This is a genomic window from Natrinema versiforme JCM 10478 (assembly GCF_000337195.1).
GTDB classification, from domain to species: Archaea; Halobacteriota; Halobacteria; order Halobacteriales; family Natrialbaceae; genus Natrinema; species Natrinema versiforme.
On record NZ_AOID01000015.1, the window covers coordinates 1 to 56,438 of the forward strand.

The 56,438-nt window shown below is 65.8% G+C and carries 54 protein-coding genes and 1 pseudogene (1 of these 55 running past the window's edge); 25 read left to right on the forward strand and 30 right to left on the reverse strand.

What is annotated here, in order from left to right:
• Positions 1-74: pseudogene (locus tag C489_RS23210) on the forward strand (IS6 family transposase); the annotation flags it as partial.
• A 149-nt stretch (positions 75-223) separates the two neighbouring features.
• A complete protein-coding gene (locus tag C489_RS04305; RefSeq protein ID WP_006429930.1) occupies positions 224-1,657 on the forward strand; it encodes an MEDS domain-containing protein in 1,434 nt (477 codons plus the stop codon).
• 278 nt (positions 1,658-1,935) lie between these two features.
• Here the strand turns inward: C489_RS04305 and hflX are convergent, their stop codons facing one another.
• Positions 1,936-3,237 carry a GTPase HflX gene (gene hflX / locus C489_RS04310; protein WP_006429931.1) on the reverse strand — a complete coding sequence of 434 codons (1,302 nt, stop codon included), beginning with the start codon at positions 3,235-3,237 and terminating at the stop codon, positions 1,936-1,938.
• Between hflX and C489_RS22845 the strand changes: the two genes are divergently transcribed.
• Positions 3,236-3,370, forward strand: coding sequence for a hypothetical protein (locus C489_RS22845; protein WP_275039566.1), 135 nt, complete (start codon positions 3,236-3,238; stop codon positions 3,368-3,370). The two genes, hflX and C489_RS22845, sit on opposite strands and share 2 nt — an antisense overlap.
• A gap of 317 nt (positions 3,371-3,687) precedes the next feature.
• Complete coding sequence (locus C489_RS04315; RefSeq protein WP_006429932.1) at positions 3,688-4,005, forward strand: FUN14 domain-containing protein; 318 nt, start codon at positions 3,688-3,690, stop codon at positions 4,003-4,005.
• 38 nt (positions 4,006-4,043) lie between these two features.
• Here C489_RS04315 and C489_RS04320 read toward each other — a convergent pair whose 3' ends face one another.
• The 7 genes from C489_RS04320 to C489_RS04350 all read right to left on the reverse strand — a co-directional run bounded on the left by C489_RS04320 (position 4,044) and on the right by C489_RS04350 (position 11,222).
• Positions 4,044-4,769 carry a ribosome assembly factor SBDS gene (locus C489_RS04320; RefSeq protein WP_006429933.1) on the reverse strand — a complete coding sequence of 242 codons (726 nt, stop codon included), beginning with the start codon at positions 4,767-4,769 and terminating at the stop codon, positions 4,044-4,046.
• Positions 4,770-4,919: 150 nt separating this feature from the next.
• Positions 4,920-5,690 (reverse strand): archaeal proteasome endopeptidase complex subunit alpha, encoded by a 771-nt coding sequence (psmA, locus tag C489_RS04325; RefSeq protein WP_006429934.1) that lies wholly within the window; start codon positions 5,688-5,690, stop codon positions 4,920-4,922.
• Between the two features lie 4 nt (positions 5,691-5,694).
• Positions 5,695-6,180: an Rpp14/Pop5 family protein gene (locus tag C489_RS04330; protein ID WP_006429935.1), complete on the reverse strand. Its 486-nt coding sequence runs from the start codon at positions 6,178-6,180 to the stop codon at positions 5,695-5,697.
• Between the two features lie 3 nt (positions 6,181-6,183).
• Complete coding sequence (locus C489_RS04335) at positions 6,184-6,813, reverse strand: class I SAM-dependent methyltransferase (protein WP_006429936.1); 630 nt, start codon at positions 6,811-6,813, stop codon at positions 6,184-6,186.
• A complete protein-coding gene (locus C489_RS04340; RefSeq protein WP_006429937.1) occupies positions 6,797-7,501 on the reverse strand; it encodes an RNase P subunit p30 family protein in 705 nt (234 codons plus the stop codon). Before C489_RS04340 ends, C489_RS04335 begins: the two co-directional genes overlap by 17 nt.
• Before the next feature lie 358 nt (positions 7,502-7,859).
• Entirely contained in the window at positions 7,860-8,678 is an 819-nt protein-coding gene (gene tbsP / locus C489_RS04345) for a transcriptional regulator TbsP (RefSeq protein ID WP_006429938.1), read from the reverse strand.
• A gap of 402 nt (positions 8,679-9,080) precedes the next feature.
• Positions 9,081-11,222: a hypothetical protein gene (locus C489_RS04350; RefSeq protein WP_006429939.1), complete on the reverse strand. Its 2,142-nt coding sequence runs from the start codon at positions 11,220-11,222 to the stop codon at positions 9,081-9,083.
• A 163-nt stretch (positions 11,223-11,385) separates the two neighbouring features.
• Here C489_RS04350 and glyA point away from each other — a divergent pair, with 163 nt between their 5' ends.
• The 4 genes from glyA to folD all read left to right on the forward strand — a co-directional run bounded on the left by glyA (position 11,386) and on the right by folD (position 15,904).
• A complete protein-coding gene (gene glyA / locus C489_RS04355; protein ID WP_006429940.1) occupies positions 11,386-12,633 on the forward strand; it encodes a serine hydroxymethyltransferase in 1,248 nt (415 codons plus the stop codon).
• A 319-nt stretch (positions 12,634-12,952) separates the two neighbouring features.
• Entirely contained in the window at positions 12,953-13,894 is a 942-nt protein-coding gene (locus tag C489_RS04360; RefSeq protein ID WP_049890598.1) for a hypothetical protein, read from the forward strand.
• A gap of 124 nt (positions 13,895-14,018) precedes the next feature.
• Positions 14,019-14,831: an alpha/beta fold hydrolase gene (locus C489_RS04365; protein WP_006429942.1), complete on the forward strand. Its 813-nt coding sequence runs from the start codon at positions 14,019-14,021 to the stop codon at positions 14,829-14,831.
• A gap of 179 nt (positions 14,832-15,010) precedes the next feature.
• The gene (gene folD / locus C489_RS04370) at positions 15,011-15,904 is read left to right on the forward strand and encodes a bifunctional methylenetetrahydrofolate dehydrogenase/methenyltetrahydrofolate cyclohydrolase FolD (RefSeq protein ID WP_006429943.1); all 894 of its coding nucleotides are present in this window, start codon (positions 15,011-15,013) and stop codon (positions 15,902-15,904) included.
• A gap of 102 nt (positions 15,905-16,006) precedes the next feature.
• Here the strand turns inward: folD and C489_RS04375 are convergent, their stop codons facing one another.
• A complete protein-coding gene (locus tag C489_RS04375) occupies positions 16,007-16,732 on the reverse strand; it encodes a DUF7117 family protein (protein WP_006429944.1) in 726 nt (241 codons plus the stop codon).
• Positions 16,733-17,053: 321 nt separating this feature from the next.
• On the opposite strand from C489_RS04375, the gene C489_RS04380 reads away from it, so the two are divergent.
• The 5 genes from C489_RS04380 (at position 17,054) to C489_RS04400 (ending at position 21,696) form a co-directional block, all read left to right on the forward strand.
• Positions 17,054-17,791, forward strand: a complete 738-nt coding sequence (locus C489_RS04380) for a hypothetical protein (protein WP_006429945.1) — start codon at positions 17,054-17,056, stop codon at positions 17,789-17,791.
• A 209-nt stretch (positions 17,792-18,000) separates the two neighbouring features.
• A complete protein-coding gene (locus C489_RS22090) occupies positions 18,001-18,147 on the forward strand; it encodes a hypothetical protein (protein WP_006429946.1) in 147 nt (48 codons plus the stop codon).
• 459 nt (positions 18,148-18,606) lie between these two features.
• Positions 18,607-18,882, forward strand: a complete 276-nt coding sequence (locus tag C489_RS04390; RefSeq protein WP_006429947.1) for a PadR family transcriptional regulator — start codon at positions 18,607-18,609, stop codon at positions 18,880-18,882.
• Between the two features lie 115 nt (positions 18,883-18,997).
• A complete protein-coding gene (locus C489_RS04395) occupies positions 18,998-20,296 on the forward strand; it encodes an MgtC/SapB family protein (protein WP_006429948.1) in 1,299 nt (432 codons plus the stop codon).
• Positions 20,297-20,337: 41 nt separating this feature from the next.
• Positions 20,338-21,696, forward strand: coding sequence for an aminotransferase class III-fold pyridoxal phosphate-dependent enzyme (locus C489_RS04400; protein WP_006429949.1), 1,359 nt, complete (start codon positions 20,338-20,340; stop codon positions 21,694-21,696).
• A 65-nt stretch (positions 21,697-21,761) separates the two neighbouring features.
• Here C489_RS04400 and purD read toward each other — a convergent pair whose 3' ends face one another.
• Entirely contained in the window at positions 21,762-23,054 is a 1,293-nt protein-coding gene (gene purD / locus C489_RS04405) for a phosphoribosylamine--glycine ligase (RefSeq protein WP_006429950.1), read from the reverse strand.
• Positions 23,055-23,192: 138 nt separating this feature from the next.
• Here purD and C489_RS04410 point away from each other — a divergent pair, with 138 nt between their 5' ends.
• From C489_RS04410 to C489_RS04425, 4 genes are all read left to right on the forward strand, one after another.
• Complete coding sequence (locus tag C489_RS04410) at positions 23,193-24,020, forward strand: hypothetical protein (RefSeq protein WP_006429951.1); 828 nt, start codon at positions 23,193-23,195, stop codon at positions 24,018-24,020.
• A 106-nt stretch (positions 24,021-24,126) separates the two neighbouring features.
• The gene (gene thyA / locus C489_RS04415) at positions 24,127-25,143 is read left to right on the forward strand and encodes a thymidylate synthase (RefSeq protein WP_006429952.1); all 1,017 of its coding nucleotides are present in this window, start codon (positions 24,127-24,129) and stop codon (positions 25,141-25,143) included.
• Positions 25,140-25,679 carry a dihydrofolate reductase gene (locus C489_RS04420; RefSeq protein WP_006429953.1) on the forward strand — a complete coding sequence of 180 codons (540 nt, stop codon included), beginning with the start codon at positions 25,140-25,142 and terminating at the stop codon, positions 25,677-25,679. Before thyA ends, C489_RS04420 begins: the two co-directional genes overlap by 4 nt.
• 109 nt (positions 25,680-25,788) lie before the next feature.
• Positions 25,789-27,978, forward strand: coding sequence for a thioredoxin domain-containing protein (locus C489_RS04425; protein ID WP_006429954.1), 2,190 nt, complete (start codon positions 25,789-25,791; stop codon positions 27,976-27,978).
• A gap of 84 nt (positions 27,979-28,062) precedes the next feature.
• On the opposite strand, the gene C489_RS04430 is transcribed toward C489_RS04425, so the two are convergent.
• Complete coding sequence (locus C489_RS04430) at positions 28,063-28,437, reverse strand: TlpA family protein disulfide reductase (RefSeq protein WP_006429955.1); 375 nt, start codon at positions 28,435-28,437, stop codon at positions 28,063-28,065.
• 408 nt (positions 28,438-28,845) lie between these two features.
• Between C489_RS04430 and C489_RS04435 the strand changes: the two genes are divergently transcribed.
• Both C489_RS04435 and C489_RS04440 read left to right on the forward strand, forming a co-directional pair.
• Positions 28,846-29,829: a PLP-dependent cysteine synthase family protein gene (locus tag C489_RS04435; RefSeq protein WP_006429956.1), complete on the forward strand. Its 984-nt coding sequence runs from the start codon at positions 28,846-28,848 to the stop codon at positions 29,827-29,829.
• A gap of 69 nt (positions 29,830-29,898) precedes the next feature.
• Positions 29,899-30,567, forward strand: a complete 669-nt coding sequence (locus C489_RS04440) for a hypothetical protein (RefSeq protein WP_049890603.1) — start codon at positions 29,899-29,901, stop codon at positions 30,565-30,567.
• A gap of 21 nt (positions 30,568-30,588) precedes the next feature.
• Here C489_RS04440 and C489_RS04445 read toward each other — a convergent pair whose 3' ends face one another.
• From C489_RS04445 to cyaB, 5 genes are all read right to left on the reverse strand, one after another.
• Positions 30,589-31,218 (reverse strand): DUF5804 family protein, encoded by a 630-nt coding sequence (locus C489_RS04445; RefSeq protein WP_006429958.1) that lies wholly within the window; start codon positions 31,216-31,218, stop codon positions 30,589-30,591.
• 274 nt (positions 31,219-31,492) lie between these two features.
• Entirely contained in the window at positions 31,493-32,671 is a 1,179-nt protein-coding gene (locus tag C489_RS04450) for a tRNA sulfurtransferase (protein WP_006429959.1), read from the reverse strand.
• A 75-nt stretch (positions 32,672-32,746) separates the two neighbouring features.
• Positions 32,747-34,006: an MFS transporter gene (locus C489_RS04455; RefSeq protein WP_006429960.1), complete on the reverse strand. Its 1,260-nt coding sequence runs from the start codon at positions 34,004-34,006 to the stop codon at positions 32,747-32,749.
• 171 nt (positions 34,007-34,177) lie between these two features.
• Positions 34,178-35,383 (reverse strand): methionine adenosyltransferase, encoded by a 1,206-nt coding sequence (locus C489_RS04460; protein ID WP_006429961.1) that lies wholly within the window; start codon positions 35,381-35,383, stop codon positions 34,178-34,180.
• 85 nt (positions 35,384-35,468) lie between these two features.
• Positions 35,469-36,011, reverse strand: a complete 543-nt coding sequence (gene cyaB, locus C489_RS04465) for a class IV adenylate cyclase (RefSeq protein ID WP_006429962.1) — start codon at positions 36,009-36,011, stop codon at positions 35,469-35,471.
• A gap of 88 nt (positions 36,012-36,099) precedes the next feature.
• Between cyaB and C489_RS04470 the strand changes: the two genes are divergently transcribed.
• Positions 36,100-37,065 (forward strand): FKBP-type peptidyl-prolyl cis-trans isomerase, encoded by a 966-nt coding sequence (locus tag C489_RS04470; RefSeq protein WP_006429963.1) that lies wholly within the window; start codon positions 36,100-36,102, stop codon positions 37,063-37,065.
• A gap of 88 nt (positions 37,066-37,153) precedes the next feature.
• Complete coding sequence (locus C489_RS04475) at positions 37,154-38,149, forward strand: hypothetical protein (protein WP_006429964.1); 996 nt, start codon at positions 37,154-37,156, stop codon at positions 38,147-38,149.
• A 30-nt stretch (positions 38,150-38,179) separates the two neighbouring features.
• Here the strand turns inward: C489_RS04475 and C489_RS04480 are convergent, their stop codons facing one another.
• On the reverse strand, positions 38,180-38,806 hold the full coding sequence (locus C489_RS04480) for an RAD55 family ATPase (RefSeq protein ID WP_006429965.1): 627 nt from the start codon (positions 38,804-38,806) through the stop codon (positions 38,180-38,182).
• A gap of 169 nt (positions 38,807-38,975) precedes the next feature.
• Here C489_RS04480 and pyrB point away from each other — a divergent pair, with 169 nt between their 5' ends.
• From pyrB to C489_RS04500, 4 genes are all read left to right on the forward strand, one after another.
• Positions 38,976-39,920, forward strand: coding sequence for an aspartate carbamoyltransferase (gene pyrB, locus C489_RS04485; RefSeq protein ID WP_006429966.1), 945 nt, complete (start codon positions 38,976-38,978; stop codon positions 39,918-39,920).
• A complete protein-coding gene (pyrI, locus tag C489_RS04490) occupies positions 39,913-40,401 on the forward strand; it encodes an aspartate carbamoyltransferase regulatory subunit (protein WP_006429967.1) in 489 nt (162 codons plus the stop codon). Before pyrB ends, pyrI begins: the two co-directional genes overlap by 8 nt.
• A gap of 252 nt (positions 40,402-40,653) precedes the next feature.
• On the forward strand, positions 40,654-41,499 hold the full coding sequence (locus C489_RS04495; protein WP_006429969.1) for a hypothetical protein: 846 nt from the start codon (positions 40,654-40,656) through the stop codon (positions 41,497-41,499).
• A 271-nt stretch (positions 41,500-41,770) separates the two neighbouring features.
• A complete protein-coding gene (locus C489_RS04500) occupies positions 41,771-43,114 on the forward strand; it encodes a hypothetical protein (RefSeq protein WP_006429970.1) in 1,344 nt (447 codons plus the stop codon).
• 169 nt (positions 43,115-43,283) lie between these two features.
• Here the strand turns inward: C489_RS04500 and C489_RS04505 are convergent, their stop codons facing one another.
• From C489_RS04505 to C489_RS04565, 13 genes are all read right to left on the reverse strand, one after another.
• Positions 43,284-44,018 (reverse strand): hypothetical protein, encoded by a 735-nt coding sequence (locus tag C489_RS04505; protein ID WP_006429971.1) that lies wholly within the window; start codon positions 44,016-44,018, stop codon positions 43,284-43,286.
• A 93-nt stretch (positions 44,019-44,111) separates the two neighbouring features.
• Positions 44,112-44,876 (reverse strand): enoyl-CoA hydratase/isomerase family protein, encoded by a 765-nt coding sequence (locus C489_RS04510; protein ID WP_006429972.1) that lies wholly within the window; start codon positions 44,874-44,876, stop codon positions 44,112-44,114.
• 183 nt (positions 44,877-45,059) lie between these two features.
• Positions 45,060-45,728, reverse strand: a complete 669-nt coding sequence (locus C489_RS04515; RefSeq protein WP_006429973.1) for a helix-turn-helix domain-containing protein — start codon at positions 45,726-45,728, stop codon at positions 45,060-45,062.
• Positions 45,729-45,862: 134 nt separating this feature from the next.
• Positions 45,863-46,774: an ABC transporter permease gene (locus C489_RS04520; protein ID WP_006429974.1), complete on the reverse strand. Its 912-nt coding sequence runs from the start codon at positions 46,772-46,774 to the stop codon at positions 45,863-45,865.
• Positions 46,771-47,724, reverse strand: coding sequence for an extracellular solute-binding protein (locus C489_RS04525; protein ID WP_006429975.1), 954 nt, complete (start codon positions 47,722-47,724; stop codon positions 46,771-46,773). The genes C489_RS04520 and C489_RS04525 overlap by 4 nt, the downstream gene beginning before the upstream one ends.
• Positions 47,725-47,857: 133 nt before the next feature.
• Positions 47,858-48,409 carry a molybdopterin-guanine dinucleotide biosynthesis protein B gene (gene mobB / locus C489_RS04530; RefSeq protein WP_006429976.1) on the reverse strand — a complete coding sequence of 184 codons (552 nt, stop codon included), beginning with the start codon at positions 48,407-48,409 and terminating at the stop codon, positions 47,858-47,860.
• A gap of 98 nt (positions 48,410-48,507) precedes the next feature.
• On the reverse strand, positions 48,508-49,785 hold the full coding sequence (locus C489_RS04535) for a P-loop NTPase (RefSeq protein ID WP_006429977.1): 1,278 nt from the start codon (positions 49,783-49,785) through the stop codon (positions 48,508-48,510).
• 1 nt (position 49,786) lies between these two features.
• Positions 49,787-50,479 carry a hypothetical protein gene (locus tag C489_RS04540; protein WP_006429978.1) on the reverse strand — a complete coding sequence of 231 codons (693 nt, stop codon included), beginning with the start codon at positions 50,477-50,479 and terminating at the stop codon, positions 49,787-49,789.
• Complete coding sequence (locus C489_RS04545) at positions 50,476-51,375, reverse strand: HEAT repeat domain-containing protein (protein ID WP_006429979.1); 900 nt, start codon at positions 51,373-51,375, stop codon at positions 50,476-50,478. The genes C489_RS04540 and C489_RS04545 overlap by 4 nt, the downstream gene beginning before the upstream one ends.
• Positions 51,372-52,406 (reverse strand): ethylbenzene dehydrogenase-related protein, encoded by a 1,035-nt coding sequence (locus tag C489_RS04550; RefSeq protein ID WP_006429980.1) that lies wholly within the window; start codon positions 52,404-52,406, stop codon positions 51,372-51,374. Before C489_RS04550 ends, C489_RS04545 begins: the two co-directional genes overlap by 4 nt.
• Positions 52,403-53,107 (reverse strand): TorD/DmsD family molecular chaperone, encoded by a 705-nt coding sequence (locus C489_RS04555; RefSeq protein ID WP_006429981.1) that lies wholly within the window; start codon positions 53,105-53,107, stop codon positions 52,403-52,405. Before C489_RS04555 ends, C489_RS04550 begins: the two co-directional genes overlap by 4 nt.
• 7 nt (positions 53,108-53,114) lie before the next feature.
• Complete coding sequence (locus C489_RS04560) at positions 53,115-54,296, reverse strand: 4Fe-4S dicluster domain-containing protein (protein ID WP_006429982.1); 1,182 nt, start codon at positions 54,294-54,296, stop codon at positions 53,115-53,117.
• Positions 54,296-56,438, reverse strand: partial view of a molybdopterin-containing oxidoreductase family protein gene (locus tag C489_RS04565; protein ID WP_006429983.1) — the 3' portion only. The gene runs 1,019 nt beyond the window's last position; only the last 2,143 of its 3,162 coding nucleotides appear in the window; the start codon falls outside the window, past its right edge; the stop codon is at positions 54,296-54,298. Before C489_RS04565 ends, C489_RS04560 begins: the two co-directional genes overlap by 1 nt.

Consider the following 56,438-nt stretch of genomic DNA (forward strand, 5'->3'; position numbering starts at 1 on the left):
GCTTCAGTCACGTCGATCCAGTCACCGCAGAAACCTGGCTTCAAGCCCACGCCGTCTGGTGGAATCATGCTTAAGTTAACACGACCGTCGCCGCGGACAGGGCCGTCCGATGCCCGCTTGCGCGGGCGCGAGCCGAAAACGGAAACGCGCCGCGTCGGCAGTCTGCCGTTGCGATCGCTAGCCGAAAATTCTTTGCCTCAATACTAATAATAATGGTTATAGAATGCGGGACGAGGTGTACTCGGTCGATCCCGGGTCCGACCGCCGAGATGACGCCACCGGCAGCGACGCGGGTATCCGAACCGACCTCGCACGGACGGATCTCGACCGGCATCTCGCCCTGTTCTATGACTCGCCGACGGCCCAACTCGAGATCGCGGCGGCGTTCATCGCCGACGCGCTCCGCAACGGCCGGCGCTGTCTCTACCTGGCGGACGCGAACAATCCGACTCAGATCAGGGCCGCCCTCGAAACGACGGATATCGACGTCGAAAGTCGACTCGAGGCGGGCGATCTGGAGATCCGGGACGCCACGGAAGCCTACCTCGCGGACGGCTTCGATCCCGACGGGATGATCGACACGCTCGAGGCGGCGTGTGCCGCGAGCATCGACGCCGGCTACGAGGGCTTCAGCGTCGCCGGCGAGAACACGTGGTGTTTTCACACGGACGAGTCGTTCGACCACGTCCTCGAGTTCGAGGCGGAGTTCGACGCCACCTGTCCGGAGCTGCCGGTCACCGCGCTCTGCCAGTACGACCTCGACCGCTTTGGCGAGCGGTCGATCGCCAAGGCGCTCTGGACGCACAAACAGATCATCTACCGGTATACGATCTGTGATAACCCCTACTACGTGCCGCCCTCGGAGTACCAGTCCTCGGCCGACGTCCGCCTCGACTCCCGTCTCATGCTGGAGCAACTGTACGATCTCACGCGGAGCCGCCGCCAGATCGACCGCCGCGAGCAACGCCTCACCGTCATCAACCGCGTGCTCCGACACAACGTTCGCAACGACCTCAATACGATTTTGGGCAGCCTCTCGCTCGTTCGGGAGCGCGACGAGATCGATGACCGGTCCCGCGAGCGACTCGAGATCGCCGAACAGTGTGCCCGGGAACTCGTCCAGACCGCCGAAAAAGCGCGAGCCATTCAGCAGGTCGTCGGCGAGAGCGAGGTCGAAACCCCGACGCTCGGTTCGGTCATCGATAGCGCAGTCCGCCAGCTTAGAGAGCGTGCGCCCGGAGCGCGGATCGAAGTAACGGGCGACGAACCGTCCCAGACGGTGCTCGCGGACGCGGCCCTCGACGAGGCACTCCTCGAACTGCTGACCAACGGTGTCATCCACCAGTCCGCCGACGAGCCGACCGTGCGAATTACGGTTACGAACCGAACGGATGAGTTCGTCGGGCTCGAGATCGAGAACCCGGGAGACCCCATCCCCGAAAGCGACCAGCGGGCGCTGCAACACGGGACGGAAACGCCGCTGGAACACGGGAGCGGGCTCGGCCTCTGGCTCGTCAAGTGGATCGTCGAACAGTCGGCCGGCCGACTCTGGTTCCCCGAAAGCGACGTCGAAACGTGTCGGATCGGTATCGAACTGCGCACCGTCGGCCGAACCGAGGTGCAAGCGACGGAGCGCGGCGACAGACCGGTCCGTTAGCAGTAGATAGTACCACTGGTTCTTTACCCAAGAATCTTCTCGAACCAAATCGAGTGGTTCGGTAACTACAGATGCGAACCGAACTTTTGCGCTGCGGGCGCGACGGAGTCGCGCCCTCGGCAAAACTTCGATGAAAAGCACTCCTCCCTCCCCTGCGGGTCGGTCGTCGGCCCGCTCACTCACTGCGTTCGCTCGCGGTGAGTGCACACTTCTCCGCCTGTACTTACCGTGATTTTCACGTCCAATTCGGAATAAAGAAGCCGTGTTACCAACAACTGTTAGGCCGATTCGGCGGCGGCCGTCCGGAGGTCGCTCGCGCGAGAGCGCGCCTGCGAGACCACCGCGGGCCGGGCCTCGAAAGAGACGATGACGTCCTCGTCGCCGTAGGTGACGTCGTCGACGTGTGCGTTGTCGTGAATCCACGACACCACGCTCATCGTGTCATCGGTCATCGGAAGCATTAGCCGCTCTTCCTCCCAGTCGGGCAGTTCGTGGTCGATCCGCTCGAGGAGGGTATCGACGTTGAGTCCCTCCGCGGCGCTGACCGGGACTGGATTCGGCGCGAGCGACGAGAGCGCCTCGCGTTTCTCCGCGAGTTCCTCGTCGCTCACCCGATCGATCTTGTTCAGCACGGTCACGATCGGGGCCTCGTTGCGCTCGTAGAGGGTGTCGTGGGAGGTGACCAGTTTCTCGTGGATCTCGTCGATAGGCTCGCTGACGTCGACGACTAGCAAGACCAGATCCGCCCGGTAGACCGAGTCGAGCGTCGACTTGAACGACTCGACCAGCCAGTGTGGCAGATCGCTGATAAAGCCGACGGTGTCGGTCACCAGGACGTCCCGGCGATCGATCGCCGCCCGCCGGGTCGTCGTCCCGAGCGTCGTGAACAGCTTGTCCTGTGACTCGGCGGTCGGATCCAGATCCTGATGGAGATCCTCGTTTTCTTCCACCTCGAGATCGGTCGCGAGCTGGCGTAGCAGCGTCGACTTGCCGGCGTTCGTGTAGCCGGCGAGCGCGACCAGATCGAACCCGGAGTCCCGGCGGCGTTCCCGACGGTGTTGCTCGGTCTGCTCGATCCGCTCGAGCTCGTCGTTGATCCGGCTGATCTGGTCTTTGATGTCCCGCTCGCGGCTCTCGTCGTACTCGCCCAGGCCCATGAAGCCGGGGTGTTCCTCGCGTTTGGCGAGGCTCGTCTTCGCCTCGGCTCGCGGGAGTTCGTAGCGGAGTTCGGCCAGCTCGACCTGGAGCTGGGCCTTGCGCGTCTGGGCGCGTTGCCCGAAGATTTCGAGGATCAGCGTGAACCGGTCGATGACCTCGACGCCGTCCGGCAGGAGCTGTCCGAGATTGTAGGTTTGGTAGGGACCGAGCCGGTTATCGAAAATGACGGTCGTCGCATCGGTTTCCGCGGCTAACTCGGCCAGCTCTTCGGCTTTCCCCTCGCCGATCTGGAGGGCCGGATCGGCCCGTCTGGACTGTGTGACCTCGCCGACGACGGTGTATCCCGCCGCGCGGGCCAGATCGCGAATCTCGCTCGTATCGGCCGTACCGGAATCGACGCGCTTGACGATGATCGTGTTCATGCAGGTAGCTGTCTCGCTGCCGGGCGTGGTCGGTCGTGCTCGCGGGAGCGCCGCCGCTCATCGAGCCTGCGATTCGTCGGTCGCACGCGCCGGCCGCGTGGGCCGCGTCGACGGTGCTGACACCGCCGCGTGACCCCGAAGACGCTAACGATGCCGGCCACACACCTCCGTTAGACGCACGTGACTCATGCTCACCCGTACGTGACGGACCGCCTTGAATCCCGCGCCCGACGCCCTCTCGCGATTCCGGGAGCTGCTGTTCGCACACTCGAGTGGCGACGATCGAACGGCGAGTTATCGACGGCCGAGGGCCGACAGCTGACGGCCAATGACCGCCGAGTGGCCGCGCTGACTAACGATCAACGATGACCGCCCACCGCTCAGTCGACGCTCCCGCGACTGTGTAGTCGACCACAACAGTCATACGAACCGACTCGAATGGGACCGGGTATGATAGATCTCGATCCGACGACCCTCGGCCTCGAGTTCGGGGGCGGCGCGGTCGTCGGCGGTCTCATCGGGTTCGCCGCGAAGAAGATCGCGAAACTGCTGGCGATCATCGTCGGCGTCCAACTGATGGCCTTTCGCTACCTCGAGTCACAGGGGATCGTTATCGTCGACTGGAACCGGCTCTCGGCCGGGATTGTGAAGACCCAAGCGCGAGCGGAGGGAGCGGCGGAGATCCACTGGCTCCAGTCGATGATCTCGACGCTGTCGATCGGCGTGGGCTTTACCAGCGGCTTCCTGATCGGATTTCACCGTGGATAGCCAACACGGCGTCTCGAGTGTGCCGAGCGACGCGGGGCTTACCGCGTTCGCAGGTCGTCTTTGTCTTTGACGATTTCCGTCTCCGCCTCGCCGCTGGTGTGTTCGTTGACCGTGTCGTAGAAGTCGTTTTGGAGTCCGGCCGGGAACGTGAGGACGCCGATCCACGAGCCGTCGCCTTGCCACTCCTCGCGCTCTAAGTCGCCGAACTGGCGGATCTTCGCCTGCGCGCTGCCCGCGTGGTCGGCCGGGACGTTGACGGCGACGGTGACCTCCTCGAACCGGATCGGGATGATCGGCCGCAGGGCGTCGAGCGCGTCGTCGACCTGCTCTTGGACCGGTTCCATCGGATCGACGGTGAAGCCGGCCTCCTCCAAGGCGTTCTCGATCCGTTCGGGCGGATGGGGCGCGTTGTCCATCTGCGGGTTGACCGCGTTGCGCGTGATCGTGTCGATCAACTGCTTGCGCTTCTGTTCTTGCATCTCGCGGCGCTGATCGGCCGTGATCTGGATCTCGCCCTGCTTGATCACTTCGGGAATGATCTCGAGTGGCTCCGTGGTATCGAAGACCTTCTCGAGGTCGGCCTCCGCGGGCCGGTCGCCCCGCGAGGCGTCCTCGAAGACGTCCTCGGCGGCGATGACGTCCTCGAGGTCGCCCTCGAACTCGTCGCGTTTGATGTCGAGTGCCGCATCGGGATCGACTAACACTTCGAAGCGCGCCCCGTGTGACTCGAGTCGCGCCGTCACTGCCTCGTCAAGCGAAATCATACCTGACGGTTCCGCCGCCAATGAAAAGAGTGTTTCCCGATTTGATCCGGCGATCCGGTCGCTGGTTGGGTTCGTAGACGGCTGACTCACATGCCCACACACACAGCGAAGAAGTCGGAAAACGGCGGTCGGAAACCGACGGCGTCTCGATTACTCGGCGGGGTCGTCGTCTTCGGACTCGTCCTCGCCGTCGTCGAGGACGTCGTTCTCCTCGAGGTGGTCGGCGATCCGGTCCTGATCGAACTGCTCGAAGGTCTCGGTTTCGACGTCGATGGTCGCCAGCCCCACTTCGTTCGGGAGCAGGGAGCCGTCGTTGACCGACGCGAGCGCGTCGAGTGCGAGTCGGATGCCGCCGTCGAGGTCGGCCTCGTCGTCGTAGTTCTCCTCTAAGTAGGTCTGGAGTTCGCCGCGGTCGGAGCCGACGGCGAGTGCCTTCCACTCGTAGGGGGTCCCGGAGGGGTCGGTTTCGAACAGGCGCGGCTCACCGTTCTGGATCCCGCCGACGATCAGCGCGACGCCGAACGGTCGGGCACCGCCGACCTGCGTGTACTGCTGGATGTGGTCGGTGACTTCCTTCGTCAGCGTCTCGACGCCGATGGGCTCGCCGTAGCGCAGCTGGTTGACCTGCGTCTGGCGGCGGGCGAAGTCGATCAGCTGGCGGGCGTCGGCGACGTGGCCCGCGCTGGCGATCCCGACGTGGTCGTCAGCCTTGTGGATCTTCTCGACGCTCGAGTCCTCGAGCAGCGGGGAGGGGACTCGTTTGTCGACGGCCAGCACGACGCCGTCGTTCGTTCGGACACCGATACTCGCCGTGCCTCGCTTGACCGCCTCGCGAGCGTACTCGACCTGGTAGAGTCGGCCGTCGGGCGAGAAGATCGTGATGCCGCGGTCGTACGCCTGCTGTTGTTGTTGTCCCTGCATAGTATCACACTAAATGGTAATCGAGGTCTGTCGCGCCCACGAACGCCTCATCGAGTCGCACGTCCCCAACGTCGTCCCGCAGGACGGCGACTCGCTCCTCGTTCCCGAACACGACGTTTCTCTCTTCGGAATCTTGCCCGTCCCGTCCTAAATAGTTTTCTTCAGCCGCCCGGATCGTGCCACTGATACCGCTGACCCGAATTCCCACGGGAGCGCCGTCGATTTCGTCGATACAGGCCACTGCCGCGCGGGCGGATTCGGTCTCTCCGCGGCGGACTTTGACGACCGCTTCTCCCGTTCCGTCGGTGAACCGGAACCTGACGACGCTGAGATCGGCGTCGGCGCTGCCGGGATCGCCCAGCAGGTTCTGGCCCGCGTACCACAGCTCCCGCTGGAACGACCGCCTGCCGAGCCGCTCGTCGGGCCACGTCTCGAGTTCCACGGCGAGGTACCGCCAGCGCGGTCGGAGGTGTTTGGGGAGGTGTTTCATGCGTTACTCGGCCGCCGGGTCGTCTGCGGTCGGACTCCGCTCGGCGACCAGCACGCCTACCTGATCGTGGACGCGCTCGACCGCCGTCAGCGAAAAGCCCGCGTCGGTAAAGGCGTCAGCGAGCACGCCGACCGTCGCCGGATCGTCGACCTCGGGGGAGTAGAACGGGGCCTCCGGGTCCGGCTCGCCGAAGAACATCACGTCCCCCAGCACGAATTTCCGGGGCTCGAGGTCGGCGATGACCGCGATCGCCTCGCGCTTTTCCTCGTCCGAGAGGTGGTGCAACGCGAAGTTCGAGGTGACCAGGTCGACCTGCCCGTCGTAGTTCGGCTCGCGGAAGGTTCCGCGGTCGAACGCGAGGTTCTCGAGCCCTTCGTCGGCGGCCTTCCCCTCGGCTTCGGCCATCATCTCCTCGCTGATGTCGCGGCCGACGACCCGCTTCGCGTCGGGGGCCAGCGCGAGCGCGATCGCGCCGGTTCCGGTCGCGAGATCGAGGACGACGTCGTCGTTTTCGGGGGCAGCGTGTTCGACCACGAGGTTCGCGCAGGCGTGGTACTCCTCGGACTTCGACTCGTCGTACTCGCCCGCCTTCTCGTCGAACCGGGCGGCGTGTTCCTCAAGGCTCTTCTTCATACCTGCCACGTTCGACCCCCGGCTCAATGAACGACTCGGACTGAACGTGCCGGTTTCGCTCGGCCATCCGGCCCCACTCCGCGAGGCCATCTTCGACGAACTCGCCGGAGAACCCGATTTCCTCGCCGAGCGCTTTGAGTTCCCGGGGTGTGCGCAACTCGAGGTGGGAAGTCGGGTCGGCGCTGACGACGTAGGGCGCGTCGTAGTGATCGACGATCTCCCCCAGTTTCCGCAGCGACTGCAGAATGCGGACGCGGCGGCCGCCGCTCTCTCGGAGCACCCCGCCGAGATTGAACTCGATGCGAACGCCGTTTTCGACGGCGGCTTTCGCCAAGACGTGATTGAAATCCCCGTTGCCGGTCATCGGATGGGCGAGCACGTCCACTTTCGCCTGTTCGACTGCGAAGCGGTTCAGCGCCGTCGTCCCACCGTGTATCCCGACGACCGTGTGAGAGGTCCGGAAGTTTCCCACCGACCCGCTGGCCTGCTGTGGATCGTCGGCCCGGATCTCGACCCCCTCCACGATGTCGATCCCGTACTCGTCGCGAATTTCGTCGGGATCGTACGCCGCTCGAGCGCCGGCGTGATTGCGGACGACCACGCCCTCGAACCCGTAGTCGGCCGCCGTCTTCGCGACTCTGGCGACCGTGCTCTCTCCGTCGGGACGGGCGTGGACGGCCTCGTACATACTCAAGTCGTCTCGCGGCGGCGACTTGGGGTTTGCGTCATGGGGTGGCTCGAGAACCACGGACAGAATCAACGGCCGGGAGCGTGGCTCGAACAACAGTGAGAGCCACGCGACTCTACGGAAGAGCAAGCCCTTCCGAGCATCGCGGAAGCGAGCTTCCGCTCAGCGGGGGAGGGCAGGCGGTCACCCGGTCACGACCGCGAGCGAGGCCGGTGGCCGAGCGAGCGGGCCGACGACCGATGTGGAGAACGCGACGCGTTCGGAACGGAGGGAGGAGTGCTTTTGATCGAAATTTTGCCGAGGGACATCGCGCTGGCGGCGAAGCCGTCAGCGCGATAGACCGCAGAGCAAAATTTCGTTAGTTAAGGATCGACTGCGCGACCGTTGCGAGCTGGCCGTTGTCGGCCTCGTTGAGCCGGTCGTCGCCGATCTTGAGGCGCAGGCGCGGGCGGCCGACGTCGATCGGGACCTTCTCGGTGTCGATCAGACCCATGTCCTCGAGTTTGGTCTTCGTTCGGGAGAAGGTGGCCTTCGAGGCGATCCCTACGTCCTCGCCCCACTTGCTGATGTCGTAGAGCAGGGCCTCGTTCTTGGCGGCGACCAGCAGCGAGATGGTGACCTCGTCGAGGCCGTCGCCGTCGCCACGAGCGGTCTCGAGGGAGTCGAGGATGGCGGTGAAGTCCTCCTCAGCCGCGGGGCTGATCTCGTCGGCGAGCGTTTCGCGAACGTCCGTGATCGGGGGCGTTCGCAGGTTGAAATCGGCGGCGTCCGCCCAGCGGTCGGCGTAGGTGTCGTAGGTGTCTTCGACGAAGCTCTCGTCGTCGGTGATGAGCCCGCCGACGCGGTCGCCGGCGTGGACGATGGCGACGACGCGGTCCTCGCTGACGACCAGCGAGTTTTCGGGGGCCGCCTCGAGCGTTCGCAGGGCGAGTGCGCCCTCGCTGATGAGGTCCGCGGCGTTCGAGGCGATAATGAAGTCGTCCATGACGTCTTTCAGCGTCCGTTCGTCGGCCAGCATGTGGACCGACGGCAGGTCGCCGTCGAATCCGGTCGCGACCGACACGAACTCCTCGATGGCATCGCGGGACGGGTTGACCATGTAGATATCACCGCTCGCATCCTCGAGAACGGACTCGAGAATATCGTCAATCTGGTGGTTGAGTAAATTCGAGGTCATGTGTATACAGAAGTAATCGAGAGCGCTTCACTTAATTTTGGTGGCCATCTGCACAGCAGAACTTCTCCTCTGGGGCCTGAAGCGGTAATTTTTGTCCACTAAATCGTTAGTTCGCCGATGAAATATAGATAACACTTACATGCGGCAGGTGGTACCGATCGTCGTCGCGGCGGCTGAGGTCCGAATTGTCGGTCCGAGGGCGGTAGCTATCAGCAATAACTATATACAAGCAGCTCGGTAGTGCCAGCCTGTATGGATGTTCGAGACGGCCGGCTGTGCCAGCCCAGTCGGGAATCGGTCGATAGTGCAGGAATCCGAGCGAAAACCGAAACCAGTCGATCGTCGCGACGGTTCGTGATGCGGGCGAAGCGGGTCAGTACGTACGGTGGGCCGTAACGACGGTTAGCGATCGAACCGACGGCTTAGATCCGCCGACCAGTAGATGTCGCCGTCGTAAATCACCGATGCTTCCGTTTCTCCGAGCATGGTCGCGAGTTCCGACTCCGTCAGCGTAAAGGTCGATTCGTTGCCACAGAGATAGGCGTACTCGTTGGTCTCGATGTGGGGAAAGTAGTACGAGCCAGTCGCCCGCGTCGAGTAACAGTCGAGGGTCAGCGAGTACCGCCGGTCGCTGTCGGTCTCGAGTTCCTCGAGCGTCGCGGTCGTCGGAAGCCGGTGTTTGCCCTGGGCGAGCGAGTGCGTGCCGTCCCCGACGACGGCGTAGTCTTTGCCCATCATGATCCGCCTGCGGGCGAGGCCCATCGCGCGTTCGATGCTGAAGCCGTGGACGAGCAGTTTGGCGAACGTCGAGCCGACCTTGATCGCGTGATCGTTCAACACCTTGGTGACTGTGACAGCGCCGGCGACGCTGCCTTTCTCGATCAGTTCTAGTCCTTCGTAGAAGGAGCCACAGGCGTTGAGAAAGAAGGTCTCGACGTTACAGCGCCCGAGACTCGAGGTCGCGAGCGTGCCGTCGGGACAGCACAGTCCGTCGGTCTCGCAGTGGCCGATGTAGTGGACGAAGTCGTGGTCGTCCTCGAAGATGCGGGCGAGTTCGGCCGTCGTGAGCGACTCCGCGACGGAGACATCGATGGATAGCTCCTCGGAGCGCTGGCGGTAGATCTCGGCGACGTCGTCGTGTTCGCCGGCCATCTCCGGATCGTTCAGGACGACACAGATCGAGGTCGAATCGCTCGTCCGCTCGAGGAACTCGAGGCGGTTGTGGTAGGCCTCGGCGGTGGATTTGAAGACGTCGATCGGGACGCCGTCGGCGAGCCAGCCGTGGGTTCGACCGCTCCGGAGGTCGGGCTTGACGATGTCGACCGAAGCGACCTGGCCGGCGCTGGCTCTGCTTGCTGGGCCGGCTTCGTTCCGGTCGCCTGCGCTGGGCTCTGGGCCCCGATAGAAGTCCTCGAGCGAGCGTTCGACCAGTTCCTGGCCCTCGAGTTCGGAGGTCCGGGGCGTGTAGATCATGCTCAGGCGGTCGAGCAGGAACGGCAGCGTTTCGACGCTGTCGTAGGTCGGCGCGACGTACGTCGAGAGATGCCAGTCGGGGAGGCGGTGTTCGATCGCCGCGTAGGGGACTTCGAGATAGGTCGCGAGTCGATCCTGTAGGGAGGCGTGATACAAGGCCTCGGCGTCGAGATCGAGCGCCTCGAGCAGGCTGCCCTCCGAGAGGGTCGTTCCGTAGGGGCCGACGTTTCGGACGAGGCAGTCGAGAAAGAACGTCTTCCGGAGCAGTCGCTCGACGTCGCGTTCCAGGTCGGGCATCGGCGAGAGTTCCGTCTCGATCCCGCGATCTTGGAGTCGGAGTCGCAGCCCGTCGCGCGTCGAACCGGCACGGTTGCCGCGGCCCTCGTCGGTCGTCCGCACGGTCGCCTGCAGGTAGTACGCCAGCGGCGCGGTCACGAACAGCGACTCGTAGTCCGGCGGCACGACCAGTTCGATTCCGTGGTCGGCGGTATCCGATCGGATGCAGTCGGGAATCTCGAGTTCGTCGCCGTGTTCGATCAGCGAGGGATGGCCCCGCAGCGTGGGGTAGGACCGATCCGGGCCGTCGGTTTTGTGCGAGGCGGCCATGTGTGTAACCGCCTCGGCGATCGCTGACGGGGAGTCGGGGACGGTGATCGTCCCGGCGGGGAACTCGTGGCGACAGCGGACCCCGAGAGTGACTCGAGTTCGGTCCGGAAAGGAGACGACGATCGATTCGTAGTCGTCGGTCTTTTCGATCGTGGCCCGCCCGGAGAACTCGAGATAGGACTTGATCTCCGTGTCGATATCGATCACGTACTCGTCGGGCGACAGCACCAGCGGCTCCCCGCTGGGGTCGAGTTCGTACTGGTCCTCGAGACCGCGGGAGAACGCGTAGACGACCGCATGCGGGAATCGGAGTTCGCTCGCCGTCAGGGCGATCGTGTCGTCGACCGGGCGCGAGATGTCGTCGCCGGAGCCGTCGACGACGAGGTCGTCACCGGTGACGGTTAGCTCGGCGGTATCCGCATCGGTGACGTGGAGAGTGTCGCCGTCTACCGCCCACTCGATCATTCGGTTGGATGAATGTCACTCGGACAAGTTAGTTGTATCGGGGTGTGATAGAGTAGCAAACGCGGGCGCAATCGACCGACGCCGTCGCCGCGGCGGTCAACGATAGTGGCCCGACTTGCCGGGGAAGGGTACACTTATGCAGCCGCCTGACCCCACTTCGAACATGAACCACGATCAGGTTCGGGACGTCGATCCAGCCGTCGCCGACGCCCTCGAGGGCGAGGTAGACCGCCAGCGAGAGACGTTACAGATGATCGCCAGCGAGAACCACGTCAGCGAGGCCGTCATCGACGCGCAGGGCAGCGCCCTGACGAACAAGTACGCCGAGGGCTATCCCGGCGAGCGCTACTACGGCGGCTGCCAGTACGCCGACGAGGTCGAGGAACTCGCGATCGAGCGGGCGAAAGAGCTGTTCGGTGCCGAGCACGTCAACGTACAGCCACACTCGGGCACGCAGGCCAACCAGTCGGTCTACTTCGCGATGCTTGAGCCCGGCGACAAGATCCTGTCGCTGGATCTCAACCACGGCGGCCATCTGAGCCACGGCCACCCGGCGAACTTCACGGGCCAGCTCTACGAGGTCGAGCAGTACGAGGTCGACCCCGAGACGGGCTACATCGACTACGACGACCTCGCCGACCACGCCGCCGAGTTCGACCCGGACATCATCGTCTCGGGCTACTCCGCGTACCCGCGCGAGATCGAGTGGGAGCGCATTCAGGACGCCGCCGACGACGTCGACGCGCTCCACCTCGCCGACATCGCTCACATCACCGGTCTCGTCGCCGCGGGCGTCCACCCCTCGCCGGTCGGTATCGCCGACTTCGTCACCGGCTCGACCCACAAGACCATCCGCTCGGGTCGGGGCGGCATCGTCATGACCAGCGAGGAGTACGCCGACGACATCGACGCCGCCGTCTTCCCCGGCGGACAGGGCGGCCCGCTTATGCACAACGTCGCCGGCAAGGCCGTCGGCTTCAAGGAAGCTCTCGAGTCCGCGTTCGAGGACTACGCCGAACAGACCGTCGCGAACGCGAAGGCACTCGGCGAGCGCCTCTCCGAGCACGGGTTCTCGCTGGTTTCGGACGGCACCGACAACCACCTCGTGCTCGTGGACCTACGCGAGAGCCACCCCGATACCACCGGCGGCGACGCCGAGGACGCACTCGAGGAGGCCGGCATTGTTCTCAACGGGAACACAGTGCCCGGCGAGACGCGCTCGCCCTTTAACCCGAGCGGGATCCGCGCCGGTACCCCGGCGCTGACCACGCGCGGCTTCGACGAGGACGACTGCCGGAAAGTCGGCGACCTGATCGCCCGCGTCGTCGACGCCCCCGAGGACGAGGCCGTCATCGAGGAGGTCCGCGAGGAAGTCGCGACGCTGTGCGACGAGAACCCGCTGTACGAGTAGGAAAACGGCGATCGGCTCGCCGGAGTCTATCGGGGCCGATCACGGCCCGACTTTCTTAGCTGACTATAATTATCGCCAGTAAACAGAGAGCAATCGCCGCGGCCATCGTAATCGCCACTGTGAGACCGAGCCCGACGACCGGTGAGAGCGAGCGCACCGATTCGCGCGTCGTCGATCTCGAGGCCATAGGTAGCCCTCGAACCCCGAGGGGAAGAACGTACGCTTCGACTCACTGTTCGAGTCGCTCGCTGACCGCTCGGACCGTCGCCTGTCACTCGCCGGCACGCGGCTTTTCCGCCGCCTAATCGTACCGCAGCCAATGGCTACACGTCCGACTGGAACGGTGCTGGACGACGATCGGTTGCTCGCGCTTCGGGAGACCGACGAGACGGCGGCCTCGGAGTTGGCGGTCGTGGTGACGCCGGTCGCCGACTATATGGATGCCGCGAGCGGCGACCACATCGATTGGGACATCGACGACGCCGAGGACGTTCCCATGCTCGTCTGCAGCGGGGTCGAGGCGGCGGCCACCGCCGACGCGCCGTATCCGCGGCAACTCCGCGAGGAAGGCGGTGAAATCGTGGCTCCCGTTCCCGACCCGCTGGTCCGGGCCGAGCCGCCCGAGGGGCTCGGGCTCGACCTCGAGACCTACGATACCGACGATCCGCTGCTGTTCGACGCCATCACGACCGGCGAGACGATCGGATTCGTCCCGGTTCGGTTCGACAACGGGGAGACCTACCGCGCCGACCCGCTGCCGGGCGTCGCGGACGACAGCGACCCCATCGCGGAGGCGGTCATCGAACACGAGGACCGCGGCGATCCGACGCCACGGCCCGAGACGATGAGCGCGCCGATCGACGCCGACGCGTTCGAGTCGGCCCTCGCCGCGGCCGACCGCGACGCCTCGGCGACCGACGTGATCGGGATTCTCGAGGCGATCGAGCGCTTCGACCTCGTCGGCACGGGCGACCACGTCGCCGGCGTCCCGCCGCTGTCGGCCGACGAACGGGCCGTCTGCCTGCTCGAGGACGATGTCTGGACGGCGCGGCTCGGCCCCGAGCTCGAGGCGGAGGGTGTCGACGTGAGTCCGGACGCCCTGGCGGTCGCTCGAGCGGTCCACGAGCGACAGGCCCGACTCCTGATCGACGCGGCCGAGACGGGCGAATACGAGGGCCTCGCCGACGAGTACGCGCCGGTGGTGACCGACGCGCAGGACACGACCGAGTGGGACGTGGCTGAACCGGGCATGAACCGGTAGCGCTTCGCGTTCGACTCGAGCGTCGAGAGATCGCCTGTCTCGAACGGCGGCCAGCGTCGCGTGCGAGTGCCGTGTGCTTCCGCATAACGTATCCTTTTCAGAGAGATTGTCGTTACCAACTCACATGGGTGATGCAACAGCCACCGAAATGTACCGGACCAGAACCGATGCGCTGACGACCGACCTCGGCGAGGGACGGCCGATCGTCTTCGCACACGGGACGCTGATGGACCGGACGATGTTCGCGCCGCAACTCGAGGCCTTGCGCGAGGAGTACCGGGCCGTCGCCTACGACCTGCGGGCGCGGACGGACCGGTACGCGCCGGGTTACGACCTGTGGGATCTCACCGCCGACTGCGCGGCGTTGCTGGACGGCCTCGGCGAGGACAGCGCCGTCATCGCCGGCATGTCGATGGGCGGCTTCACGGCGCTCCGGTTCGCCCTCGCGTATCCGGACCGCGTCGACGGACTCGTGTTGATCGACTCGATCGCGACCCCGCATCCCGACGAGGAGCGCGCGGAGTACAGCGCGCTGGTAGAGCCCTACGAGGATGCACTCGAGCCGCTGCCCCGCGAAATCGCGGAAGGATCGACGGCCGAACTGTTCGGCGAGACGACCCTCGAGGAGGACCGCGACCTCGTGGAGGCGTGGGTCGACCGCTGGGCGACCTATCCGGGGAAAGCCGTCTACCACGAACTCAACTCGTGGCTCGGCCGGGAGGACGTGACCGATCGACTGTCCGAAATCGACGTGCCGGTGCTCATCGTCCACGGCGAAGAGGACTCGACGCTCCCGCCGTCGCGGGCCGAACCAATGCTCGAGGAACTGCCCGACGCCGAGATGGAACTGATCCCCGAGGCCGGTCACACCTCGACGCTGGAGAACCCGGAGCCGGTGACCGACGCGATCAGGTCGTTCCTCGACGAGCGGTTCTGATACCCTCGGACGAACCGATGTACGGTCCGATCGCACTCGAGACCCAATTGGGTGGGTGCTCGCATTCGTCCGATAGTCCGTGACCGGTTGTACACGGACGTGTGTATTCGACTCGAATTTGGGACCGTTCTGGGCACGAATCCGGGGATTAATGAGCCTCGCGGCCGCCCATTCAGGTAATGACCGAGATCATCGACGGCAACGCCGTCGCGAGCGAGATCCGGGACGATCTGACCGACGCGATCGAGACGCTCGCCGACGCGGGTTCGCGGCCGGGACTGGCGACCGTGCTCATGGGCGACGACCCCGCGAGCCAGACCTACGTGAACATGAAACAGCGCGACTGCGAGGAGGTCGGCATCGAGAGCCACCACGTCGACGTCGACGGCGACGCCCCGCCCGAGGAACTGTTCGACACCATCGCCGACCTCAATGAGAACGACGACGTCCACGGCTACATCGTGCAGGCTCCGGTCCCGGACCACGTCGACTACCGCAACGTGATCCGCCGGGTCGACCCGGCCAAAGACGTTGACGGCTTCCACCCCGAGAACGTCGGCCGACTCGTCGCCGGCGACGCCCGCTTCCGTCCCTGTACCCCCCACGGCGTCCAGAAACTCCTCGAGTCCGCCGATATCGACACCGAGGGCAAGGACGTGACCATCGTCGGCCGCTCGGACATCGTCGGCAAGCCGCTGGCGAACCTGCTGATCCAGAAGGCCGACGACGGCAACGCGACGGTGACGGTCTGTCACTCCCGAACCGACGACCTCGCCGAAAAGACCCGCAGCGCCGACATCGTCGTCGCCGCCGCCGGTGTGCCGGAACTCGTCGACGGCTCGATGCTCGAGGACGGCACGGTCGTCATCGACGTGGGCGTCAACCGCGTCGACGCAGACAATGAGAAGGGGTACGAACTCGTCGGCGATGTCGAATTCGAGAGCGCGAAGGAGAAAGCCAGCGCGATCACGCCCGTCCCCGGCGGCGTCGGCCCGATGACCCGCGCGATGTTGCTCTACAACACGGTCAAAGCCGCGAGCTTGCAGGAAGATATCGACGTCGAACTGCCCTGAGCGATCGACGCACGTCGTCTCGAGCCTGTTTTTCGAGCTCTGCCGTCCGGCATCGTGTCGAGGTTCCGCTCTAACTACCCGATCACCCCACCGAGCGCCGCGCTAGTCGATCGAATCGAACTCGAGGCTGTCCAGTCGCTCTTGGGCCTGCGAGAACGCGAACTCGTCGCCGCGCAGGCCGTTGGCCAGATCACGGGTCGCTTCGACGAGCCGTTCGGCGGTCCGCGGGTCGACGTCGCCGTCGAGCATCCGAATCCGCTTGACGTGCTCGCCGAGGGTCTCGAGTGCGGTCCGCTCGCTGGCGGTCAGGTCGCGGTCCTCAGCCCACGTCCGGATATCGCGGCGGTACTCCCGGACGGCGTTTGCGTACGCGAGCCCGCGGGCCGCTCGCAAGGTCCGGGGGACTTCCTCGACCGGCGGGCGCTCACCCTGATCGGCGTCCCGAAGCAAGGAGAGGAAGTACAGTTCCTCGCGGTCCTCGAGTCGGATCTCGCGGGCGACGATGTCGGCGACGTGGAGCAGTTCGGTCGCCGCGAGGTAGGTGTCGTCGAGTTCGCGGAGGCTGCCGGCGTTGACGAATCCGCGTCGGCGAACGTACTCCCGACAGCGGTCGCGGGCCCGTTCGGCCAGATCGTCGGTCGCGGTCTCGTCGATCGCGTTCCGAACGGGGGTGAGATCGAACGCGACCTGCTGGTCCGTGTGCTCGGTGCGTTCGTCGACGCCGACGCTCTGCAGACTGCCACAAGCCGGACAGCCGACGCTGCCGGTCTCGTAGTACGACCAGCGGGTCCCACACGCCTTGCACTCGCGCTCACCCCGGATCTTCATGGGCGGCGGTACGGTCGGGACACCGAAAGTCTCACCGGACCGTCGCGACGCGGCCCCGATCTGCGCGGCATCGGTAAACGGCGACTCGAGGTGGGAACCGTGGAGAGCCCCTCGAGTCGCGAGCGACACTGAATAGCGGCCGGATAGGCCGGCTACCGACACCGTCGCCTCTCGGCGAGTGTCGCTTCCCGTGTTATTTCCGGCTCGTTGATGGTGCGCGAGCGGTGACGATCACCAGTTTCTGGGGGTCGTTCAATAGGTGATTAACGGACGGCAGGTGCAGGCCACATAGAAACCAGACGGACCGTCCTATCGGGATATATGTCCCGTAAGCGACTGAACCGGCGGACGTTCGTAACCGCGGCAGGAACAGCAAGTGCGCTCGCGCTGGCTGGCTGTGCCGACAGCGGCCCCGGCGGCGATAACGAATCGGAAGGCAACGGAAACGGTACGAACGATACCGAAAACGAGAGCGGTGGCGATGAGTCCGGAAGCGACGAAACGTACACCCTGACCGTCACGGTCGAAGACGCCGAGGGAGCGATCGAAGGTGCGACGGTTACCCTCGAGCAAGCGGGCATGGGAATGTCCGACGGCGGAATGGGCAACGAGTCCGAGAACGAATCGGATAACGAGACGGGGATGAACGAGACGGGGATGAACGAGTCAGGGATGAACGAGTCAGGGATGAACGAGTCGGACAACGAGTCGATGGCCGGCAACGAATCGGGAATGAACGAGTCCGGGAACGAATCGGACAACGAGACCACGACCGGAACCGGGACCGGTCAGGAGTTCCCGATGGAAGACGAGACGGACGAGAACGGCGAAGTCGAGTTCGAGGAACTCGAGGACGGCGAGTACACCGTCACCGCCGAAAACGAGGGCGAGGAAACCGAAGACGACGTCGAGATCGATGGCGACGACGAGGAAGTCACGCTGATGTTCGGCGACGGTGGTGCCGGGAACGAGACCGACTCCGAGGGTGGCAACGAGACCGAAAGCGGTAACGAGACCGAGAGCGGCAACGAAAGCGAAGACAGCAACACAAGCGAGTAATCGATCCGTCGGTCCGGCGTCGTGTCGTGGCGACTCGAGCGGGCTATTCACTCGAGAGCGACCGTTTGCGATCGTTTCACGGCGGAAACAGGGACCTTCTCGAGCGAAACGGCGAGAGCGACGGCGTCTGTGGAGCCGCCGGCGGCTTCGCTCACGGATCGAACCGCCGCGTGGCGACTTTTTTCCCCTCTCGGTCGGTAGTGACGGGTATGCGTGACGAAGACGAAATCCGCGAGCAGTACGAGTTCCTCAAAGAACACCTCGAGAGCGACGAGATGCGCCACGACGGCGTCGAGGAGATGTTTACCTACTACAAGCGCGCGATCGGCTGGGTGCTCGAGGAAGAACACATCTAATCGCGCCCGTGCAACGGGACCCGACACGGCTCGTGGCTGATCTGTGTCGTTACATTTAAGTACACTCAGCGGAACCATCCACGTGACGCTTCGCTTGGAGGGCCGAAGCGTCAGCGGGGACCAATTCAGGGCGGCAAGCGATCGCGTGACATTTTTCCGTCACGCGATCTGCTTTCCTGTTTCGAACGCAAACAGCAGAGTGGCGACGCTTCCGGGTTCTATCGCTCGATCTCGACCCGTTGAATATCGTACTCGTTCAATATAATTGTACCGAAACGTAACTAGTGAACTGTAAACATGAACTGCACGTTATGTGTGGTTCGGCAGGGGATTCGTCACGGGTGTTATGGATCGTCGGCGCTGAAAACAAGACTCCTCACTGGTAATAGCCTTCTTTCGATCGTAACAACCCGATAGCCTTATTAAAATTCGACAGTAAGTGAGAGTGGTACTTTCCCAATGTACGACCTGACAGGATTCCAGCGTGACTTGCTCTACGTCATCGCTGGCGAGGACGAGCCCCACGGACTGGCGATCAAGGAGGAACTCGAGCAGTACTACGAGAAGGAGATCCACCACGGGCGGCTCTATCCCAACCTCGACACCCTCGTCGACAAGGGACTCGTCGAAAAGGGCCGGCGCGACCGGCGGACGAACTTCTATACGCTCACCCGCCGCGGCCGTCGCGAACTCGAGGCCCGGCGCGAGTGGGAGACCCAGTACGTCGATCTGTAGTCCGACTCGTCGGCACCGCTCGATTCCGTCACAGTCACCGCCTACCTGCGGGGATCGCTATCGCTCGATGCCTCCCGGCACGTCGTTTATATGCGATCACGGCAAATGATCTGCAGTGAACGAGGTCGCGCTGCAACTCGCCGATCCGCCGCTCGAGGAGACGGTCGTCCGGCTCGCCCTCGCGAGCGCGCTGGGGATGTTCCTCGGGCTCGAGCGCGAGTGGTCCCAGAAGTCCGCCGGGATTCGGACGTTCTCGCTGATCAGCCTGCTTGGCGCGGTCTTTACGGTCCTCGTCAACGAGGCCGGCGTCGGCGAGAGCCTCCTCTTACTGGGCGGACTGCTCGTCATCGTTCAGGGGGTCCTGCTGGCCGTCCAGGGGCTCATGGAAGACGATCCGGCGGAAACCGGTCTCTCGCTAACGACTTCCGTGTCGATGCTCGTCGCCTACGGCGTCGGCTCGCTGGTCGCCGTCGGATTCATCATCGAGGGAGTCACCGTCGCCGTCCTCTCCTCGCTCCTGTTGATCTTGAAGCGGGAACTCCACGAGTTCGCGTGGGGGCTCTCCCGTGAGGAGATGCGCTCGACCACGGAGTTCGCCATCCTCGCCTTCGTCATCTACCCGATCCTCCCCGCGACCTACGAGCCTGACGTCGCGGGCGTGACCATCCCGCTCGAGCCCCAAGTCATCTGGCTGATGGTCGTCGCGGTGGCGGGGATCGGCATCGCGAACTACGCCATCGTCTCGACCTACGGCGGCCGGGGCATCGCGATCACCGGCTTCTTCGGCGGACTGGCCTCCTCGACGGCCGTCGTCGGGACGATGCTCGATCACGTCAACCAGCGGCCGGAAGCATCTTCGTACGCCGTCGCCGCGATCTTGCTCGCAAACGCCGCCATGGCCGCCCGCAACCTCGCGATCGCCGTCGGCTTTACGGCCGGTAGCGGGAGCGACATCCTGATCGAGGCCGTCGTCCCGCTCGGTGCCGTCATCCTGCTCGCGTTCGCCGTCGCCGCGCTCACCGCCGATTGGAGCGAGTCCGGCCCGATGGAACTCGAGAGCCCCTTCTCGCTGAAGAACGCCCTCGCGTTCGGGGCCGTCTTCCTCGTCGTCCTCGTCTTCGGGTCGCTGGCCGAGACGTGGTTCGGGACCCTCGGCTTCTACGCGACGGCCGTCGCCAGCGGCTTCGTCTCGAGTGCCGGCGCGACGACCTCGGCGGTCGTCCTCTACCGTGGCGGCCAGTTGAGCCCGGCCGAGGCAACGATCGCCATCCTGCTCGCGACGGTCTCGAGCATCGTGGTCAAGGCGCTGCTGGCGGCGACCTCGACGAACGACGGCTTTCGGAACCGGGTCGCGGCCTACAGCACGATTCTGCTGTTGGGCGGGGCCATCGCGTCGATTCTCATCGTCATCTAGGCCGTCGAGTAGTTTTAGCCGGCGGCGACCGAAGGTATCGTATGGACCGAGCAACGGTCGAACCGCAGGTAGACGCGATGCCCGGCGAGCGGGCGAGCGAGTGGGTCGACTACCACCACCGGTTCGCCGCCCCGAGCACATACGTCTACGAGTTCGTCTGGGACGCGAGCCGCGAAGCTGTCGGCCCGTTCTGTACCGACGTCGACGGCAACGTCTTGCTGGATTTCACGAGCCACGTCGCGGCCGCGCCGCTCGGTTACAACAATCCGACGATCCGCGAGAAGTTCCGGGAGTTCGACCTCGTCGACCCGCTGAAGATCGCCGGCCAGGACTTCTACGTCAGCGGTGGCGGGCCTCCGGAGGATCCCGATTTCCCCGGGCCGACCCAGCTGATGGACCGGCTGGTCGCGATGACGGACCACTACGACATGGACCGGGTCTTCCTCTCGAACTCCGGCGCGGAGGCCGTCGAGAACGCCATCAAGATCTGCTACGCCGCGGGCGGCCACCGCGGCTTTACCTTCGACGGTGCCTTCCACGGCCGGACGTTGGGCGCGCTCTCGCTCAACCGCTCGAAGGCGGTCCACCGAAGCGGCTACCCGGAGATTCCCGGCGTCGTCAGCGTCCCCTATCCCGCGACCGACGAGGCCTACGAAACCCGCTGGCGAACCGACGGCCCCGGCAGCAACGTCGTCGCCGACGCGCTCCACCCCGAACGCGGCGTCGTCGACCCCGACGAGGTCGCCTACCTCATCATCGAGCCGATTCAAGGCGAGGGCGGCTACCGGGTCGCCCACCCCGACTTCGCGCGCGACCTCGAGGAGCTCCGTGACCGGTACGGCCTCCGGATCATCGCCGACGAGATCCAGTCGGGAGTCGGACGGACGGGCGAGCTGTGGGCCGTCGACCATCTCGATCTCACGCCCGATGTCATCACGAGCGGGAAGGGGCTGCGCGTGGGCGCGACGATTTCGCGCTCTGATGTCTTCCCCACCGAAAAAAGTCGCCTCTCCTCGACGTGGGGCGCGGGCGATCTCATCGCGGCCATGCAGGGCGTGCTCACCATCGATACCATCCACGAGGACGACCTGCTGGCGAACGTCCGCGAACGCGGCGAGCAGTTCCGCACACGACTCACAGACGCCATGGCGGACGGCGACGCGCCCGGCATGATCGACGTTCGCGGTCGCGGGCTCATGCTCGCCGTCGAGTTCGATACCAAAGAGCGTCGCGACGCAGTCCTCGAGGCGGCGTTCCGGCGCGGCCTGTTGACCCTCGGCTGTGGCTACAAGACGCTGCGATTGCTGCCGCCGCTCGACGTCACTGAGCGCGAAATCGATCTCGGGTCGCGACTGTTGCTCGAGACGATCGCGGCTGTCGCGGCAGAAGGGTCAGCGTAGAAGTCGAACGCGTCGATCGCGGTCTCGAGCGCGGACCTACCGGCGCGGCTCGGTCGATCGGGCCGTTACTCGCCGCGGAGGTCCGCCATGTGGTCGATCCGGCGCTGGATGAGGTCGGCTTTGCCGATGTCGTGACGTACGCGCAGTCCCTCCTCGCCGGCGACCGCGAGCGCGTCCTCGGAGATCTCCTCGGCCTCGTCGATCGAGTCGGCGACGCCGACCAGCGCGAACGACCGCGAGGTGGTCGTGTAGATCCCGTCGTCGCGTTCGTCGACGCTGGCGTAGTAGAGCAACGCGTCGCCCGCGCTTTCCTCATCGACCTGTACCTTCGCACCCGACTCCGGCTCGGTCGGATAGCCGTCCGGCACGGCGTACTTACAGACCGTCGCCTGCTCGGCGAACTCGAGTGCCGGCGGCGCGTTACCGTTCCGGGCCGCCGTGAGAACCTCGAGGAAGTCCGTTTCGAGAACGGGCAGCGTGTTCATCGCCTCGGGGTCGCCGAAACGGGCGTTGAACTCGACGACGCGGGGGCCGGTCTCGGTCAGCATGAACTGGCCGTAGAGGATGCCGCGGTAGTCCTCGAGAGCGTCGACGGTCGCCTCGATGATCTCGACGGCCTCGTCGTACTCCGCTTCGGTCATGAACGGCAGTTCGTTCGTCGCGTCGGAGTAACTGCCCATGCCGCCCGTGTTCGGTCCCTCGTCGCCCTCGTAGGCGCGCTTGTGGTCTTGGACCGCCGGCGCGGTCTCGAACGCGCCGTTGGCGACGAACGCCTGGATCGTGAACTCCTCGCCGATCAGCCGCTCCTCGAGGACGATCCGGTCGTAGTCGGACTCCCGGATGTACTCTTTGCCCTCCTCGGCGGTGACCTGATCGCCGATGACCTTGACGCCCTTGCCGCCGGTCAGGCCCGCGGGCTTGATCGCGAGGTCGCCGTCGTACTCGTCGATGAAGTCACAGGCGGCCTCCATGTCGTCGAAGGTCTCGAAGTCGGGACAGCCCGGGATGTCGTTCTCCGCCATGAACCGCCGCTGGAAGGCCTTGTCCGTCTCGATTCGGGCGTCGGCCTCCTTCGGGCCGAACGGGTAGACCCCCGCGGCCTCGAGTTCGTCCGCGACGCCGGCCTCCAGCGGTGCCTCCGGGCCGATGACGGCGATCGTCGCGTCGATCTCCTCGGCGTAGTCGGCGACCGCTTTCGGATCGGTCGTCTCGAGCGTCTCGAACCCGGACGCGATGCGGGCGATGCCGGGGTTCTTGTTGCCGGCACAGGCGTAGAGGTCTGCCTCGCTGTCCGCGAGCGCGCGGGCGATGGCGTGCTCGCGGCCGCCACCCCCGATCAATAGGACGTTCTCTCGCATGGTCGATAGCGGAACGCACGAACCTGTAAGCGTTGCTCTTTCCTCGAGCGGAAATATGCACGATCGTGGTATCTGGCGTGGAAAGGGCCCGGATAAATAGATAGAAATTATATATGTATTGAGAGAAATTAGACGCGTATGAATCGTCGCCCGTTCCTTCAGACCCTCGCGACTGGCGGGACCCTCCTCTCGGCCGGCTGCACGGACTCACTCCCGTTCACGACGACACGGCTGGATTCGAACGACGTGTTCGAAGGATATCGGTTCGACGAGACGGACCTCGTCGTCGAGTTTCGCGACGGTGTCGATATTCAGCGGGCTACCCTCTACGAGTCTGGCGGCGGCGAGTACGAAACGATCGAGCGGCCCGGCACACCCGTCCGTTTTCCGGTCGTCTTCCCGGAGCGCCTCGAGACGCGTCTCTCGCTGTCGCTTCGCATCGAAGTCGAGACATCTGCTGGCGTCGCCACCATGCGCGTCGGCGCTCTGGTTCACGCGTACGTGACCGGGGTCGAGCCCCTTCCGGACGGCCGCGCGCGACTCGAGATCGAGAACCAGGCCGACGGTCCGCTACTCGTTCGGTTCGTGGGAATTTACGGCGACGTTCCGAATCCGACGATCGATCCCCTGCGTGATTCGTTCGACCGCTCGTCGTTCGACCGCGGTCCAGGCGTCGTCGGCGTCGCGGCAAATCAGCGACTGTCGCCCTCGAGAACGGATCTCGTCGTTCCATCGAACACGTCGAAATCGTTCGAGACGACGTATACGCCGTTCGCGTTCCCCGAAGGAACGAACGCAACCAACTGTGACGGGACCGAGCGGACCGGCAGAGTCGCTGTCGTTCACGGCTCCGGTGGCAGCGCGGCCTACGACTTCCGGTACCGTCTCGAGGGCGAAGCGAGTGATCTTGGGGACGACGGTCTCGAGGCCGGAGTCTGTACCGATTCGATGTCGGGATCGGAATAGAGCGGCGGTTCGCGGAGAGACACGTGAACGCACGTCTCCGACGGGGATTTTGCTCTCTTTCGACGAGAAGTCAAGTCTTTAGTTGGGGACTTCGAATGGCGCGGTAATGCAACAGTACCTCGAGCTCGTCGACACGGTTCTCTCAGAGGGGACCCACAAGCCCAATCGGACTGGCGTCGACACGATTTCGTCGTTCAGCGAACACTACGAGGTCGACCTCCAGGAGGGGTATCCGCTGCTCACCACCAAGGAGATGGACGGCTACCGCTGGAACTCGATGCTCCACGAGGTCTGCTGGTATCTCTCCGGCGAGGAACATATCCGAAACCTCCGCGAGGAGACCAAGATCTGGGACGCGTGGGCCGACGAGGACGGACTTCTCGACACCGCGTACGGCCGCTTCTGGCGTCGGTTCCCAGTCCCGGAGGGAGACGACCGACTCGAGGGCGAGTCCTGGCCGGACGAGATCCAACAGTGGGTCACCGAGGAGGAAGACGGCCGGACGACCTTCGACCAATTACAGTACGTCATCGACACACTTTCCGATTCACCGAACTCGCGACGGCTCGTGGTCAACGCGTGGCACCCCGCCAACGCCGCCGTCTCGACGCTGCCGCCATGTCACTATTCGTTCGTCTTCAACGTCCAGGGCGACCGGCTGAACTGCCATCTGACACAGCGCTCGGGGGATACTGCACTCGGCATTCCGTTCAACATCGCGGCCTACGCGCTGCTGACCAAAGTGATCGCTCAGCAGACCGGCTTCGAACCGGGCACCTTCGCCCACACCGTCGTCGACACGCACGTCTACTGCGGCCGCGGCGACCGCGGCGACTGGTATGCCGACAATCTCGAGGCGCTCCAGTCCAAGCTCGCCGACGTGGACGACCGCGAGGAGTATCTGGAGGTTCGCGAGTGGCTCGAGTCCGAAGCGCCCGATGAAGCCGAGGGCGACGAACGCCTCGATCACGTCCCCGGGTTGCTCGAACAGCTCTCCCGGGAGCCCCTCGAGCGCCCGACCCTCGAGGTCGCGGACGTCTCGATCGACGACCTGTCCTACGAGGACGTCGAGCTTCGTGACTACGAGTCACACGACGGCCTCGAGTTTTCGGTGGCCGAATGAGCGAGGCTCGAGACGCGCTGTCGGCGACCGACCGCGACCTCGTCGCCATCGCAGCCGTCGCCGACAACGGCGTCATCGGGGCCGACGGCGACATGCCGTGGCACGTCCCCGCCGATCTGCAGCACTTCAAAGAGACGACGACGGATCACCCCGTCATCATGGGCCGGGTGACTTACGAGGGCATCCTCGAGACGCTGGGCGAACCGCTGCCCGGCCGGACGACAGTCGTCCTGACGAATCAGGACCTCGAGACGCCTGAAGGAGCCGTGGTGGCACACGATCTCGAGGATGCCGTCGACGCGGCCGAGACGGCCGCTCGAGAGCGCCACGAGGATGCCGACCGAATCTTCGTCGCCGGTGGCGCGACCGTCTACGAGCAGTTCCTCCCCGCGGTCGATCGGCTGGTCCTGACAGAGATTCACGACGCGCACGAGGGCGATACCTACTTCCCCGACTGGGATCGGGACGCGTTCGACGAGGCGTCTCGAGACGAGCGTGACGGGTTCGCGTTCGTCGAGTACGTCCGCGAGCGGTAACCGACCGATCCGTGCCGACAACTGCAGTCACTGATTCGGGAACGGGGACGGTGACCGCTCGAGTTCGGATCACCTGTGTCTTTTAGCCGCGCCGGCCGTAGGACCGGCCATGACCGACCCGACCCGGCGCAACCGGCTCGACGAGGAGGAGAGCCCGTATCTGCGCCAGCACGCGGACAACCCCGTTAACTGGCAGCCGTGGGACGAGGCGGCCTTGGCGGCCGCCAAGGAACGCAACGTCCCCATCTTCCTCTCGATCGGCTACTCGGCGTGTCACTGGTGTCACGTCATGGAGGACGAGAGCTTCGAGGACGAGGCGGTCGCCGAGGTGCTCAACGAGAACTTCGTCCCGATCAAGGTCGACCGCGAGGAGCGCCCGGACGTCGACAGCATCTACATGACCGTCTGCCAGCTCGTGACCGGCCGGGGCGGCTGGCCGCTCTCGGCGTGGCTCACCCCCGAGGGGAAGCCGTTTTTCGTCGGGACCTACTTCCCGCGGGAGGGCAAGCAGGGCCAGCCCGGATTCCTCGATCTCTGTGAGCGGATCAGCGACTCGTGGGAGAGCGAAGAGGACCGCGCGGAGATGGAAAACCGCGCCGAGCAGTGGACCGACGCCGCGAAAGACCAACTCGAGGAGACCCCGGACGCCGCGGGGGCGGGAACCGGAGCAGCGCCGCCCTCGAGCGACGTGCTCGAGACGGCCGCGGACATGGTGCTCCGCAGCGCCGACCGTCAACACGGTGGGTTCGGCTCCGGCCAGAAGTTCCCCCAGCCGTCGCGACTGCGCGTCCTCGCACGGGCCTACGACCGCACCGGTCGCGAGGAGTATCTCGAGGTCTTCGAGGAGACACTGGACGCGATGGCCGCGGGCGGGCTCTACGACCACGTCGGCGGCGGGTTCCACCGGTACTGCGTCGATCGGGACTGGACGGTCCCTCACTTCGAGAAGATGCTATACGACAACGCCGAGATCCCACGGGCGTTCCTCTCGGGCTACCAGTTGACGGGCGAAGACCGCTATGCCACCGTCGTCTCGGAAACGCTCGAGTTCGTCGATCGGGAACTGACCCACGACGAGGGCGGCTTCTTCAGCACGCTCGACGCCCAGAGCGAGTCGCCCGAGACCGGCGAGCACGAAGAGGGCGCGTTCTACGTCTGGACGCCCGAGGACGTACACGAGGCACTCGAGAGCGAGACCGACGCCGCGCTCTTCTGTGCCCGATTCGATATTTCGGAGTCGGGCAACTTCGAGGGACGGAACCAGCCGAACCGCGTGGCGACCGTGTCGGAACTCGCCGACCAGTTCGATCTCGAGGAAAGCGAGATCCTGAAGCGCCTCGATTCGGCCCGCCAGACGCTGTTCGAGGCTCGCGAGGAGCGACCGCGGCCCGCCCGTGACGAGAAGGTCCTCGCCGGCTGGAACGGACTGCTGATTTCGACCTACGCCGAGGCGGCGCTCGTACTGGGCGCGGACGACTACGCCGCGACCGCCGTCGACGCCCTCGAGTTCGTCCGCGATCGCCTCTGGAACGAGGCCGACCAGCGGCTTTCGCGACGCTACAAAGACGGGGATGTCAAGGTCGACGGCTATCTCGAGGACTACGCCTTCCTCGCGCGGGGCGCACTGGACTGCTATCAGGCGACCGGCGAGGTCGCCCACCTCGCGTTCGCGCTCGAGTTGGCCCGCGTCATCGAGGCCGAGTTCTGGGACGAAGACCGCGGCACGCTCTACTTCACGCCCGAGAGCGGCGAGTCGCTGGTCACCCGGCCCCAAGAACTCGGCGACCAGTCGACGCCGTCCGCGACCGGCGTGGCGGTCGAAGTCCTGCTCGCTCTCGACGAGTTCGCAGACGAGGACTTCGAGGACATCGCGGCGACCGTCCTCGAGACCCACGCGAACAAACTCGAGTCGAGCGCGCTCGAGCACGCGACGCTCTGTCTCGCCGCCGACCGGCTCGCGGCCGGCGCGCTTGAGGTGACGGTCGCGGCGGACGAGTTGCCGACCGAGTGGCGCGAAGGGTTCGCGTCGCGGTACTTGCCCGACCGGCTGTTCGCGCGACGGCCGCCGACCGAGGCGGGGCTCGACGACTGGCTCGAGACGCTGGGGCTCGACGACGCCCCGCCGATCTGGGCCGGCCGCGAGGCCCGCGACGGCGAGCCGACGCTGTACGTCTGTCGCGATCGGACGTGTTCGCCGCCGACTCACGAGGTGACCGAGGCGCTCGAGTGGCTGGGCGAGAACGCGGCAGTCGAGGGCTCGAGCGCGTCGTCAGTCGAGGAGTCGGGGAGTCCGTTCTAAGCCGTCGCTGAATCGATCCGCTTCACGGCGGAACAGTCCTGATTTGGAAACGATAGATACCGCGACTCGAGCCCGAAACGGAGTTTACGCCAGTTCGGCCTCGAGTTGGTCGGCGAGCCAGACCGCCGGCGGCACGTCCTCCTCCTCGACGAAGCGGACGATCTCCTCGCCCGCGTCGTTCTCGACCACGATCGTCGGGATGTACTCGATGTCGTACTCCTCGACGCCCGGCCCCTGCTTGTCCTGATCGACGTTGACTTCCTCGATGCGATCGTCGGGCACCTCGGCGGCCTCGAGCGCCGCGCCGAAATCGGGGAGCAGGGCGCGACAGTCCTTACACCAGTCGCCGCCCCAGACCTTGTACACCAGTTCGTCGTTGTGCGCTGCGAGCGTGTCGACTGCGTCCTCGTAGGACGCCGCGTCCCACGTGGGGTTCGGCCGCATGGTCTCGAGACTCATACGCACGGGTTACGTCTCGGCGGGCTTAACCGCGGTGTTTCCGACGGCCGCTTTCGCTCGAGTGGCTACCCAATTGCTCGTAGCTGGTCGACCATCCACTGCCGGGTGGGACTGAAAGGGGCTGCCGCGCTCGGGGACGGACGGCGACGCAAGGACCGCAGGGAGCGAGGGACGAGCGACCGAGGACCACAGCGAGCCGCCCGACTCGAGCGTGGCAGGGGCTTTCGAGGTGGTTGCGGCCCTCGACATCGCGTTTCGAACACGAAACGAAATAGTCGGCAGTCCTGCCGAGGTCCGGTACGGGCGAGACTGTTGCCTGTAAGTCAGTAACCGAAGTCGCCGACACTGGCGACTTCGTGTAACTCGCTACAGCAAACAGTATACGTCTCGACTTCCAATGGCTGGCCAATGAAAGGGAGCATCCTGGACACCATCGGGTCGCCGCTCGTCCAGGTCGACTCGCCGGAGGGTGCAACGATCGCTGCCAAGATCGAATCGTTCAACCCCGGCGGCTCGGCCAAGGACCGGCCGGCCCGCGAGATGGTTCGGGCCGCCGAACGCGACGGCCTGATCGAACCCGGCGACTGGCTCGTCGAACCCACGAGCGGGAACACCGGCATCGGCCTCGCGCTCGTCGCGGCCGCCCGCGGCTACGACCTGACGATCGTCATGCCCTCGGACAAATCGAAGGAGCGCCGACAGGTCATGGCCGCCTACGGCGCTGACCTCGAGTTAGTCGACGGCGACATGGAAGACGCCCGCGCTCGGGCCGAAGCACTCGAGGCCGAAGGCGCGGTCCAACTCGGCCAGTTCGAAAACCCCGCGAACCCCGAGGCCCACTACAAGACGACCGGGCCGGAGATCCTCGAGCAGGTCGGCGACCGGGAGATCGACGCCTTCGTCGCCGGCGTCGGCACCGGGGGAACGATTTCGGGCATCGGACGCCGGCTCCGCGAGGAGTTCCCCGAGATGGAGATCATCGCGGTCGAACCCGCGCGAAACGCCGTTCTCTCGACCGGCGAGTCCGGGCACGATAACTTCCAGGGGATGGGCCCCGGCTTCGTCAGCGACAACCTCGATCTCGATCTTATCGACCGCGTCGAGACCGTGAAACTCGAGGACGCCGAAGAAGAGTGCCGTCGGCTCGCCCGCGACGAGGGCGTCCTCGTGGGCCAGTCGAGCGGCGCGACGAGTCTCGTCTCCCAGCGCATCGCTCGGGAGATAGCCGAACCGGACCTCGAGTGTCCGGAGGTCCCGACCGCGTTCGACGAGGGGACGGAGCCGGCCTCCCCCGAAACGGACGGCGGCCGGGCGGCCGACGACTGCCCGCTGGTCGTCACCGTCTTCTGGGACAGCGGCGAGCGCTACCTCTCGACCGGCCTCTTCGACTGAGCCGCGACGAAAAGCGCTCTTTTACCTACCCGAACCCCTTTTACGTACTGCCCCGTACACTCAGATCCGATGACATGCCCCTCCAGACGAGCGGTATTGGGCGGTACGGCGTCGCTGATCGCGCTGTCGGCCGGCTGTCTCAGCGGCGATGAGGACGAAGGGTCGCCCAGCGACGACGGAACCAGCGATCCCGAGGATACCGAAAACGACGACCTCCCCGACGCGCTGGCCGGCTACGAAACCCACGCCTTCCAGTCCCCGGACCGAACGACATCGCCGAGTGCCGAGTTGCTCCAAGACCGGAGTGCAGCCGACGACTGGCTTTCCCTGCGCGAGTCCCCGCCCGAGTCGCTGACCGGCTTCGTCGAGGACACCGACTTCGAGACATCGGTGCTGGTCAAACTCGAGGCCGGCGCGCCCGACCCGTGTCACGAGATGCATCTCGAGTCGATCGGGATCGACGAGAGCGAGGAAAACGACGATTCCCTCGCGCTCAGGGCGGCGGTAGAGGAGACGGCCGACGAGAAGGAGGCCTGTGCCACCCAGGAGACGACCGTCGGCCGACTCGTTCGGGCGACCTTCGAGTCCGAGCCGCTGTCGAAGCTCTCGGTTAGTATCAGGGACCGACACGGACAATCCCACGGGATCGCGACGGCCAGCCAGAGCGTCTCCGAAAGCACGAGCGGGAACGACGGCGGAACCGACAACGCCACCGATAGCGACTCGGACAGCGAGTAACGCGGCGGCTCGAGCGGCGAGTTACGGCGCGTATTCCGCCTCGGTCAGCCGGACGACGAGTGTGTCCTCGACGTCCCGGAGATCGTATTCGGGGATCTCGCCGTCGGTCCGGCGGACGTACAGCGGCTCGACGAGCCGATACGTCGGTGCTGTGACGTCCGTCCGGTCGGGCTCCTTGGAGCCGTCACTGGCTGCGGTCGTCCCACCGTCGACCCCGCTCACGGAGTCGGCAGCCGCGTTCGGGCTGGATTCAGTAGCCGGACGCGAGTCGGCGGCCCCGTCCCCGGCGTCGTCGGCTGACTCGGATTCCGGCGCGACTCGCTCGAGGCCGTATATTTTGCAGAATTCGGCCGTCGCCGCGGGTTCGATATCGCCGTTGCGGAGCGCTTCGGCCAGCGGCCGCGAGAGCCACTCGCCGTCGCTGATGCTCGGTTCTTGGACGAGAACCTCGTCGACGAATCGAGTCAGATACCAGTTGAGATCGTTCAGCAGCGAGACGGCAGCGCCGACGCTGACCGTGCGGACGGCGATCGAGTTCTCGAACGGCCGCGCCAAGTCGTACGTCGCCAGCGCTTCGCGAGCCGTCTCGCGGGAGAGCAGTTCGTACTGGAGGTTGGTCCCGGCCTCGCCGATGAGACAGACGCGGGTCACTATATTGTGGTGGGAGCGACGGTGTAATGTCGGTTTCGGCTTCTAGATGGGATTCTCGAGAGATCGAACGCGACCCACAATGCGGCTCTCTCCGGAACCGCGACCGCATTGAAAGCCCTTGTCTCTCTCGAGTCGAGGGGCTCGCTGCGCGCTGTCCTCACTGCGTTCGGACAGTGCTTACGTCGCCCGTCTTCCTCGAGAGAGCCAGCCTCTTTCAGTCCCACCCGGCGGTGGCTAGCTGAGTCAGCGACGAGCAGAGAGAGACCGTCCGAGTTTATGGTTCGACGAGTTCCGCCTGTGTTGCCGCTTCTTCGGCCCGCTCGAGCAGGTCGTCCGGCTCGGCCTCGAGCAGCGGTTTCAGCCGGGCGTTGGTTTCGACCTGATCGGGGGTCACGCGGTTACAGCCGGCGTTCATCGTCGAGTCGGTGTAGGTACCGATCTCGCGGGCTTGTGCGACGATGTACTGTTTGTCTCGAGACAACAGCGGGCGGTGGATCGGGAGTCGGGTCGCGCGGCTGGTGACGCCGAGGTTCCGAATCGTCTGGCTCGACTTCTGCCCGGCGGCCTCGCCGGTGACGATGCCGTTGGCGTCGACGCGTTCGGCAAGCGATTCGGCGGCGCGGTAGAAGAATCGCCGGAGCGAGAGCATGCGGCCCTGTTCCATCTCGTCGACCAGCAGGTCGACGGTCTCGCCGCCCGGAATCCGGTAGACCTGCATATCGAATGTCGGCGCGTATTCCGAGAGGAGTCGGACCGTTTCCATGGCGCGAGCTTCGTGGTCGATCCCGCCGTAGTCGCCGAGGTCGACGTAGGCCGGGACGACCGGACTACCGCGTTTCATCATCTCGTAGGCCGCGACCGGCGAGTCGATGCCGCCGCTGACCAGCGCGACGACCGGCTCCTGCGAGCCGAGCGGCAGCCCGCCCGGGCCATCTACCTGCTCGAGGTAGACGAAGGCGATGTCCTCGCGGACTTCGACGCCGAAGGTCAGGTCTGGATCGTCGAGATCGACTTCGGGCTCGAACTCGTCTTCGACGGTCTCCCAGATCGCGGTCCCGGCCTCGCGGGCCAGGTCCTCGCTATCGTAGGGCAGACTCTTGTCCGAGCGGCGGGCGTCGACCGCGAACGTCCCGCCATCGTAGTGCTCGCGGGCGGTCTCCTCGAGCGCCTCGAGGATCCGCGCCTTTTCCGTGCTGACGGTCAGGGCGGGGCTGGCGGAGACGACGCCGAAGGTGTCCGCTGCGGCCGCGGTCGCGGCCTCGACGGCCTCCGGGTCCGTGTGGACCAGCGGTCGGTTCCACCGGCGCTCGACCTCGCCGGGGATCGACCGCTCGGCGAGGAGGGCTTCGAGGTTCTCGACGAGGAGCCCCTCCATGTACCGCTTGACGGTGTTGCTCTTGGTGTTGAGGTCCCCGTGGCGGATGAGGACCGTATCGGCTCCCGGCGGATGCATGGACTGTGATAGACGGCCGCGACTATAAGGGGGTTACGAGGACGGTATCGGGCTCGAGTCACGACGGAGCGGGGCTCAGACGACGGATTCCTCGACCGTCGGACTCAGACGGGCCGTGTAGCTGTAGATGCCGGCGACGAGAACGACGCCGGCCACCAGCGGGACGACCGCGCTGAGAGCGTACAGCACGTCGAACCCGACCGTGTTAGCGAACGGCAAGGAGATCAGCGGTCCCAGACCGCCGCCCACGTCGCCGAAGATGTTGTTAGTCCCCATCGCTCTGCCCATGCGATCCTCGGGCGTGAGGTCCGCGAGCAGGGCCGTCAACGGGCCGCCGACGCCGCCCTGCCCCGCGCCGATCAGCCCACAGGCGAGGACGACGGCACCGAAGGAGGGCGCGACCGTGAGGACGACGAACCCGGCACAGCTAGTCGCGAGGAAGGCGAGGAGCACGGGCATGCGCGCGCCGACGGCGTCGCTGATCTTTCCCCCGGAGACGGTAAAGACCGCACCGGAGAGGGCCGACACCGCCATCAACAGTCCGGACGTTCCCTGTTCGCCGTAGTCGATGCCGTAGCCCGCGAACTCGAGCGAGAGGGTGAGCGTTTTGACCTCGAGGTACAGGACGAGCGTCGAGAAGAGCACGCCGATGTAGGCGAAGTAGAGCCCGAAGTTGACCAGTCCGACGGTGAGCGCGGGGAGCGTGGTCTCGAGGTCCCACGGTTTGATCGACGAGTCCGCGGATTCGACGTGGGTCTCGGGGACGATGAAGAAGGCGATGACGCTCGCGAGGGCAGCAAAGGAGGCCGCGAGGACGAACGCGGTCACGTTCCCACGGAGTTCGCTGACGATCCCGCCGAGCACCATGCCGGCGGGGAAGCCGAAGGTGATCCCGGCCCGGACGATGCCCATGCTCGTTCCCCGCGTGGTGGCCTCGCTGACGTCGGCGGTGATCGTATAGGCCGTCGCGAACACGAGCGAACTCCCGATCCCCCACATGATCCGCGCGAGGATGAACCAGACCTCCGGCATCGCGGACTCGATCGCGACGACGTAGCCGAACGTGGCGAGTCCCTCGATCGCCAACCCGACGACGAACGGCTTTCGGGTGCCGATCCGGTCGACCAACACGCCGGCCGGCCCGTTCGCCACCAGCCGCGTCCACCGGTTCGCAGAGAGGATAACGCCGACCAGAAAGGCCGAGATTCCCAACACTTCGCCGAGGTTCGGCAGGATCGGAAAGACGACGCCGCCGCCGAAGCCGACGAAGAAGGTGCTCGCGACGACGGCGTAGACGACGGGACGGGCGGTCGATTCGGAACTCGAGTCTGCCATTCGCGGTCTCCTGTTTCGATTCGGAACCCGGTACACCGGGCCCGTTCTTGAGTATTCGGGCAGCACACTCGCCGTGCCGGTTTCGGGTACTGACTCGCGGTAACGGATCTAGACCGGTACCGAAGCCGGACCGGTCTCGAGGAAACGACGTGTGCGTAGAAAAACCGCGACTCAGAACGTCGACAGCTCGCCCTCGATCACGCTGCGCGTGATCTCGGTCACGTCCGCGAGTTCGCGGTCGACGATCGCTTCGGCATCGTCCTCGACGTCCGAGACCGCGACGCCCTCGTCGGTGACGACCTGCACGTCGGCGACGTGGGGCTGGTCGATCGGCCGGCCGATCTGGCTCAGGAGCCGCACGCGCAGGTCGCGGATGCCGTCGACCTCGCTCACGACGCCCTCGGCGATTTCCGTCGAGAGCAGGTTGTAGATCTTCCCGATGTGGTTGACGGGGTTCTTGCCGCTGGTCGCTTCCATCGACATCGAGCGGTTGGGCGTGATGAGCCCGTTCGCGCGATTGCCCCGGCCGACGGAGCCGTCGTCGCCCTGCTCGGCGGAGGTGCCGGTGACGGTGAGATAGATCGAGCCCTCGTCGTAGTCGTCGGCCGTGTTGACGTGGACGTCGACGTCGCGATCGGTGTGTTCGCGCGCGACGCCGTCGACGAACTCGCGGACCGACTCGACGGCCTCGACGTACTCGTCGAGGTCGGCGATGTACTCGTCGACCATCGCCGCCGCGACGGTGACGTCGATCTCGTCGCCCTCGCGCTTGCCCATGAGCTTCACGTCAGGACCGAGCTCCGGATTTTCGTCCGCGTACTCGCCGTTCAGCCGGTGCTCGGCCTCGAGGACGATCCGTTCGGTCTCGGTCAGGGGCGCGTGGCCGACGCCGAAACTGGTGTCGTTTGCCATCGGAACGGACACTTCGTCCTCGCCGAAGACCTCCTGCAGATCGCCGCTGCCCTCGCCGAGTTTCACGTCGACGACGATGTCCTCGCCGACGGTCAGCTGGGGAATGTTCTCCTCGAGGTACTCCCGTGCCGCGCGCAGCGCGATGGTCTCGGCGGGGATGGTCTGGCCCTCGTAGTGTTTGGTCGCGCGGCCGACGATCAGCAGATAGATGGGGTCGATGACTTCGCCGCCGCCGAAGGCGGGCGCGGCCTCGCCCGCGACGAGTTGGGTCTCGTCGGTGTTGAAGTGTAACACCTCGCCGACGCGGTCCAAGTACTCGCGTGCGAGCGCTCCCGCGACGCTCTCGGCGATCCCGTCGCAGATGGAGTCGGGATGCCCGATCCCCTTTCGCTCGACGATTTCGACCTCCTGATCCTCGACGGCTTGTCGATCGATAGACTCGATCCGAATGTTCCGCTCGCTCATTGCCGGGACTTGACCGAGCGGAGTCGTATAACTTGCGGAAACAGATACGGGTCAGAAAATACCCTCGAGTTATGCGCCCGCCGGCTCAGGACGCGAGCAGCAAGCCGAGATACGAGGTCCTAAGCTGGTCGTCCGGGTCGAGCTCTAATCGCTCGAGGATGTCGTAGGCACCCTCGCGAGCCGCCTCGAGTTCCGATTCGTCTTCGACCTCGGTCTCGACCTCGACGTACTCGCCGACATCGTCGACCGAGTCGAGAGTGACGGTGTAGCCCGCGAGCGAGAACCGCTCGCGCTCTTTCCGGACCGTCGCGGCGGGCTCGAAGCCGAGGTTCGTCAGGATCGCGTCGGTCTTCTCGCGGTCCGCGACGCTCGTCTCGACCTCCTCGCGGGTCTTGGACTCGTCGTCGACGAGCGGCCCCTTGTAGGTGACTCGGGTCTCCGCATCGCCGTCCTCGGGCCGCTCCGAGCGGATTCGCAGCGCCTCGTCGGTCTCGGCGAACTCCCGATGGGGCGCGTCGTAGTAGGTGTCGACCTGCACGACCGCGCCCTCGGATATCGCCTCGAGCGCCGCGAGACGGTCCCGGACGACCGCGAGATCGGCGGGAACCTTTACTTCGACCTCGTACATGGGCGGGTGGACGGACGGCGGTCGTAAGTATCGGTCGCTCTCGCTCGAAAACGCGGTACTTAAATGTAGACGGCCGGACGTACCACGTATGACCGAGGAACAAGAGGCCGAGCTCGAGGAGCAGGCCGATGACGTCGATGAAGAAGTAAGCGAGGACGCAGCCGACGAAGCCGAGGGGCTTCAAGAAGGCGATTTCGTCGAACTCGAATACACGGCGTACACCACCGAAGACGAACAGCTGGTCGACACGACCGATCCCGAGGTCGCCGAGGAAGAGGGCGTCGACGAGCAGGGCCAGGAGTTCAAGCCGCGAACGATCGTTCTCGGTGAGGGCCACATCTTCGAGGGCGTCGAAGAGGCCATCATCGGCTCCGAACCCGGCGACTCCGGCACCGTGACGATCGCCGCCGAGGACGCCTTCGGCGAGTACGACCCGGACGATGTCCAGACCGTCAGCGCCGAGAAGATCGACGAGGACGACCGCTACCCCGGCGCGAACGTCACGATCGAGGGCGAGCAGGGCTACATCAGCACGATCATCGGCGGCCGCGCCCGCGTGGACTTCAACCACCCGCTGGCCGGCGAGGACGTCGAGTACGAGTACACCGTCGCCGACGAGGTCGACGACCGCGAACAGCAGGCGAGCGGCCTCTTCGAGATGTACCTCGGGATGGAGCCCGAGCTCTGGATCGAGACGGACGAAGTCGAGGAAGAGGTCCCCGTCGAACCCGACGAGGACGACGAGGACGCTGAGCCCGAGTTCGAGACCGAGACCGTCGAGAAGGAGACGCTCTACCTCGAGGCCACGCCCCAGATGACCATGAACCAGCAGTGGATGATGGGCAAACAGCAGATCGGCCAAGACATCATCGACAAGGTCGGCGTCGACCGCGTCATCGTCCAGGAAGTCATCGACGGCATGGGTGGCATGGGCATGGGCGGTATGATGGGCGGCATGGGCGGTATGGGCGGCGGCGACATCGAGGAGGCCCTCGAGGACGCCGACGTCGATGCCGACGAGATCGTCGACGAACTCGAAGGCGCAGAAGAGTAACGCGACCTGCAGCCACCGGTCTCCGTCGACCGGATCTTGCGCGGATCGACTTTTTCGCCCGCGAGCCCGTACGCTCCGAGCGACCGCGATGGTCGACTCGAGGAGCGATGGCAGGGCGAAGCCGGCGTCTGAGACCCGACGCGGCCGATTCAAACAGTGGCTACTCCTCGATGGCGACCGATTCGTGATCGCCGCTGGCGTCGCGGCCGCGTTCGGGATCACGTACGTTGCCTTCTCGATCGCCGGCGTCGCCCCGATCGCAGACACACAGCCGCTGTTCTACGCGTTCAGCGGCTTGATCTCGGGCAACTTCACGCTGATAACCGTCGTCGTCTCGATCAATCAGCTGTTGCTCTCACAGGAGTTGCAGTCGCCGGGCGAACTCGAGTCCGAGATCGAGGACACCGTGGACTACCGCGAGGAGGTCGAAGCGGTGTCGAACCGACCCGCGCCGGCGGAGCCATCGGGGTTTCTCCGCCTCGTCGTCGAGAGCGCGCGCCGGGACGCCCAGCGGCTCGGCGGGGCGGCGGTCGACGGACTCTCGGCCGATGCCCGCGAGGAAATCGACGAGATCGTCACGGACCTCACGGGCGAGTTCGACCGGATCGACGGACTCGTCGCGGAGTCGGATGCCGGGATCTTCAACACGCTGTCGACGATGCTCGAGACGAACTTCGCCCACGAGATACAGCGACTCGAGGAGTTCCGACGCGCACGCGGCGACGAGAGTGCCGCGGACACGGACGAGGCGATCGACGACCTGCTGAATCGATTGCGGGAACTGGACATCGCCAGACAGTACTTTAAGTCCGTCTACCTGCAGGTCGAACTCTCCCGGCTCTCGCGATCCCTGTTTTACGCCGGGATTCCGGCGGTCGGCACTGCGATCGCCGCTCTGTTCGTGATGACCGTGCCGTCGGGGCCGCCGTTCGGGCGGACGGTCCGTGCGGTCGTCTTTCCGATCGTCGTCGCCGTCGGCGTCTTCCCGCTGGCGGTGCTCTTTTCCTATATCCTGCGGACGGCGACGGTCACCGAACGGACCGCCGCAATCACGCCGTTTACGACACCGGAACAAGAGGTGTGACCAGCGGTGAGCGGCCCACCGGGCCGTGGGTCACGCGATGTCGCGGCTCGTGTCGATCGCCACCTCTTCGGTGAGTTCGAGTTTGATCGCGTCGGTCGGCTGGCTCCCGCCGCGGAACTTCGGGATCGTCAGGTGGTTCTCGAGTTCGGTGCCGGCGATTTCGGTCCGGAGATCGAAGACGGCGTCGGCGGCGTGGTAGGTTCGGGACCGGTTTTCGGGTTCGTCGTCGGCTTTCAGACAGTGGAGGACGGCGATGCTGCCGGTCTCGAGCATCTTCGTTTTGAGTTCGTTGAGGAAAGTGACGTACGCGTCCGTGTCGGCCCGCTCGAGGACGTCCATCGTGTCGATGATGAGGTTGGCACCGTCGGGGAGCGCGCCGATGAGTCGGGTCGCCTCCTCGAGCGGGTCGTCACCTGTGACGTGTCTGACAGTTGGGCTGCCGACCGAGGACGGGGAGGTCTCGATGGCGTGGCGCACGGCGTCGTCGGAGCGTTCCGTCGAGAGGTACAGCGTTCCGCGTGCGGCCGTGAGTTCGTACAGGAGGAGTTCGGACTGGCTGGCCGGCTCACCGGTGTACGCGACGATACACCCCGGCGGAAGCCCGCCGTCGAGTTTCCGATCGAGCACGTCGATTCCCGTCTCTAGCCGACCGACCATACAATTATGATCAATAGCTGTAGTGTCTGTATAACTCTTTGCCTTATATTCACGGTCACTGATACCATGGATCGGTGGGGACGGCGACGGGCCGGTTCGGTTTCGGTCCGCGACCCGGGCGTCACCGAATGGAGAGATTCAAGGGGCACGCCACAGCCTACACGAACGAATGCGCCACGATCACCTCATCACGAGCAAACAACTCTCCCGGGAGGACATCGAAACCGTCCTCGACCACGCGTCCGAGATCGACGCCGATCCGTCGTCCGTCGCCGGACGGCACGCGGAAACGCTGCTGGGGCTGCTCTTTTTCGAGCCGAGCACGCGGACGAAGATGAGCTTCGAAACCGCCATGAAACGTCTCGGCGGCGACATCGTCGACATGGGGCCGGTCGACTCCTCGAGCGTGAAAAAGGGAGAAACGCTCGCCGACACCGTCCGGGTCATCGAGGGCTACGCCGACGCGCTCGTCGTGCGCCATCCAAAGCAGGGCGCGGCGACGATGGCCAGCGAGTTCGTCGACGTGCCGCTGCTGAACGCGGGCGACGGCGCGGGACATCACCCGACCCAGACGATGCTCGATCTCTACACGATCCGGGAAAACGCCGGGCTGGACGACCTGACGATCGGTATCATGGGCGACCTGAAGTACGGCCGGACCGTCCACTCGCTGGCCTACGCGCTGACGAACTTCGAGACCCAGCAACACTTCATCAGTCCGGAGAGTCTGCAGTTGCCACGGGAGGTCGTCTACGACCTCCACCAGCAACAGGACGGCGCGGGAATCCGTGAACACGACTCCCTCGAGGAGATCCTGCCCTCGCTCGACGTGCTCTACGTCACCCGGATTCAGCGCGAGCGGTTCCCCGACGAGAACGAGTACCAGAAGATTGCCGGCGAGTACCAGATCGACGCCGACACGCTCGAGGCTGCGAGCGACGATCTGACGATAATGCATCCGCTGCCTCGCGTCGACGAGATCGCACCCGAGATCGACGAGACCGATCACGCAGCCTACTTCGAACAGGCGCACAACGGCGTCCCGGTTCGGATGGCGCTGCTCGACCTCCTGTTGAGCGACGACAAGGGAATCCGGGGTGAGGCCGATGAGTGACGAACACGACCACCACGACGGCGACGCCGACCACGAACTGCGCGTCAGCAAGATCCGTGACGGCACCGTCATCGATCACGTCCGCGGCGGGCAGGCGCTGAACGTCCTCGCGATTCTGGGCATCGACGGCACTAACGGCGAGGAGGTCTCGGTCGGGATGAACGTCCCCTCCAACCGCTTTGCGCGCAAAGACATCGTCAAGGTCGAGGGCCGCGAGCTGAGTCAGGACGAGGTCGACGTCCTCTCGCTGATCGCGCCCGACGCGACGATCAACATCGTCCGGAACTACGATGTCGTCGAGAAACACCGCGTCGAGCGTCCCGGCGTCGTCGAGGGCGTGCTCTCCTGTCCCAACGCCGGCTGTATCACGACCGGCGACGAGCCCGTGATCTCGCGGTTCTCGGTCCTCGAGGACGGCGTCCGCTGCTCGTACTGCGAGACGATCGTCCGCGACGAGATCGCGTCGCTGATCGATACCTGAGCAGGGCGACCGCGGCGCTCGTGGGAGGCCTTTCACGGTCGGAAGACCATCCAGAATAGCTAAGTGTTTGCCGACGCATTCTCTACTCGTACATGTCACGTACCGTCAAGATCGTACTCGCCCTGTTCGTCATCGCCGTCCTCTATAAGGTCGCCTTCGGCGGCTCGTCGGACGTCGAAGTCGATTTCGAACCGGCCGAAGAGTAGCACTCGATTCCGAATCGCTTAGGGGGACGGCGGCGTACACTGAGTTATGTACGGCGTCGTCACCCGTAACGCCGAAGAAGTACGGTGGCCGGAGTTCGACCGCGGTTTCTACGAGGTCAAAGACGTGACCGGCAGGTCCGCCGAACCGATCGAAGACGGGGTAAACATGGTCTCCTGTTTCGGCGACAACGCCGCCGCCGACGCCGACCCATCGCTGCTCCCCGTCGACGACATGGGGCGGCCAGCCGACCGCGAGCGGTCGTACTTCGACTGGGCCTATATCTGCCCCTCCCGGGAGGACTATCGAGAGGGGCTCTTCGAAATCATCGACGACTGCGTCGCCGCAAACGAGGACGTTCGTCTCGACGATATCGGCTTTCCCCGCGCGGAGTACTGCCGGTGTGGCGTCTGTGAGCGCGACTTCGAACAGAGCGAGTACGATGACCGCATGGAGTGGCGAGCCAGCGTCATCACCGAGTTCGTCGCGGAAGCCGCCGACCGCATCCCCGGGACGGTCTACATGACCCTCTACCCCGATCCCTACCCCGGCCACCTCTACGAGCGCGCCGGGATCGACCTCGAGGCCATCGAGCAGTACGTCGACGAGTTCGTCGTGCCGCTGTACGATACGGCCTACGGGACGACCTACTGGCTCGAGACGATCGCGAAGGGCTTCGAAAGCGCGCTCGAGACGCCGTTCGATATCGAACTGTACGCGGTCAACGTCGATGTCGACAACCTGATCCACGCGGTCGAGGTCGCCGAAGAGTACGGTAACGGGGTCTTCTTCGGCTACGAGGCGAGCAACGGGCGCGCGGCGCTGCGTCGGATGCAAGCCGACGAACGCGACGGCGTGACACACGGCAACCCGGGTTCCGACTCCGACGGGTAACCGCGAGCCGCCGGCGGAGACGGTCGGTTCTCAGTTCTTGCCAACCGTCCCTAAGCGGGTATTATGCCCTGTGGCGGCGGTCCCATCGCTGATTACTCGGCGACAGCGCGGTCGTCTCGCTGGGTCGCGGCCGCAAGCGGCGGCCGCCGGTTACCGGTGATTGGACTCGAGCGGGCAACTGCAACTGACGACGGCCTTTATTTGCGTCTCGGTCGCTCTCAGTCGTGACCGAGGATTGACGCTGCCGAGTGTGGATCCTCAGGTAACTCATATGAGAGACCAACAGACCCAACAGTCTACCGAGACGGACACGGAGCGGATGGCGGAATCGACGATGGACCAGAGCCGGCAGGCCATGGAGCAACTGATCGACCTCCAGCGAAACATGGCCCGCATGACCCTGAGCGCGCTCGAGTGGCAGGAGACCGCCCAGCGACAGGGCCTCGAGATGACGAAATCGATGCTCGAGAGCGCGCCGGGGCCGCAGTTCACGGAGTCGATGATGGAGAGCTATCTCCAGGGAATGGAGGCCGTCATGCCGGAGATGGAGCAGGCGATGGAACGGGGTATGCAGGCGGCTGCACGGCCCCAGATGAACCAGATGGAGCAGATGGGGAGTCGAATGCAGGGGATGGGAGAGCAGACGAGCGGTCAGTCTCGGCTGACCGAGCAGGGAATGCCACAGCGCGGTCAGAGCGGCGGGATGGGTAGCCAGCAGATGGGGAGCTACCAGCCCGGCGGCCAGCAGATGAGGAGTCAGCAACGCAGCGGACACCGGATGAGCGGGCAGGGAACGCCAATGCAGGGGACGAATACGCAGCCGCAACCGAACACACAGCCACAACCGCAGATGCAGTCGCACGCACAGACGGGCGGCCAGCAGGGACCGAGCGGCGGGTCCCAGACTCACCAATCCCACCAATCCCGCGAGTTCCAACAGACCGGCGAGTGGGTCTCACCGGACGAGTACGGCGGCGAGTCCGCCGGTGCGACCAGCCCCGAACAACGGCCGATGACCGCCGCACCCGCTCACTCTCGAGGGGACGAAGCCCAGCAGTTCGGACAGCAATCCCACCAAAGCGGCCACCGCTCTCAGCACGGCGGTTCCGACCAACCGCGGCGGGAATCCCAGCGAGCGCCGTCCTCCGGCCAGTTCGAGCAGGGTACCCAGCAGGGACGCCAAACCCGCCCGCAGGGATCGCAGCCACAGTCCGGACCGCAACGGGATGCGAGCCAACAGAGCGGTCCGTCCCGAAGCGGCGACCGGTCGCGGCCCGGGCGGGAATACGACCAGCCGACGGATCGAAACCGGGCTACGCCGGGACGGACCGATCAGGGTCGGCTGCGCGATCAGTACTCACAGCGGATCGATACGGATCGGCAGGAAGGGAACGAGCCGAACCGATCGGCCATGCGGGACACCCAACAACGCGGCGGGCAGTCGTCCGCGCAGGGCACCCAGCGCCACGAATCCGAGGGGGCCGATCGCAACCGGAATCGCGGCGAGACCGGCCCGCCCGAACGGCGCGCCATGGAGGACACGGATATCACGTCCGAGCAGCCCCAGCCGAACGAGAGCGGCCGCAGCGACGAGGACCGCCCAAATCAGGAGTGATCGCCATCGCCGTCTCGGCGGACTGACGCGACGTCGACCGCCCCGCCGTGCCGCCGCTCGAAGCGATCGCTGGGAGCGGTCGCAGTGGGTCGGCTGTGACATCACAGAACAAAATCGGATTCCGACTCGGAGCCGCGGCGGTCGACTCGAGGAGGACTGAGAACCGGTATTACCGGGTATCGCTGCCGGTTCGGGTATCGTCGTCATCGTCGCTTAACAGCCCATCGTCGTCATCGTCGTCACCGATGAGACTATCATCGTCGTTTGTTCCACGCCTGTCATCGGTATCGTCACCGATAAGGCTGTCGTCGTCGTTCGTCCCGCGCCTGTCGTCGTTGTCGTCGCCGATGAGCCCGTCGTCGTTGTCGTCACCGATCAGACCGTCATCGTCACCAGTGTTGCGTCTGTCGTCGTTATCATCGCCGATCAGGCCATCATCGTTGTCGTCGCCGATCAGACTGTCGTCGTCATCGTCGCGGATAACGCCCTCGTCGTCGGTGCCGCTGATATCGTCCTCGTTCCGGTCGATTCCCCGATCGGTGCCCGTTCCGGTGCCACCGGCTCCGGTCGTTCCGGTGTCGGTCATCCCGGTATCGGTTCCCGTGTCCGTCATTCCGGTCTCCGTTCCCGCGCTGCCACCGGTCGCTCCGGTTCCGCTCCCGGAGAGATCTCCCTCGAGGTGGATCTCATCGTCGGTCACGCGACCGACTGCCTCGTCTTGGAGCGGATAGGTGTCTTCGCTGCCGCCGCCCCAGCCGAGCGCCGCCTTGATCGTATCCGTGATGCCCGGATCCGGTTCGACGTGTGCTGTACCCTGCTGGACGTCGGCGACCATCCCGACCTCGTCGCCGTCGGCGTTGACGACGTGCTTGCCGATGTCGTCGTCGGTAAACTGTGGGGACATTGCAGTTTGACTAACGGTATATTCCCGCAAGGCGGTGGTGCTTGCTGGTGCTTGCGGACGTGTTTACCAGTTGATGGATGGGGCGACGTCTAGCTATTCGAAGTCCGGGTCGCGATCCTCGAGGAACGCGGCGACGCCTTCCTCGTGGGCGTCGGACGTGCGGGCCTGCGCTTGGAGCAGGTTCTCGTAGTCGAGGGCATCGTCCCACGAGCGGCTCATGTTCTCGTGCATCGCCTGTTTCATCATCCCGATCGTGGCCGTCGGCCCGTTCGCGAGCCCCGCGACGGTTTCGGTGACCCGATCGTCGAGTTCGTCGGCCGGAACCGCTTCGTTGACCAACTCGAGGTCGGCCGCGCGCTCGGCGTCGAAGAATTCGCCGGTAAAGGCGAGTCGTTTCGCGGCCCGCAGCCCGACGATGTGGGGCAGCATGACGGTCCCGCCGGTGTCGGGGATCAGCCCGACCCTGACAAATGCACAGGAAAACGTCGCGTCGTCGGCGGCGAACGCGAGGTCCGCCAGCGCGACGATCGAGAGCCCCGCACCGATGGCGTCGCCGTTTACCTTCGCGACGATCGGCACCGGACACTCGAGCATCGCTTCGACGACGCGGCCGAAGGTCTCGGTGACCTCCTCGTAGGCTGCCTGTGAGGACTCCGGCGTGTCGGCAAGCGACTCGAGGTCGCCGCCGGCGCTGAACGCCGTTCCCTCGCCAGTGATCACGATCGCATCGTACTCGTCGGCCGTCGCGGCTTCGATCGTATCGGCGAGTTCGTCTGCCGTCTCGGTCGTGAGGGCGTTGCGCGCGTCGGGTCGATCGAACCGCAGCCGCAACACGCCGTCGTCGTTGTCAATCTCCATACCGGAAGGAACGGAGGCCCGGCTCTTAACGGTCGGCGGTCCGCGAGCCACACGGCGTCCGGGTCCGTTTGCTGGCTCGAGCGGCCACTTCCGACCGGCGATTCGACTCACTGTCGGTCGATCGGGCGGTCGCGGAAAAGCATCGAGTCTGGCCGTAGATGGGGCCGGTTGCTCGGTCGCGAATCAGTTCGTCGGGATCGGCGGCGCGGCGGTGTCCTCTTCGGTCACGTTGAGTTCGGACGTGACGAGCGCGCGGTAGGCTCGGCGCAGGCGTTCGGAGAGCGCCTGATGGGAGATGCCGAGTTCCTCGGAGAGTTCTTGCATCGAAACCTCGCGGGGGATTTCGAAGTAGCCGTGATCGATCGCCGCGACCAGCGTCTCGTACTGGCGGGTCGTCAGGCCACACTGGGAGTGAGTCTCCTCGGCCAGATCGAACAGCCGGACGATGGTCGGCGTCACGTCGTTGTTATCGAGGCGGTCGTACAGCGAACTCACGCTCTCGCGGTCGACCACGCGGACGCTGAGCAGCCACGTACCGTTCGAGGCCGAGGCGCTCAGGACCGTGCCGCCCTCCTCGAGGATGATCTCGAAGGGGTCGACGGTGTCGGGTTCGAACTCGATGTCGTAGAGCCAGCGGTCCTCGTCGCTGCTGATCTGGGAGTACGTGCCGATCGCGCCCGCTTCGTCGAGGGCGTCCTCGATCTCCGGCTGGGACGGCCCCGACAGCCAGAGCCCGTGGCCGCTCGAGGCGATGACGCGCTCCATTTCACACGCGAGAGAGGGGACGGCCTCGAACAGCTCGCCGGTTCCGGTTCCGTCGGCCGGGATCTCGATGTCTGCGATGGATGTCATGGGTCTCATCCATGGATATGGCGACGACATCCATAACCGCACTTCCAAAGCACTTAGAAGCGGTTTGAGCGAATTACACGCGTTCTGATCGGTTCGATTTGCGGGACCCGCGACAGCGCCGCGGACACGGCGAGTCAGTGCCGGCGGGGCGTTCCGACCAGCAATTGGACGGCGAGGACGACGATCGCGGCGACGGCGAGCAAGGCGAGCGCGATCGGGACGATGGCGTCGATCCCGCGGGCGATAAACGAGACGCGGATCTGGGTAGGCATGGTCCGCGGGGTGTACGCGACCATCATCGTCGCGCCGAACTCGCCGAGCGCCCGGACGAACGTCAGCACGATTCCGGCCGCGATGGCGTTGCGCGCGAGCGGCAGCGATACCAGCCGGATCGTCCGGAGCCGTCCATACCCCATCGTCCGCGCGGCCTCCTCGAGCTGCGGATCGACGCCGTCGAAGCCCGCTCGAGCGGTAACGACGAGAAACGGCGCGGCGACGAACGTCTGTGCGAGGACCACGCCGGCGCGGCTGTCGGTCAGCGGCACGCCGAGGGCCGCGGCGGCCCCGCCGACGGGCGTGTACCGTCCAACGACGGTCAACAGCATCACGCCGCCCACGATCGGGGGAACGACAAGCGGTAGCAAGACGACGGCTTCGACCAGCCGCTTCCCGCGGAACGACCCCCGCGAGAGGACGTAGGCCAGCGGAACGCCGAAGACGGTCGCGATCGTCGTCGAGACCGGTGCCGTCACAAGCGAGGTTCGGATCGCGTCCTGAACCGTCGGATCTGCGAGTCCGCCGAGGACGTCGACCGTTCGCATTCGGGACAGAAAGACCGCAACGGGGACGACAAAATAGGCGAGCAACACCGCGCCGAGCAGCGCCGGCACGGCGAGCCCGCTCGAGAGTCGCTCGAGGCCGGCGTCGAACCGGGACGCGCCCGCGGTCGACTCCGCTGGCTCGCGGTCGCCGTCGCGGTGGCGGTCGCGGCTCTGAGTTCGGTCCCGATCCCGATTCCGATTCGAGCCCCGATCCGTGCGGCTCACGGGTCGATCCCCTCCGGCGGATTGCCGTGGAACCGGGGTAGAGCGTCGTCGACGCGCAGTCCGTGATCGGAAAGCAGGTCGTCGTTCTCGAGGAGGAACGAGACGAACTCCCGGCCTGCGTCGGGGTCGTCGGCGTCGGTGCGGACCGTCGCGTTGTAGACGACCGGCGACCCCTCGACCGTCTGGCCGTCGGCGGTGGTGTAGCTCGCCGTCGCGTACTGGTCCGCGAGCGCGGGGTCGCCGAAGTTGTAAGCGGTGTCGAGTTCGCGGACGGCGACATCGCGCTCGGCGGCCATGTTTCCGTAGGCGACCGCGCAGGCTCGCGTACCGTTCTCGAGGCCGGCGAGCAGTTGCGGCTCGTCGGCGACGCGGACGGCTCGATCGGCCATCGCGTCGCGAAAGCCCTCGAGACCGTGTTCGCGCTCGGCGAGTTCGAAGAGGAGGAGCGCTCGGTAGCCGAGCGGATCGAGGTCCGGATCGCTGATCGCGATCGCGCCCGCCTCGGCGTCGGCGAAGACGTCATACCACGGCTCGCCGCCCGCGAGCCGCGCGCCCGGCTCCGTCTCCGGCGCGTAGGCGATCACGAGTTCGTTGGCGGCGAACTCGACGTCCCAGTCGGCCTGCTCGGGATAGAGCCGGTCCCGCAGGAGATCGATGTCGGCTCCGATCACGACATCGGGATGCTTCGTTTCGTCTACGACCAGCCGCAAAAGGGCGTTCGTCCCGTAGTACTCGCCCTCGTATCCCAGCCCCGATTCCGACTCGAAGGCTGGTCCGACGCCGCTCTCGAGGGCGACGGCGAGACTGCCCGCGGCGAGGACGCGAACGCCGTCGGTGCCGCCGAGACAGCCCGCCGTGCCGACCAGCCCCGCAGTCAGTCCGCCCGCCGCGACGAGCGCGTTCCGCCGGCTCCAGCGGGACGGTCCGGCGCGGTCGTCGCGACTGTGCATACGTCCCGTTCGATCGCTGGCATAAATACAACTGGTTTCGGTTCCTATATTGTGGGAAGATAACTGAATGTGGTTACGCGAGGCTGACGCGTCCGCGCGCCGCTGGCGTCCCAATTGCGATGTTCTCGGGCGTTTACTCCGCGTTATCGTCTTGCTCTCCGTTCGCCCCATCATCGATCGCGAGACCCTCGAGCGAGCGGATCGTCTCGACTAGTTCGTCGATCGGCTCGTCGCCGCGCCCGACGATGGCCCCAGCCACCGCGGAGGGCTCCCGGTCGCCCACGAGAATCGTCGGTAGCGGCGACTCGGCGAACCCCTCCACGAGCACGATATCGTAGCCGCGGCGCGCGAGGCGCTCGAGGGTGCTCGCGAGCGCGCGAATCTCGGGGTCGTCGGACTCGAAGAGGGGCCCGATCGCGGACGCGGGCGGGTTTCGCTTTCCGCGCGTCGTGATGTCGAAGGTGACAGTCGGCGTGATACCGACGACGGTTTCGGCACCGGCCGTCCGGTGGCGGTGGGTGTCGGTTCCCGGCGTATCGATCTCGATGTCGTGGTGGATCGACTTGACCGTCGCGACGCGGGCGTCCGCGGCGAGTCGGTCCACGAGGGTCTCGACGAGCGATGTCTTCCCGGCGTCGCTCGGGCCGGCCAGACAGACGACCCGCAGCCGCGAGTCCTGAGACATGTGGTTCGATCACCGTCATAGCGACAAGAGCCGTTCGACCGACCGATGGAGCGGCCGGGGGCGGTCCCGCGAGGCGGCCGCTCGAGCGCCGGCCCGCGCTATCGTTCGACGACCATCACCCACTCGTCGGGGGCCTGCCGACGAACCGCGTACTCTGCGAACGCGTCGCCGGGCGGTCCCTCGCGACCGACGGCCGACACGAGTTCGGCCGCGAGCGGCGACGGATCGTGGTCGTTGATCAGGTAGAACGCCTCGCCGGGCTCGGTCGCGCGGAACTCCTCGGTCGCCTGCTCGTGGCGGATCGACTTCGGGAGCCCGCGCAGGTCGAGCGCGTGGTCGGGCACCGAGAGGTCGCCGACATCGTCCAGTCGCTCGAGGACGGTCTCGGCCAGCGCCGCGGTCTCGTCTGGCACGTCCGTGCCGAAGTCCCGAACCCGCTCGTCGAACGGGAGTTCGCACAGCACCGGCTGATCGAGTTCGGCCTCGATGTCGGCCTCGGGGAAGAGGTCGTGTTCGCGACCGCACTCGCAGGTAAAGCCGCGCATGTTGACGACCGTGCCCAGCAGCGGAACGCCGTTCTCCTCGAACAGGGTGGCGCTGCGGGCCGTGTCGCTGACGCTCGTGGGATGTGGCGTACTGACCAGCACCGCGCCGTCGATCGGCAGCGACTGCAGCGCCGTCAGGACGATGTCGCCGGTCCCCGGCGGCAGGTCGATAACGAGCGCGTCGAGATCGCCCCACGCAGTGTCTTCGAATAGTTCGCTGACCGCCTCGTGGGCCATCGCGCCGCGCCACGCCAGCGGCTCGTCGTTCGCGATGAGCCCGACGCTCATCGCCGTGAGGTTCCCGTTATCGATCGGTTCGGCGTTCCCCTCTGCGTCGGCCGAAACCGGCCCCTCGAGGTCCAGCAGTTCCGGCACGTTCGGCCCGTAGAGGTCGGCATCGAAGAGGCCGACCTCGCGGTCGGGCTCGGCCGCCAGCGCTCGAGCGAGTTGCGTCGAGACCGTCGTCTTGCCGACGCCGCCTTTGGCGCTGGCGACCGCGATCACGGTGTCGACGCCCGCCGCGCCGTCGATGTCCTCGGCCGCGGCGTCCGCGGGCGTCTCGCCCTCGACCGTCGCGCGCTCGACGCCGGGGGTGGCGAGGGCCTTTCGCCGGAGCGCCTCGGTGACGTCTTCGGCGGTCGGCTCGTCGAAGCCGGCGAGATCGGCGGCGATTCGCACGGCCCGATCCTCGACCGATACGTCCGCTACCAGTCCGGACTCGAGGACGCTCCCGCCGAGATCCGGGTCCTCGACGGACCGCAGGCCGGCGCGAACGCGGTCGGCGAGGTCGTCGGTCGGTACCTCCTCGGGGACGATATCGTGTTTTGCCATGTTACCAAGCCTCGAACTCTTCGGCGTCCTCGTCGGGTTCCCGCTCGGTCATCAACGTCCCGCCGTAGGGCCGGAAGTCGAGATCGTACGTGTTCGCGACGGTGTCGAGCGCGTCCTCGCGTTCGGCGATCGACGCGGTATCGAACTCGAAGTCCTCGACGGCCGCGACCAGTTCGTCGTCGCTGACGCGGCCCTCGGCGTAGCCCGCGGCGATGCCGTCCCGGAGGACGTCGGCGTTTCTGCGCAACCGCGTCGCCTCCTCGAACCGCTCGCGCAGGTCGTCGTCGAGCCCGCCCCGATCGAGGGGGATCCCCTCGAGCAGTTCGGTCGCTCGCTCGTCGTACCGGTCGGCCATCGTCAGCAGTTCGACGACCTGTTGTTGCGTGGAGAGCGACCGCCACGCGTCGCGGGCCTCGTCGGCGACGACGGCCTCGACGGCCTCGGTCCACTCGGTCGAGCGCTCGACGTCCTCGAACGCCTGCGCGACGAACGCGCCGACGTGGTCGTCCGGGATCGTGATCCCGAGGGACTCCTCTAAGCCCGCGCCCGTCCCCGCGGCGCTGCTCTCGGTCGTACAGCCCTCGTCCGAGCCCTCGTGCTCGTGGTCGTGGGCCGCGTTCGATTCGCTGGCCGCCTGCGGGCCGTCGGCCGGTTGCGCTTCGTCCGTGGGTGTGCTGTCGAGTTCGTAGGTCATCGTCGATCACGCTGTCCCTGTGTGAGGCCGTCGATCGAGTTCGCGGGGCCGCGTCCCGGACCCGGCCCCTGTCGTTCGCGCTCCCGCCGCGAGCCGGGGCCACCGCCGGGCGCGGCCTCGTCGTCCAGTTCGATGTCGAGTTGGTCGGGATCGACGCCGCGGGCCGTCGCGAGCGCCTGCTTCGCCGACCGCCGCACGTCGTCGCTGCGGTCGTTCAGTCCGTGGCGCTCGAGGACGGCCTCGGCGCGCTCGGTCCCGAGTTCGCCCAGACTGGTCGCGGCCTTCGCCCGGACGAACGCCTCCGGGTCCCGAGCCAGCACCGCGGCGAGGATGCGGACGCTCTCGCCCACGTCGTCGGCGTACTCCCGCAGGTAGTCGGCCGCGTACTCCCGAACGCCGGAGTGAGGATCGTTCTTGATCCGGTCGATCAGTTCCTCCTGGGACGACGCGCCCGTCTTCGACAGGGCGATGACGGCGTTGCGCCGCACCCAGCCGCTGTCGTCCTCGAGTGCGTCCCGGAGCGGAGTCTCGTTCCCCGGCGCGGCTCGAGACTGTGCAACGACAGCTTCGGCGCGGACCCACTCGCGGCCGTCGGCGAGTGCCGACCGGATCGCCTCGCTGGCCGCGTCTTTCGCATCCGATTCGGCCGCGCTCGCGGCGAGGCCGAGCGCCTCGACGGCGAACTGCCGCACGTCTTCGGCGTCGTCGTCGACCGCCAGTTCGGCTAGCCGTTCGATCGTCGCCGGTGCCAGCCCGCCGTCGTCGGCCAGATCGATCAGTCCGAGCACGGCGCGGCGGCGGTCGCGCTCCCGATCGGCCTCGAGTCGGGTCCGGAGCGTCGATTCGTCGTCGTCGGGTGCCCGGCCGCGGGCACTTCGGTTCGCGTATTCGGTCATGGTTTCGCCCTCCAGTAGCTGACCAGCCACGCGGCGAGCGTCGCGAGGACGATCGCGGCGGGCCAGTTGGTTGCGGCTCCGACCAGCCAACTCGCCGATTCCGTCGCGCTGGCGACGACGCCGTCGTTGCGCTCCGCCTCGGCGCTGTCGCCGCCGTCCGAGTCAGCCGCGCTGAGCGTTCCGTCGTCGGTGTCGAGCGTGAGGAACTGGTACGACAGCGACTTCTCGCCGTTTGCCTCGCCAGCGCTGCCGTTCCAGACGGCGTAGGTGAGATACATCTGCTCGCCCTCCTCGAAGGAGGCGTCGTGCTCGCCGTTTGCGTCGTGCTCGCGCTGGAACGCGACCGCCCAGCCGTCCTCAGTTCGCTCGCCGTTCGCCGCCACCGGCTGGGTCTCCGCGTTGGTCAGCGAGCCGTAGCCGGTTGCGTAGTAGTTCTGCCCGTAGCGGTTGTAGCTCGACTGCGAGAGCGGATTCCCCGCTGCCTCGCCCGGCTTCGTCTGGTTGTCCGGGTGCGGGTACGAGTACATGTCGCCGCCCGGATCGGACTCGGAGTGTTGCCAACTCGAGCGCCAGTACCAGATGTTGACCGGCTCGCCGGCCGCACCCATGGCGACCGGCGGCTCGCTGCCGCTCCGGAGCATGACCGCCGCGGCGTCGCTGTAGGCGTTGGGCTCGTTGATCTCCGTGTCCGCGGTCGGGTCCTCCCACTCCATGCGGAAGGCGACGTGCGTGTCGTTGGTCACCGCTTGGACGGTCACGTTGTCGACGCTCCCGCCGCCGTAGGGCTGGGCCATCTGCTGGCTGTCGAGCGAGACCGTTTTCGTCGACGCGTCGTCCCACGCGGCGGCGTCCGGCTCCGCGGGCACCGCGTTGACCGAGGTGAACGGCAGCGGGCCGCCCGTGAGGACCGCGACCACCGCGATTTGGGCGACCAGCACCAGACACAGCACGATCACGGCCAGTTTCGTCGCGTAGCGCGCGGCGCTGCGGTCGATCGAAACCGAGCCGATCTCGAGCGACTGTGAACTCACGGGGCCTCACCCCCGTTCGCCGGCTCCGTCGACACCGTCGGCTCCGGATGCTGGCCGTTGTCGTAGGTGACCAGTTCCTCAAGGAGATCCGCTGCGGCCGCGTACGCGTCTTCCTCGGTCGCCCGCCGCAGGTCGTGGGCCAGCGCCGGCACGAACTCGACCAGGTGATCAGCCAGCACCGTCGCCTCGGCCTTCCCGACGCGCTCGGCGGCCGCGATCTCGCCCGACTCGAGCGCGACCGCCCGCTGGCCGGCCAGCACCTGCGCGAGTTCGAGTTCGGCCGCGACGTGATCCTGGCGCTCGGCGAAGTCGTCGCTGGGCTCGAGGCCGAACTCCTCCATGAGGCCCACGACGGTCGCGATCCGGCGCTGCTCGCTGCTGATCTCGTCGCGGGTCGTGTAGTGGGCCTCGTAGGGGATCACGGCGTAGGTCCCGTCGTCGCTTGGGAGGCCGAACAGCTGGTTGTAGGCCACCTGCAGGTCCTCGACCGGGGTTTCCTCGAGGGCCTCGAGCAGCGCGGTCGCCTCCTCGGAAACGGTGAGTTGCTCGGCGGCGCGTTCGATCCCCTCGCGGGCCTCGGGGTCGAGCAGTTCGCGAACGGTGTCCTCGTCGGGGTAGGTAAGCGCCGCGGCGGCGGCACAGTACAGCGTGGCCCGCGCGGCGTGGTACTCGGAATCGCCTGTGGTAGTGGTCGGTGTCATCGGTCTGTTAGGGCTGATTGGTCCACATCTCGCCCTCGCGGACCTCCATCTCTTCCTCGAAGGGCATGTCGACGACCTTGTTCCCCTTGCGGTCCCACCCCTTCACGCGGTGTTCTTTGACCGTGTAGGTCTCGATGAGGCGGGTGGTCGCGCCGAACAGTTGGAGGATACCGAGGACGTGGTGGCTCGGATTTCGGACGCGGTCCTGGACGATCTTGATCGATTCCTCGAAGGTGCTGCCGGGCCAGTCGTTGCGCTTCTCGTCGGTGTTCGGCGTGAACATCTGGGTGAGGAACTCCGGCGGCACGTGGTACGGCGGCATGTAGAACACCTGCGGCCGGGTCCCGAACTGCGGGTACAGCGGCAGCGCGATCTTCTCGTCGCTCTTGGCGAGGTAGTTCACCGGACTCCGGCCGGCCGCCGCATCGGTGTTGCCGTTGGGGTGGCCGGCGTCGGGCCCGCGGTTGATGTTGCCGTGCAGGCGCGTCTTCCCGATACACGAGGAGACACACCGCGGAACGTTGCCCTCCTCGATGCGCGGGAAGCAGCCGACCGGCTTCTCCGAGACGCCCGTCTCGGGGTTGTACATCGGCTTGTGGTACGGACAGGACTTCACGCACTTGCGGTAGCCCCGGCAGCGCTCCTGATCGAGCAGGACGATGCCGTCCTCCTCGCGCTTGTAGATCGCCTTCCGCGGGCAGGCCGCGAGGCAGGCGGGGTTCTTGCAGTGGTTACAGAGCCGCGGCAGGTAGAACTGCCACATGTCGTGGTACTCGTCTTCCTCGAGGTCGCTCTCGACGACGTCACCGGTGGGGTACTCGCCGTGGACCTGGTCGTCGCCCAGCGCGGGGTACTCCCACTCCTCTTTCTGGGCGACGTAGCCCTTGGCGGCCTCGCCCTCCTCGGCGGCCTCGAAGATCGTCTCGTCCTTACCCAGATCGTCGAGCAATCGCATGTCCCAGCCCATCGGGTAGCCGCCGTAGGGCTCGGTCTCGACGTTCATCCACCACATGTACTCCTCGCCTTCCCCGCTCGTCCACGTGGACTTGCAGGCAAACGAGCAGGTGTTGCAGTTGATACACCGGTTGATGTTGATGATCATCCCCCAGTGCCAGTCGCGTTCCTCCTCGCGGTGTTCGTACGGGTAGCTGTGCTCGCGCCCGAGTTGTGGATTGTAGGTTTCCGGCATCAGCTGTCACCTCCCTGCAACGAACCGCCGATATAGTCCTGCACCAACTCGTCTTTCCGTGCGTCGCCCGGCCACCAGTCCGCCTCCTCGTACTTCTCGACTTCCACGAGGTCGTCCCGGTTCGTGCCGGTCGGTGCCCAGACGGTCTCCTCGTAGCCGTGCTCGAGTTCGGCCCCCTTCCACGCGATGTCGTCCTCGACGTGTTCGGAGATGTTCGGATCGCCGAAGACGGCCTTGTGGACGAGGTCGTCGGTCTCTTGGGCCGGATCGAGCCAGATGTTCGTCGTGACGTTGTACCCCTTGATCCCGTCCTCTTGCTCCTCGTCGTCCGGGAATTGCTGGGGCCACCAGCCGTGCCAGAGGGTCAGTTGGCCCATGTCACCGGCCGAGCGCGGCCGCTGGCGTTCGCTGACCATCACGCGGACGACGAGGTCCCCGCGCTTGCCGCTGATCCGGACGTAGTCGCCGTTCTCGACGTCGATGTTCGCGGCGTCTTCGGGGTGCATCTCGACGAATGCCTCGCCCAACGGCGGGGTTTCCTCCGTCTCGCCCTCCCCTTGCGGGAACGAGAAGTCGTCCACCAGCCGCTCGGTCCCCTCTGGGTCGGCGTTGGTCGAGCCGAAGTCCCGCGCCGACCAGATCAGGTTCCAGTCAGTCATCCCCCACGAGGAGTGGGTCCGGTACTTCGGGTGGGGCGTGTTGTAGTAGAACTGGTACTCCTCGTCGTGGTACAGCGGGTTCTCCTCGTCTTTCGCGTCCTCCCACTTCTGGTTCACCCCGTATGGGGTCCCCTCGGGGCTCTCGATGTGGTCCAGATCCGCTCTGCCGAGCTCGAGGAAGCGGTCTTCCTCCTTGTGGAACTCCATGCGGCCGGTCTTGGTGTAGAACGGCCGGTCCTCGTTGATCTGGGAGTAGAAGGGGATTCTCGGGTACGTCTTTAGCTGCAGCCGCTCGGGGCCGTCCTCGATGTCCTCGACGTCGATGTCGCGGGTCGTCATCCCCGCGTCCAGGGTCTGCTGGATGTAGTCGCGGACATCCTTGTCGTCGTCGAGGAACTTGTCGAAGTACGACCGGTAGGAATCGACGTTGCGCTCTTCGGGCGGGATCTTCTCGTCTAACTTCTCGGCGACGAGCGCGACGGCCTCGCCGTCCTGTTTCGTGTCGTACAGCGAGTCCATGACCCCGTGGTCCATGTGGATGAAGGGGTTCTCCGGCCCGACCGTGATGTCGGGGTAGTCACACTCGAGCCAGGAGGGAACCGGGAGCACGATGTCCGCGTGGCGCGCGGAGTAGGTCATGTGCATGTCCGAGACGATCGAGAGCTCGTTGCTCGTGTCCGGATGTTTGACGAAGTTCTCGATGACGTGCTCCTGATGTTTGGTCTGGTTCAGGAGGTTGCAGTTCATCGTCCACAGGATCGTCGGCTTCGACATCGTGTACGACTCCGCGTTCGTCGGCATCACCGGCTCCTCGGCGTCGCCCTGTGGAACCAGATCGAGTTCGCGGTCGAAGTCCCCGCGGATCTCGTGGGCATCGAGTTGCTCGCCGCCGAAGAAGGCGAACGCGTAGCCGGGATACATCCCGTGGGCGGCGTTCCCGTCGGGGTTGACGTACTCGGGGTAGCCGTCGAGCATCTCGATCTTGTACTGGCCGGAGTAGTTGTAGTAGCCGGCCCCCCGCTCGCCGATGTTACCGAGCATCGACTGGACGAAGAAGATCGTCCGCTGGAGCGAGTCGTTCGAGTGGAACCAGTGGTTGATCCCCTCGCCGGTGAACCACTGGCCCTTCTCGGCGTCGGCGAACTCCCGGGCGGTCGTCCGGAGCGCATCGGCCGGGATCGTCGTGATATCCTCGACCGTCTCCGGATCGTAGTTGTCCATGATGTTCGCCTTCTGCCGGGTGAAGTCCGTGTGGACGCCGACCGACTCGCCGTCGGCCAGATCGATTTCGGTATCGACCTCGAGTTGGGGGGTTGTCGGCGTCTCGTCGCCGACCTCCTCGCGGGTGACCGGGACGGGGTCGCCGTTCTCGTCGAGGGCGACGAAATCGCCCCAGTCGTTTTCCTCGTGGCGCTGCTCGCTGTCCTCGGCCGGCGGCTCGTGGTCCGCGAACACCTCGTGTGCGCGGAGGTACTTGCCGTCG

Excerpts from the sequence above, each read along its gene's own strand:
- C489_RS04305 (WP_006429930.1), top strand. The coding sequence starts at position 224 with ATGCGGGACGAGGTGTACTCGGTCGATCCCGGGTCCGACCGCCGAGAT.
- C489_RS22845 (WP_275039566.1), top strand. The coding sequence starts at position 3,236 with ATGCAGGTAGCTGTCTCGCTGCCGGGCGTGGTCGGTCGTGCTCGCGGG.
- hflX (WP_006429931.1), bottom strand. The coding sequence starts at position 3,237 with ATGAACACGATCATCGTCAAGCGCGTCGATTCCGGTACGGCCGATACG.
- C489_RS04315 (WP_006429932.1), top strand. The coding sequence starts at position 3,688 with ATGATAGATCTCGATCCGACGACCCTCGGCCTCGAGTTCGGGGGCGGC.
- C489_RS04320 (WP_006429933.1), bottom strand. The coding sequence starts at position 4,769 with ATGATTTCGCTTGACGAGGCAGTGACGGCGCGACTCGAGTCACACGGG.
- psmA (WP_006429934.1), bottom strand. The coding sequence starts at position 5,690 with ATGCAGGGACAACAACAACAGCAGGCGTACGACCGCGGCATCACGATC.
- C489_RS04330 (WP_006429935.1), bottom strand. The coding sequence starts at position 6,180 with ATGAAACACCTCCCCAAACACCTCCGACCGCGCTGGCGGTACCTCGCC.
- C489_RS04335 (WP_006429936.1), bottom strand. The coding sequence starts at position 6,813 with ATGAAGAAGAGCCTTGAGGAACACGCCGCCCGGTTCGACGAGAAGGCG.
- C489_RS04340 (WP_006429937.1), bottom strand. The coding sequence starts at position 7,501 with ATGTACGAGGCCGTCCACGCCCGTCCCGACGGAGAGAGCACGGTCGCC.
- tbsP (WP_006429938.1), bottom strand. The coding sequence starts at position 8,678 with ATGACCTCGAATTTACTCAACCACCAGATTGACGATATTCTCGAGTCC.
- C489_RS04350 (WP_006429939.1), bottom strand. The coding sequence starts at position 11,222 with ATGATCGAGTGGGCGGTAGACGGCGACACTCTCCACGTCACCGATGCG.
- glyA (WP_006429940.1), top strand. The coding sequence starts at position 11,386 with ATGAACCACGATCAGGTTCGGGACGTCGATCCAGCCGTCGCCGACGCC.
- C489_RS04360 (WP_049890598.1), top strand. The coding sequence starts at position 12,953 with ATGGCTACACGTCCGACTGGAACGGTGCTGGACGACGATCGGTTGCTC.
- C489_RS04365 (WP_006429942.1), top strand. The coding sequence starts at position 14,019 with ATGGGTGATGCAACAGCCACCGAAATGTACCGGACCAGAACCGATGCG.
- folD (WP_006429943.1), top strand. The coding sequence starts at position 15,011 with ATGACCGAGATCATCGACGGCAACGCCGTCGCGAGCGAGATCCGGGAC.
- C489_RS04375 (WP_006429944.1), bottom strand. The coding sequence starts at position 16,732 with ATGAAGATCCGGGGTGAGCGCGAGTGCAAGGCGTGTGGGACCCGCTGG.
- C489_RS04380 (WP_006429945.1), top strand. The coding sequence starts at position 17,054 with ATGTCCCGTAAGCGACTGAACCGGCGGACGTTCGTAACCGCGGCAGGA.
- C489_RS22090 (WP_006429946.1), top strand. The coding sequence starts at position 18,001 with ATGCGTGACGAAGACGAAATCCGCGAGCAGTACGAGTTCCTCAAAGAA.
- C489_RS04390 (WP_006429947.1), top strand. The coding sequence starts at position 18,607 with ATGTACGACCTGACAGGATTCCAGCGTGACTTGCTCTACGTCATCGCT.
- C489_RS04400 (WP_006429949.1), top strand. The coding sequence starts at position 20,338 with ATGGACCGAGCAACGGTCGAACCGCAGGTAGACGCGATGCCCGGCGAG.
- purD (WP_006429950.1), bottom strand. The coding sequence starts at position 23,054 with ATGCGAGAGAACGTCCTATTGATCGGGGGTGGCGGCCGCGAGCACGCC.
- C489_RS04410 (WP_006429951.1), top strand. The coding sequence starts at position 23,193 with ATGAATCGTCGCCCGTTCCTTCAGACCCTCGCGACTGGCGGGACCCTC.
- thyA (WP_006429952.1), top strand. The coding sequence starts at position 24,127 with ATGCAACAGTACCTCGAGCTCGTCGACACGGTTCTCTCAGAGGGGACC.
- C489_RS04420 (WP_006429953.1), top strand. The coding sequence starts at position 25,140 with ATGAGCGAGGCTCGAGACGCGCTGTCGGCGACCGACCGCGACCTCGTC.
- C489_RS04425 (WP_006429954.1), top strand. The coding sequence starts at position 25,789 with ATGACCGACCCGACCCGGCGCAACCGGCTCGACGAGGAGGAGAGCCCG.
- C489_RS04430 (WP_006429955.1), bottom strand. The coding sequence starts at position 28,437 with ATGAGTCTCGAGACCATGCGGCCGAACCCCACGTGGGACGCGGCGTCC.
- C489_RS04435 (WP_006429956.1), top strand. The coding sequence starts at position 28,846 with ATGAAAGGGAGCATCCTGGACACCATCGGGTCGCCGCTCGTCCAGGTC.
- C489_RS04440 (WP_049890603.1), top strand. The coding sequence starts at position 29,899 with ATGACATGCCCCTCCAGACGAGCGGTATTGGGCGGTACGGCGTCGCTG.
- C489_RS04450 (WP_006429959.1), bottom strand. The coding sequence starts at position 32,671 with ATGCATCCGCCGGGAGCCGATACGGTCCTCATCCGCCACGGGGACCTC.
- C489_RS04455 (WP_006429960.1), bottom strand. The coding sequence starts at position 34,006 with ATGGCAGACTCGAGTTCCGAATCGACCGCCCGTCCCGTCGTCTACGCC.
- C489_RS04460 (WP_006429961.1), bottom strand. The coding sequence starts at position 35,383 with ATGAGCGAGCGGAACATTCGGATCGAGTCTATCGATCGACAAGCCGTC.
- cyaB (WP_006429962.1), bottom strand. The coding sequence starts at position 36,011 with ATGTACGAGGTCGAAGTAAAGGTTCCCGCCGATCTCGCGGTCGTCCGG.
- C489_RS04470 (WP_006429963.1), top strand. The coding sequence starts at position 36,100 with ATGACCGAGGAACAAGAGGCCGAGCTCGAGGAGCAGGCCGATGACGTC.
- C489_RS04475 (WP_006429964.1), top strand. The coding sequence starts at position 37,154 with ATGGTCGACTCGAGGAGCGATGGCAGGGCGAAGCCGGCGTCTGAGACC.
- C489_RS04480 (WP_006429965.1), bottom strand. The coding sequence starts at position 38,806 with ATGGTCGGTCGGCTAGAGACGGGAATCGACGTGCTCGATCGGAAACTC.
- pyrB (WP_006429966.1), top strand. The coding sequence starts at position 38,976 with ATGCGCCACGATCACCTCATCACGAGCAAACAACTCTCCCGGGAGGAC.
- pyrI (WP_006429967.1), top strand. The coding sequence starts at position 39,913 with ATGAGTGACGAACACGACCACCACGACGGCGACGCCGACCACGAACTG.
- C489_RS04495 (WP_006429969.1), top strand. The coding sequence starts at position 40,654 with ATGTACGGCGTCGTCACCCGTAACGCCGAAGAAGTACGGTGGCCGGAG.
- C489_RS04500 (WP_006429970.1), top strand. The coding sequence starts at position 41,771 with ATGAGAGACCAACAGACCCAACAGTCTACCGAGACGGACACGGAGCGG.
- C489_RS04505 (WP_006429971.1), bottom strand. The coding sequence starts at position 44,018 with ATGTCCCCACAGTTTACCGACGACGACATCGGCAAGCACGTCGTCAAC.
- C489_RS04510 (WP_006429972.1), bottom strand. The coding sequence starts at position 44,876 with ATGGAGATTGACAACGACGACGGCGTGTTGCGGCTGCGGTTCGATCGA.
- C489_RS04515 (WP_006429973.1), bottom strand. The coding sequence starts at position 45,728 with ATGACATCCATCGCAGACATCGAGATCCCGGCCGACGGAACCGGAACC.
- C489_RS04525 (WP_006429975.1), bottom strand. The coding sequence starts at position 47,724 with ATGCACAGTCGCGACGACCGCGCCGGACCGTCCCGCTGGAGCCGGCGG.
- mobB (WP_006429976.1), bottom strand. The coding sequence starts at position 48,409 with ATGTCTCAGGACTCGCGGCTGCGGGTCGTCTGTCTGGCCGGCCCGAGC.
- C489_RS04535 (WP_006429977.1), bottom strand. The coding sequence starts at position 49,785 with ATGGCAAAACACGATATCGTCCCCGAGGAGGTACCGACCGACGACCTC.
- C489_RS04540 (WP_006429978.1), bottom strand. The coding sequence starts at position 50,479 with ATGACCTACGAACTCGACAGCACACCCACGGACGAAGCGCAACCGGCC.
- C489_RS04545 (WP_006429979.1), bottom strand. The coding sequence starts at position 51,375 with ATGACCGAATACGCGAACCGAAGTGCCCGCGGCCGGGCACCCGACGAC.
- C489_RS04555 (WP_006429981.1), bottom strand. The coding sequence starts at position 53,107 with ATGACACCGACCACTACCACAGGCGATTCCGAGTACCACGCCGCGCGG.
- C489_RS04560 (WP_006429982.1), bottom strand. The coding sequence starts at position 54,296 with ATGCCGGAAACCTACAATCCACAACTCGGGCGCGAGCACAGCTACCCG.